This window comes from Burkholderia sp. FW306-1C-G01B, assembly GCF_058781685.1.
The window spans coordinates 1-54619 of sequence record NZ_JBYSWZ010000022.1; the positions used below are offsets into that span (position 1 = coordinate 1).

58 protein-coding genes and 3 tRNA genes (1 of these 61 cut by a window edge) are annotated in these 54619 nt (G+C 66.2%); 40 read left to right on the forward strand and 21 right to left on the reverse strand.

Annotated elements, in window-relative coordinates:
- Positions 1-163: 163 nt before the first annotated feature.
- Entirely contained in the window at positions 164-1153 is a 990-nt protein-coding gene (locus AC3WLY_RS32350) for an aliphatic sulfonate ABC transporter substrate-binding protein (protein ID WP_175961526.1), read from the reverse strand.
- A gap of 469 nt (positions 1154-1622) precedes the next feature.
- A tRNA-Leu gene (locus AC3WLY_RS32355) sits at positions 1623-1709 on the reverse strand.
- A gap of 249 nt (positions 1710-1958) precedes the next feature.
- Between AC3WLY_RS32355 and rnr the strand changes: the two genes are divergently transcribed.
- From rnr to AC3WLY_RS32385, 6 genes are all read left to right on the forward strand, one after another.
- Complete coding sequence (rnr, locus tag AC3WLY_RS32360; protein WP_175961525.1) at positions 1959-4436, forward strand: ribonuclease R; 2478 nt, start codon at positions 1959-1961, stop codon at positions 4434-4436.
- A gap of 148 nt (positions 4437-4584) precedes the next feature.
- A complete protein-coding gene (rlmB, locus tag AC3WLY_RS32365) occupies positions 4585-5328 on the forward strand; it encodes a 23S rRNA (guanosine(2251)-2'-O)-methyltransferase RlmB (protein WP_034184068.1) in 744 nt (247 codons plus the stop codon).
- Positions 5329-5425: 97 nt separating this feature from the next.
- Positions 5426-6298: an N-acetylmuramoyl-L-alanine amidase gene (locus AC3WLY_RS32370; RefSeq protein WP_425130576.1), complete on the forward strand. Its 873-nt coding sequence runs from the start codon at positions 5426-5428 to the stop codon at positions 6296-6298.
- 91 nt (positions 6299-6389) lie between these two features.
- Positions 6390-7091, forward strand: coding sequence for a ribose-5-phosphate isomerase RpiA (rpiA, locus tag AC3WLY_RS32375; protein ID WP_492309092.1), 702 nt, complete (start codon positions 6390-6392; stop codon positions 7089-7091).
- A gap of 273 nt (positions 7092-7364) precedes the next feature.
- Positions 7365-8081 carry a FadR/GntR family transcriptional regulator gene (locus tag AC3WLY_RS32380; RefSeq protein ID WP_175961523.1) on the forward strand — a complete coding sequence of 239 codons (717 nt, stop codon included), beginning with the start codon at positions 7365-7367 and terminating at the stop codon, positions 8079-8081.
- A 101-nt stretch (positions 8082-8182) separates the two neighbouring features.
- A complete protein-coding gene (locus AC3WLY_RS32385; RefSeq protein ID WP_492309091.1) occupies positions 8183-9169 on the forward strand; it encodes a Gfo/Idh/MocA family protein in 987 nt (328 codons plus the stop codon).
- Positions 9170-9221: 52 nt separating this feature from the next.
- Here the strand turns inward: AC3WLY_RS32385 and AC3WLY_RS32390 are convergent, their stop codons facing one another.
- The 7 genes from AC3WLY_RS32390 to AC3WLY_RS32420 form a co-directional block, all read right to left on the reverse strand.
- Complete coding sequence (locus AC3WLY_RS32390; RefSeq protein WP_034184073.1) at positions 9222-9914, reverse strand: amino acid ABC transporter permease; 693 nt, start codon at positions 9912-9914, stop codon at positions 9222-9224.
- Positions 9915-10036: 122 nt separating this feature from the next.
- Positions 10037-10831, reverse strand: coding sequence for a cystine ABC transporter substrate-binding protein (locus AC3WLY_RS32395; RefSeq protein ID WP_204426282.1), 795 nt, complete (start codon positions 10829-10831; stop codon positions 10037-10039).
- 100 nt (positions 10832-10931) lie between these two features.
- Positions 10932-11972: a quinone-dependent dihydroorotate dehydrogenase gene (locus AC3WLY_RS32400; RefSeq protein WP_310134295.1), complete on the reverse strand. Its 1041-nt coding sequence runs from the start codon at positions 11970-11972 to the stop codon at positions 10932-10934.
- Positions 11973-12069: 97 nt separating this feature from the next.
- Positions 12070-12900 (reverse strand): arginyltransferase, encoded by an 831-nt coding sequence (locus AC3WLY_RS32405; protein ID WP_072441596.1) that lies wholly within the window; start codon positions 12898-12900, stop codon positions 12070-12072.
- 33 nt (positions 12901-12933) lie between these two features.
- Positions 12934-13698: a leucyl/phenylalanyl-tRNA--protein transferase gene (gene aat / locus AC3WLY_RS32410; protein WP_492309090.1), complete on the reverse strand. Its 765-nt coding sequence runs from the start codon at positions 13696-13698 to the stop codon at positions 12934-12936.
- A 10-nt stretch (positions 13699-13708) separates the two neighbouring features.
- Positions 13709-14254: an NUDIX hydrolase gene (locus AC3WLY_RS32415; protein WP_021161562.1), complete on the reverse strand. Its 546-nt coding sequence runs from the start codon at positions 14252-14254 to the stop codon at positions 13709-13711.
- Between the two features lie 181 nt (positions 14255-14435).
- Positions 14436-14512: transfer RNA gene (locus AC3WLY_RS32420), tRNA-Met, on the reverse strand.
- A 197-nt stretch (positions 14513-14709) separates the two neighbouring features.
- On the opposite strand from AC3WLY_RS32420, the gene AC3WLY_RS32425 reads away from it, so the two are divergent.
- Genes AC3WLY_RS32425 through AC3WLY_RS32435 form a run of 3 tightly spaced genes read left to right on the forward strand, consistent with a single transcriptional unit; the run spans position 14710 to position 16735 of the window.
- Entirely contained in the window at positions 14710-15207 is a 498-nt protein-coding gene (locus AC3WLY_RS32425) for a heme-degrading domain-containing protein (RefSeq protein ID WP_034184078.1), read from the forward strand.
- A 3-nt stretch (positions 15208-15210) separates the two neighbouring features.
- Positions 15211-15549 carry a DMT family transporter gene (locus AC3WLY_RS32430; RefSeq protein ID WP_175961519.1) on the forward strand — a complete coding sequence of 113 codons (339 nt, stop codon included), beginning with the start codon at positions 15211-15213 and terminating at the stop codon, positions 15547-15549.
- 31 nt (positions 15550-15580) lie between these two features.
- A complete protein-coding gene (locus AC3WLY_RS32435; protein WP_492309089.1) occupies positions 15581-16735 on the forward strand; it encodes an enoyl-CoA hydratase/isomerase family protein in 1155 nt (384 codons plus the stop codon).
- 108 nt (positions 16736-16843) lie between these two features.
- Here the strand turns inward: AC3WLY_RS32435 and AC3WLY_RS32440 are convergent, their stop codons facing one another.
- Positions 16844-17272 (reverse strand): hypothetical protein, encoded by a 429-nt coding sequence (locus tag AC3WLY_RS32440; protein WP_111017165.1) that lies wholly within the window; start codon positions 17270-17272, stop codon positions 16844-16846.
- A gap of 340 nt (positions 17273-17612) precedes the next feature.
- On the opposite strand from AC3WLY_RS32440, the gene ssuD reads away from it, so the two are divergent.
- The 9 genes from ssuD to AC3WLY_RS32485 all read left to right on the forward strand — a co-directional run bounded on the left by ssuD (position 17613) and on the right by AC3WLY_RS32485 (position 24557).
- Positions 17613-18770, forward strand: a complete 1158-nt coding sequence (gene ssuD / locus AC3WLY_RS32445) for an FMNH2-dependent alkanesulfonate monooxygenase (protein ID WP_072441762.1) — start codon at positions 17613-17615, stop codon at positions 18768-18770.
- A 17-nt stretch (positions 18771-18787) separates the two neighbouring features.
- Positions 18788-19600, forward strand: coding sequence for an aliphatic sulfonate ABC transporter permease SsuC (gene ssuC / locus AC3WLY_RS32450; RefSeq protein WP_152861527.1), 813 nt, complete (start codon positions 18788-18790; stop codon positions 19598-19600).
- The gene (locus AC3WLY_RS32455; RefSeq protein ID WP_492309088.1) at positions 19597-20556 is read left to right on the forward strand and encodes an ATP-binding cassette domain-containing protein; all 960 of its coding nucleotides are present in this window, start codon (positions 19597-19599) and stop codon (positions 20554-20556) included. Before ssuC ends, AC3WLY_RS32455 begins: the two co-directional genes overlap by 4 nt.
- A gap of 56 nt (positions 20557-20612) precedes the next feature.
- Positions 20613-20828 (forward strand): TOBE domain-containing protein, encoded by a 216-nt coding sequence (locus tag AC3WLY_RS32460; protein WP_006400187.1) that lies wholly within the window; start codon positions 20613-20615, stop codon positions 20826-20828.
- Between the two features lie 143 nt (positions 20829-20971).
- Positions 20972-21169 carry a hypothetical protein gene (locus tag AC3WLY_RS32465; protein ID WP_011351863.1) on the forward strand — a complete coding sequence of 66 codons (198 nt, stop codon included), beginning with the start codon at positions 20972-20974 and terminating at the stop codon, positions 21167-21169.
- A 55-nt stretch (positions 21170-21224) separates the two neighbouring features.
- Positions 21225-21473 carry a hypothetical protein gene (locus AC3WLY_RS32470; RefSeq protein ID WP_072441576.1) on the forward strand — a complete coding sequence of 83 codons (249 nt, stop codon included), beginning with the start codon at positions 21225-21227 and terminating at the stop codon, positions 21471-21473.
- Positions 21474-21603: 130 nt separating this feature from the next.
- The gene (dusA, locus tag AC3WLY_RS32475) at positions 21604-22590 is read left to right on the forward strand and encodes a tRNA dihydrouridine(20/20a) synthase DusA (RefSeq protein WP_492309097.1); all 987 of its coding nucleotides are present in this window, start codon (positions 21604-21606) and stop codon (positions 22588-22590) included.
- 56 nt (positions 22591-22646) lie between these two features.
- Positions 22647-22722 (forward strand) — tRNA-His (locus AC3WLY_RS32480).
- Between the two features lie 1319 nt (positions 22723-24041).
- Entirely contained in the window at positions 24042-24557 is a 516-nt protein-coding gene (locus tag AC3WLY_RS32485) for a GNAT family N-acetyltransferase (protein WP_175961514.1), read from the forward strand.
- A gap of 75 nt (positions 24558-24632) precedes the next feature.
- Here the strand turns inward: AC3WLY_RS32485 and AC3WLY_RS32490 are convergent, their stop codons facing one another.
- Positions 24633-25097, reverse strand: a complete 465-nt coding sequence (locus tag AC3WLY_RS32490; protein WP_175961513.1) for a plasmid fertility inhibition factor family protein — start codon at positions 25095-25097, stop codon at positions 24633-24635.
- A 313-nt stretch (positions 25098-25410) separates the two neighbouring features.
- Here AC3WLY_RS32490 and AC3WLY_RS32495 point away from each other — a divergent pair, with 313 nt between their 5' ends.
- Together AC3WLY_RS32495 and AC3WLY_RS32500 are read left to right on the forward strand one after the other, a co-directional pair.
- On the forward strand, positions 25411-25806 hold the full coding sequence (locus AC3WLY_RS32495) for a hypothetical protein (protein ID WP_310143722.1): 396 nt from the start codon (positions 25411-25413) through the stop codon (positions 25804-25806).
- Between the two features lie 206 nt (positions 25807-26012).
- The gene (locus AC3WLY_RS32500) at positions 26013-26375 is read left to right on the forward strand and encodes a hypothetical protein (protein WP_175961511.1); all 363 of its coding nucleotides are present in this window, start codon (positions 26013-26015) and stop codon (positions 26373-26375) included.
- Positions 26376-26506: 131 nt separating this feature from the next.
- Here the strand turns inward: AC3WLY_RS32500 and AC3WLY_RS32505 are convergent, their stop codons facing one another.
- Entirely contained in the window at positions 26507-27253 is a 747-nt protein-coding gene (locus AC3WLY_RS32505) for a DUF695 domain-containing protein (protein ID WP_492309087.1), read from the reverse strand.
- A gap of 198 nt (positions 27254-27451) precedes the next feature.
- Between AC3WLY_RS32505 and AC3WLY_RS32510 the strand changes: the two genes are divergently transcribed.
- The 5 genes from AC3WLY_RS32510 (at position 27452) to AC3WLY_RS32530 (ending at position 30320) form a co-directional block, all read left to right on the forward strand.
- Complete coding sequence (locus AC3WLY_RS32510; protein ID WP_072441557.1) at positions 27452-27760, forward strand: phosphatidylserine/phosphatidylglycerophosphate/cardiolipin synthase; 309 nt, start codon at positions 27452-27454, stop codon at positions 27758-27760.
- A gap of 204 nt (positions 27761-27964) precedes the next feature.
- Positions 27965-28198 carry a hypothetical protein gene (locus tag AC3WLY_RS32515; protein WP_347880604.1) on the forward strand — a complete coding sequence of 78 codons (234 nt, stop codon included), beginning with the start codon at positions 27965-27967 and terminating at the stop codon, positions 28196-28198.
- A 183-nt stretch (positions 28199-28381) separates the two neighbouring features.
- Entirely contained in the window at positions 28382-28921 is a 540-nt protein-coding gene (locus tag AC3WLY_RS32520; RefSeq protein ID WP_492309086.1) for an aspartyl-tRNA synthetase, read from the forward strand.
- Between the two features lie 165 nt (positions 28922-29086).
- Entirely contained in the window at positions 29087-29560 is a 474-nt protein-coding gene (locus AC3WLY_RS32525; protein ID WP_175961508.1) for a VOC family protein, read from the forward strand.
- 532 nt (positions 29561-30092) lie between these two features.
- The gene (locus AC3WLY_RS32530; RefSeq protein ID WP_244137324.1) at positions 30093-30320 is read left to right on the forward strand and encodes a hypothetical protein; all 228 of its coding nucleotides are present in this window, start codon (positions 30093-30095) and stop codon (positions 30318-30320) included.
- Positions 30321-30469: 149 nt separating this feature from the next.
- Here AC3WLY_RS32530 and AC3WLY_RS32535 read toward each other — a convergent pair whose 3' ends face one another.
- Both AC3WLY_RS32535 and AC3WLY_RS32540 read right to left on the reverse strand, forming a co-directional pair.
- Complete coding sequence (locus tag AC3WLY_RS32535; protein WP_175961506.1) at positions 30470-31093, reverse strand: phospholipase D family nuclease; 624 nt, start codon at positions 31091-31093, stop codon at positions 30470-30472.
- 330 nt (positions 31094-31423) lie between these two features.
- Entirely contained in the window at positions 31424-31912 is a 489-nt protein-coding gene (locus tag AC3WLY_RS32540; RefSeq protein ID WP_175961505.1) for a winged helix-turn-helix transcriptional regulator, read from the reverse strand.
- Positions 31913-32088: 176 nt separating this feature from the next.
- Here AC3WLY_RS32540 and AC3WLY_RS32545 point away from each other — a divergent pair, with 176 nt between their 5' ends.
- Together AC3WLY_RS32545 and AC3WLY_RS32550 are read left to right on the forward strand one after the other, a co-directional pair.
- Positions 32089-32526 (forward strand): PaaI family thioesterase, encoded by a 438-nt coding sequence (locus AC3WLY_RS32545; protein WP_034184101.1) that lies wholly within the window; start codon positions 32089-32091, stop codon positions 32524-32526.
- Positions 32527-32710: 184 nt separating this feature from the next.
- Positions 32711-33763, forward strand: a complete 1053-nt coding sequence (locus AC3WLY_RS32550; protein ID WP_492309085.1) for an NADP(H)-dependent aldo-keto reductase — start codon at positions 32711-32713, stop codon at positions 33761-33763.
- Positions 33764-33840: 77 nt separating this feature from the next.
- Here AC3WLY_RS32550 and AC3WLY_RS32555 read toward each other — a convergent pair whose 3' ends face one another.
- Both AC3WLY_RS32555 and AC3WLY_RS32560 read right to left on the reverse strand, forming a co-directional pair.
- Positions 33841-35127: an MFS transporter gene (locus AC3WLY_RS32555; protein WP_492309084.1), complete on the reverse strand. Its 1287-nt coding sequence runs from the start codon at positions 35125-35127 to the stop codon at positions 33841-33843.
- A 35-nt stretch (positions 35128-35162) separates the two neighbouring features.
- Positions 35163-36584, reverse strand: coding sequence for a M20 family metallopeptidase (locus AC3WLY_RS32560; RefSeq protein ID WP_492309083.1), 1422 nt, complete (start codon positions 36582-36584; stop codon positions 35163-35165).
- A gap of 165 nt (positions 36585-36749) precedes the next feature.
- Between AC3WLY_RS32560 and AC3WLY_RS32565 the strand changes: the two genes are divergently transcribed.
- The 4 genes from AC3WLY_RS32565 (at position 36750) to AC3WLY_RS32580 (ending at position 40474) form a co-directional block, all read left to right on the forward strand.
- On the forward strand, positions 36750-37703 hold the full coding sequence (locus tag AC3WLY_RS32565; protein ID WP_492309082.1) for a LysR family transcriptional regulator: 954 nt from the start codon (positions 36750-36752) through the stop codon (positions 37701-37703).
- Positions 37704-37767: 64 nt separating this feature from the next.
- Positions 37768-38895 carry a tRNA 2-selenouridine(34) synthase MnmH gene (mnmH, locus tag AC3WLY_RS32570; protein ID WP_175961500.1) on the forward strand — a complete coding sequence of 376 codons (1128 nt, stop codon included), beginning with the start codon at positions 37768-37770 and terminating at the stop codon, positions 38893-38895.
- A complete protein-coding gene (locus AC3WLY_RS32575; RefSeq protein ID WP_175961499.1) occupies positions 38892-39950 on the forward strand; it encodes a permease in 1059 nt (352 codons plus the stop codon). The genes mnmH and AC3WLY_RS32575 overlap by 4 nt, the downstream gene beginning before the upstream one ends.
- 101 nt (positions 39951-40051) lie before the next feature.
- The gene (locus AC3WLY_RS32580) at positions 40052-40474 is read left to right on the forward strand and encodes a hypothetical protein (RefSeq protein ID WP_175961498.1); all 423 of its coding nucleotides are present in this window, start codon (positions 40052-40054) and stop codon (positions 40472-40474) included.
- 37 nt (positions 40475-40511) lie between these two features.
- On the opposite strand, the gene AC3WLY_RS32585 is transcribed toward AC3WLY_RS32580, so the two are convergent.
- Positions 40512-41345 (reverse strand): ABC transporter permease, encoded by an 834-nt coding sequence (locus AC3WLY_RS32585; RefSeq protein ID WP_034184108.1) that lies wholly within the window; start codon positions 41343-41345, stop codon positions 40512-40514.
- Positions 41346-41351: 6 nt separating this feature from the next.
- Positions 41352-42266: a nodulation factor ABC transporter ATP-binding protein NodI gene (gene nodI, locus AC3WLY_RS32590; RefSeq protein WP_425130561.1), complete on the reverse strand. Its 915-nt coding sequence runs from the start codon at positions 42264-42266 to the stop codon at positions 41352-41354.
- A 331-nt stretch (positions 42267-42597) separates the two neighbouring features.
- Here nodI and AC3WLY_RS32595 point away from each other — a divergent pair, with 331 nt between their 5' ends.
- The gene (locus AC3WLY_RS32595; RefSeq protein ID WP_034184109.1) at positions 42598-43095 is read left to right on the forward strand and encodes a universal stress protein; all 498 of its coding nucleotides are present in this window, start codon (positions 42598-42600) and stop codon (positions 43093-43095) included.
- Positions 43096-43182: 87 nt separating this feature from the next.
- Here the strand turns inward: AC3WLY_RS32595 and AC3WLY_RS32600 are convergent, their stop codons facing one another.
- The 3 genes from AC3WLY_RS32600 to lexA are packed head-to-tail and all read right to left on the reverse strand — an operon-like array spanning position 43183 to position 44938.
- Positions 43183-43899 (reverse strand): DUF2939 domain-containing protein, encoded by a 717-nt coding sequence (locus AC3WLY_RS32600; protein ID WP_425130560.1) that lies wholly within the window; start codon positions 43897-43899, stop codon positions 43183-43185.
- A 29-nt stretch (positions 43900-43928) separates the two neighbouring features.
- Entirely contained in the window at positions 43929-44264 is a 336-nt protein-coding gene (locus tag AC3WLY_RS32605) for a hypothetical protein (RefSeq protein ID WP_175961495.1), read from the reverse strand.
- Positions 44265-44290: 26 nt separating this feature from the next.
- Positions 44291-44938, reverse strand: coding sequence for a transcriptional repressor LexA (gene lexA, locus AC3WLY_RS32610; protein ID WP_009689103.1), 648 nt, complete (start codon positions 44936-44938; stop codon positions 44291-44293).
- A gap of 264 nt (positions 44939-45202) precedes the next feature.
- Between lexA and AC3WLY_RS32615 the strand changes: the two genes are divergently transcribed.
- The 8 genes from AC3WLY_RS32615 to AC3WLY_RS32650 all read left to right on the forward strand — a co-directional run.
- On the forward strand, positions 45203-46240 hold the full coding sequence (locus tag AC3WLY_RS32615; protein ID WP_175961494.1) for a sulfate ABC transporter substrate-binding protein: 1038 nt from the start codon (positions 45203-45205) through the stop codon (positions 46238-46240).
- Between the two features lie 122 nt (positions 46241-46362).
- A complete protein-coding gene (gene cysT / locus AC3WLY_RS32620) occupies positions 46363-47271 on the forward strand; it encodes a sulfate ABC transporter permease subunit CysT (protein ID WP_175961493.1) in 909 nt (302 codons plus the stop codon).
- Positions 47268-48218: a sulfate ABC transporter permease subunit CysW gene (gene cysW, locus AC3WLY_RS32625; protein ID WP_175961492.1), complete on the forward strand. Its 951-nt coding sequence runs from the start codon at positions 47268-47270 to the stop codon at positions 48216-48218. Before cysT ends, cysW begins: the two co-directional genes overlap by 4 nt.
- Before the next feature lie 13 nt (positions 48219-48231).
- Positions 48232-49290, forward strand: coding sequence for a sulfate/molybdate ABC transporter ATP-binding protein (locus AC3WLY_RS32630; RefSeq protein WP_175961491.1), 1059 nt, complete (start codon positions 48232-48234; stop codon positions 49288-49290).
- Positions 49291-49365: 75 nt separating this feature from the next.
- Complete coding sequence (locus AC3WLY_RS32635) at positions 49366-50292, forward strand: CysB family HTH-type transcriptional regulator (protein WP_425130559.1); 927 nt, start codon at positions 49366-49368, stop codon at positions 50290-50292.
- A 618-nt stretch (positions 50293-50910) separates the two neighbouring features.
- Positions 50911-51861, forward strand: coding sequence for a sugar ABC transporter substrate-binding protein (locus AC3WLY_RS32640; protein WP_175961489.1), 951 nt, complete (start codon positions 50911-50913; stop codon positions 51859-51861).
- A 145-nt stretch (positions 51862-52006) separates the two neighbouring features.
- Positions 52007-53620 carry a sugar ABC transporter ATP-binding protein gene (locus AC3WLY_RS32645; protein WP_492309081.1) on the forward strand — a complete coding sequence of 538 codons (1614 nt, stop codon included), beginning with the start codon at positions 52007-52009 and terminating at the stop codon, positions 53618-53620.
- Positions 53617-54619: the 5' portion of an ABC transporter permease gene (locus AC3WLY_RS32650; RefSeq protein ID WP_175961487.1), read on the forward strand. 17 nt of this gene lie beyond the right edge of the window; only the first 1003 of its 1020 coding nucleotides appear in the window; it begins with the start codon at positions 53617-53619; its stop codon lies off the right edge, out of view. Before AC3WLY_RS32645 ends, AC3WLY_RS32650 begins: the two co-directional genes overlap by 4 nt.

Sequence of the window (54619 nt, forward strand, 5' to 3'; positions counted from 1 at the left end):
TTGCCACCGCTAGGACCTGAACCTAGTGCGTCTACCAATTCCGCCACCTGGGCACGTTTCGCTTGCTGCGATGCGAAGACCGCTATTCTAGCGTGTCTTCGAAGTCTGTCAACACAATTTCATCCGAAGCGATAAAAATATTGCATCCTTGTGCGACGGAGTCTCACGCGCCGACCGGATCCGCGCGTTTTGCCGCGAAATTCCAGCGCTGCGCCTGGCCTGTATCGACGCGTGCCGGCAGCAGTCCGGCCGCGAGGAACGTGTCGGCGATCTTCTGCTGTTCGCCGAAGTTTTGCGCGACCACTGCTCGGACGAGGTAACTGCGTCGCGCGTTCGCGCGTGCGATAGCCGCCGCGTCGAGCCCCCAGATCGGCGCAAGCGTATTCGCGGCCTCCTGCGGATGGTCGCGCAACCACGCGCCGGCTTGCGACAACTGGTCGAACAGGATCTGGACAACGTCGGGCCGCGCGGCGGCGAAACTGCTCGATGCGAGGTAGTAGCGCTGGTACGACGCGAGTCCGTTGCCGTCGGCCAGAATCCGCACGTCGGGATTCCGGTCGACCGACGCGACATACGGATCCCACGTGATCCATGCGTCCACGCTGCCGCGCTCGAACGCTGCGCGGCCATCTGCGGGCGTCAGGTAGTGGATCGCCGCGTCGGCGGGCGTGAGCTTTGCGCGTGCGAGTGCGGCGAGCAGCAGGTAGTGGCTGCCGGCCGCCTTCGTGACCGCGATGCGCTTGCCCTTGAGATCGGCGAGCGTTCGAAGTGTGCTGTCCTGCTTGACGACGATCGCCTGTGCCTTCGGCGACGGCGCTTCCTGCGCGACGTACACGAAACGCGCATGCGCGGCCTGCGCGAAGACCGGGACCGTGTCGGCGACGTCGGCGCTGAAATCGACGGCGCCGACGTTGAGCGCTTCGGTCAGCGGCAGCCCGCTCGCGAATTCATGCCACGACACGCGCAGGCCGAGCGGCGCAAGCGCCTGCTCGAGTGTGCCGCGCGTCTTGAGCAGTGTGATGAGCGTCGACGACTTCTGGTAGCCGATGCGCAATGCGGCAGGCGTGGTCTCGGCGTGCGTTCGGACGCCCGCCGCAGTGAGGCCTGCGGCCAGCATCGCGCGCGCGAACGCGCGGCGGTTCATCGACGTCATGAATCGTGCTCCTCGTTGGGTTCGTTGCAATGAAGCGGGCCGGCTAACGTACCAACGGGGAGGGCGGGCGATAACCGATAAATTCTGCTATCGATCCGACTGGCGGGCATAAGGGTGGGCGGGGAGGCGGTCGCCGCGCAGAGTCCGGAGATCGCACCGCAGGCGCTCAATCCGCGCGCCTGCGGAAATTCATGAAGGCCGGGTTCGACGAGCCGTGCCGGTTGCTGCGCAGGTTCATCGGCGAGTAAGTCGCTCTTTTTCCCGAGTCGGAAATGAAAAAAGGCCGGCTAGAAGCCGACCTTTTTAGAAAACAAGTGGTGCCCAGGAGAGGACTCGGTCACACGAGCGCGACCCCGGCTGCGCTTGCAAGCGCAGCCTTTCGAGTCCTCCCGCAAAGCGCGCAGGCGCTTTGCTTCCTGGGCCTGAAAAAGAAAAAGGCCGGCTAGAAGCCGACCTTTTTAAATATAAGTGGTGCCCAGGAGAGGACTCGAACCTCCACGGTGTTGCCACCGCTAGGACCTGAACCTAGTGCGTCTACCAATTCCGCCACCTGGGCACGTTTTGCAGTAGCTGCTTGCTGCAAAGAAGCGAAATTATAGCGCCCCAATTATTCGTGTCAACACTTTTTTGCGATGCATCGCAAACCGGCCGCCGTCGCGCCCGCCCGCGGCATTCCGGTCATTTGGCGACACAGGCGGGTGATAGAATGACCCGCCGCCGTCAATATAGAACTGTCTGACGGACACCTCTATGTTGATGCCGTGCACCATCAGTCAACGCAACGAGAACAATCATCGACAAACCCTTGAGCAAATATCCGTACCCCATTCCGAGCCGTGAAGAAATTCTCGGCGTGCTGCGTACGAGCGATGCGCCACTGGCTGCCAACGACATCGCCGAAGCACTGTCGATCAAGCGTCAGGAGCGCGAAGGGTTCTTCCGGCGTGTCGCCGCGATGGAGCGCGACGGCCAGATCCGCCTCGACAAGCGCGGCCACTACCAGTTGACTCATCCGTCGAATTTCGTCGCAGGGCGCGTGCAAGGGCATCGCGACGGCTACGGGTTCGTGATCCGCGACGACGGCCAGGACGACCTGTTTTTGCCGAACGGCGAAATGCAGAAGGTGATGCACAACGACCGCGTGCTCGCGCGGATCGTCGGCTACGATCGCCGCGGCCGGCCGGAAGGGCATGTCGTCGAAGTCACCGAGCGCGCGAACAAGCGCGTGATCGGCCGCCTGCTCAACGAGAACGGCGCGCTGATCGTCGCGCCGGAAGACAAGCGCATCGGCCACGACATCCTGATCACGCAGAACGTGAAGAAGGCGAAGGTCGGGCAGGTCGTCGTCGTCGAGCTGACCGATTTCCCGAGCCGTCATTCACAGCCGCTCGGCCGCGTCGTCGAAGTGCTCGGCGACATCGACGATCCGGGCATGGAAATCGAAATCGCGGTGCGCAAGTACGGCGTGCCGCATGAATTCAGCCAGCCGGCGCTCGACGAAGCCGCCGCGCTGCCCGACAAGGTGCGGCCGGCCGACCTGCGTTTCCGCGTCGACCTGCGCGACGTGCCGCTCGTGACGATCGACGGCGAGGACGCACGCGACTTCGACGACGCCGTTTACTGCGAGCCGGTCAAGGTCGGTCGCGGCGACGGCTTCCGGCTGATCGTCGCGATCGCCGACGTGTCGTACTACGTACAGCCGGGCAACGGGCTCGATGCCGACGCGCTCGAGCGCAGCACGTCGGTCTATTTCCCGCGCCGCGTGATCCCGATGCTGCCGGAGAAACTGTCGAACGGCCTGTGCTCGCTGAACCCGCAAGTTGACCGCTGCGTGCTCGCGTGCGACATGGTGATCACCGCGCGCGGCGAGATCAAGGCGTACCAGTTCTATCCGGCCGTGATCCATTCGGCTGCGCGCCTTACGTACACCGAAGTGGCGGCCGTGCTGTCGAACACGAAGGGGCCGGAGGCCGCGCGCCGCGCGGACCTGCTGCCGCACCTGCAGAACCTGTACGGCGTCTACAAGTCGCTGTTCGCCGCACGGCAGAAGCGCGGCGCGATCGATTTCGACACGACCGAGACCTACATCGTCTGCAACTCGCAGGGCAAGATCGAGCAGATCGTGCCGCGGCAGCGCAACGATGCGCACAAGCTGATCGAGGAATGCATGCTGGCCGCGAACGTCTGCGCGGCCGACTTCCTGAAGCGCAACAAGCATGCGGGCCTGTACCGCGTGCACGCGGGGCCGACGCCGGAGAAGCTCGAGAACCTGCGTGCGTTCCTGCGCGGCATGGGCCTGTCGCTCGGCGGCGGCGACAAGCCGCATGCGAGCGACTACGCGGCGCTGATGGCGCAGATCCGCGACCGGCCCGACGCGCAGATGCTGCAGCCGATGCTGCTGCGTTCGATGCAGCAGGCCGTCTACAGCCCGGACAACATCGGCCACTTCGGTCTCGCTTACGAGGCGTATGCGCACTTCACGAGCCCGATCCGTCGTTATCCCGACCTGCTCACGCACCGCGCGATCTATTCGATCCTGTCCGGCAAGAAGTACGTGCCGAAGGCGCCGGAGGGCTTCGAGCTGAACACCGCGCTGTCGCCGCGCGCCCGCGCGATGCAGCAGGCCGACGACGAAGCGCGCAACCGCTCGCGCTCGAACACGGCGATCTGGGAAGAGCTCGGCCTGCATTGCTCGGCGAACGAGCGGCGTGCGGACGAAGCGTCGCGCGACGTCGAGGCATGGCTCAAGTGCTACTTCATGCGCGACAAGCTCGGCGAGGAATACGGCGGGATGGTGAACGGCGTCACGTCGTTCGGCATCTTCGTGCAGCTCGACACGCTGTTCATCGAAGGGCTCGTGCACGTCACGGAACTCGGCTCGGACTACTTCCAGTACGACGAGATCAAGAATGAGCTGCGCGGCGAACGGACGGGCATCCGCTATCGCCTGTCGGACCGCGTGCGCGTGCAGGTGAGCCGCGTCGATCTCGACGCGCGCAAGATCGATTTCCGCCTCGTGCGCGATACGCCGGTGAAGGCGCCGCGCCCGTCGCCCGCGCCGGCTGCTGCAGGCGCAGGTGCCGGCGCCGATCGCAACGGCCCGCGCGTGCGTGCGCTGCCGCAGGCGGAAGAGCTCGCGCCGCGCCGCAAGAAGGCCGCAAGCGCACCGAGCGTCGCGGTGAAGGAAGCGCGTGCCGCACGCAAGAAGGGCGGCAGCGGCGGCAGCGGCGGTGCGACGGCGAAGCCGACCGCGAAGAAGGCACGCGCCCGCAAGAAGTATTGAGCGTTCGGGGCGGCGCAAGCGCACGCCCTGCAGTATCGAGAGACGCCGCGTCACCGGTCATCGGCCGGCAACGCGGCGCTTTCCTTTTCCATGGATCGCGGCTGCGCGCGTCGCACGGCCGCACGTTTGATCGAAGGTTGTTCCAGTCATGTCACGTCTGAAGGTTCTTTACGGTTTTCATGCGGTGACCGCACGTTTGCGGCACGATGCATCGACGGTTGCGGAGGTGCTGTACGACCAGACGCGCCGCGACCGCCGCATGCAGGACTTCCTGCACACCGCGAAGGAAGCGGGCGTGCGGCTGATCGCGGCCGACGAAACGCGCCTGTGGGGCCTCGCCCATACCGAGCGCCACCAGGGCGTCGTCGCGCGTGTCGAGGACGTGCCGCTCGCGCAGAACCTGTCCGAGCTGCTCGACGGCATCCAGGGCCCCGCGCTGCTGCTCGTGCTCGACGGCGTCACCGATCCGCACAACCTCGGCGCGTGCCTGCGCGTTGCCGATTCCGCCGGCGCGCACGCGGTGATCGCGCCGCGCGACCGTGCGGTCGGCCTGAACGCGACCGCGGCCAAGGTGGCGAGCGGCGCGGCCGATACGGTGCCGTACATCACGGTGACGAACCTCGCGCGTGCGCTGCGCGAGCTGAAGGAAGCCGGCGTGTGGATCATCGGCACGTCGGACGAGGCGTCGGCGACGCTCTACGATACGAAGCTCGACGGCCCCGTCGCGCTCGTGATGGGCGCGGAAGGCGAAGGCATGCGCCGGCTCACGCGCGACACCTGCGACGAGGTGATGAGCATCCCGATGGCCGGCAGCGTGGAAAGCCTGAACGTGTCGGTCGCAAGCGGCGTGTGCCTGTACGAAGCCGTGCGCCAGCGGCGCGTGAAGGGCTGACGCATCCTGTCTCGCGCGATGTGCGCGTGCCTGGCATGACCCGAACGACGCGTGCCGCGATGCGATGCGGCACGCGGCTCTCCGGAACTTGCGACCGATGACCCTGTTTCGCCTCGGCGCATCATGCGCCGTGCTATGCCTGCTGGCTGCCTGCACGTCGCCGTCGCTCGTCGAACGCGGCACCTACTACGCCGACACGAGCCTGTACGCGCGCGGTGCCGATTCGCGGATCCGCTTTCTCGTGATGCATTACACCGAAAGCGACGAAGCGAAGTCGCTGCGCACGCTGACGGGCGATTCGGTCAGCGTGCATTACGTCGTGCCGCCGCAGCCGCGCATCGAACACGGGATGCCCGTCGTCTACCAGCTCGTTCCGGAATCGATGCGCGCATGGCACGCGGGCGTCAGCGAGTGGCAGGGCGCGACCGAACTGAACGCGGCGTCGATCGGCATCGAAAACGTGAACCGCGGGCCGCTCGATCCGCAGAATCGCACCTGGCAGCCGTATTCGCCCGAACAGATCGATGCGCTGACCCGCCTGTCGAAGGACATCGTCGTACGCTACGCGATCCCGCCGACGCGCGTGGTCGGGCACAGCGACATCGCGCCGCAACGCAAGATCGATCCGGGTCCGCTGTTCCCGTGGCATGCGCTCGCGTTGGCCGGCGTCGGCGCGTGGCCGGACGATGCAACCGTGGCCGCCCGGCTCGGCGGCCGCGATCCGCACGCGTTGGTCGATGTGCGCGAACTGCAGCTCAAGCTCGCGCGCTACGGCTACGACGTGCCGACCGACGGCGTGCTCGACGCGCGCACGCGGCGCGTATTCGCGGCGTTCCAGATGCATTTCCGTCCGTCCGACTATGCGGGCAATCCGGACGCCGAAAGCGACGCGATCGCCCAGGCGCTGCTCGACAAATACTTCCCCGGCACGCAGCCGATGGACAACGCGCCAGCGGCGGTCGCACCCTGAACGCACGGCGCACCGCGCGCCGAAAAACGCGGGCCGTCATCCGAGTCCGGTAAACTGGCGGTTTTCCGCAATCCCACAGCATTTCCACGCCATGACTCAAGACGAACTCAAACGCCTCGTCGGCCAGGCCGCCGCCGATTACGTGATCCAGAACGTGCCGGAAGGCGCCGTGATCGGCGTCGGCACCGGCTCGACCGCCAACTGCTTCATCGACGCATTCGCCGTCGTCAAGTCGCGCTATCGCGGCGCCGTGTCGAGTTCCGTCGCCACGACCGAACGCCTGAAATCGCACGGCATCAAGGTGTTCGACCTGAACGAGGTCGACTCGCTGCAGGTGTACGTCGACGGCGCCGACGAGATCGACGCGAGCGGCGCGATGATCAAGGGCGGCGGCGGCGCGCTCACGCGCGAGAAGATCGTCGCGTCGGTGGCCGACACGTTCGTCTGCATCGCCGACGCCAGCAAGCGCGTGCCGGTGCTCGGCGCGTTCCCGCTGCCGATCGAGGTCGTGCCGATGGCGCGCACGGCGATCGGCCGGCGCGTGACCGCGCTCGGCGGCGTGCCCGTGCTGCGCGTGACGAAGGACGGCGCACCGTACATCACCGACAACGGCAACGAGATCATCGACGTGAAGGGGCTGCAGATCGCCGATCCGCGCGGCTTCGAAGCGCAGGTGAACGGATGGCCGGGCGTCGTGACCGTCGGGTTGTTTGCCGAGCGCGGCGCGAATCTGTGCTTGCTCGGCACGGAAAACGGCGTTGAAACGATCGTTTATTCGGCCGAATCGAGCTGAATGAGAAGCAGTCCGTAACGGTATCAGGAACCCGTAATGGACTGCATGTTTAAATCTTGTGGAAATCACGGCCCGGCAGGCGCAGCGCGCTTCCCGGGCCTTTTTTGTAGCCTTATAAATCACCCCGTCAAAAAGAGGGATAACCCTGTCAGGTGTTTACCAGATAGCGAAATATCCTCGAACTCATCAACTTATAGATCATAAGAACAGTAGTAACCAGGGCCGGCGGAACTGCGGAGCAGATGTTCGCAAATCGACGCACGGGGAGGTGTCATGGAGCAGGGCAAAGACCGGTCACTGGTCGCCAAAGTGATGGATGGGCTTGTCTCGGGTATCGTCGAAGACAAGTACGGCGGCATCTTGCCGCCACAGGACGTGCTGTCGAAAGAGTTCGACGTGAGTCGCACGGTGATGCGGGAAGCGTTGTCGATGTTGCTTGCGCGCGACATGCTGGACGTGCGGCCGAAAGTCGGCACGCGCGTGCGGCCGATGCGCGACTGGCGAATGATCGACGAAGACGTCGTGAGCTGGCGATTTCGGGCAAAACCCGATCCGCAGTTCATGCGCGACGTCATCGAATTTCGAATGCTGATCGAACCGCGCGCGACCGCGCAGGCGGCGGTGCGTGCGACCGCGGCCGACATCGCCGGGATCCGCGAAGCGTTCGATGCGTTCAAGGTGCTGCAGCCCGGCGATCCCGGCTACGACACGGCGGACGAGTTGCTGCACACGCGGATCGTGCAGGCGAGCGGCAACCAGTTCTTCCAGCAGATGGCGGCGATCGTGCGCGGTGCGGTGCGTCTCGTGAATCCGCGCGTCGTGCAGAAGGAAGGCGCGCACGAGATCGCGGTGAAGGCGCATGCGCGTGTCGTCGATGCGATCGAACGGCGCGATCCGCGCGAAGCCGAAGCGGCTTCGCTCGCGCTGATCGATTTCAGCGCCGACGAGATCTCGCGCGATTTCTCCGTCGACGTGCCCGTGCGTGCCTGACGCTGCTCGCGTCGCTCATCCGTGTGCCGGTGAGCCGTTTATCATGACGGCCGGCCGGCAGCGTGCCGGCTACCGTCATACGACCGACACGGAAGATCAGGATGAACGACAACGACCACCGCCCGGTGCGCTTCGGCATCGTCGGCGCAGGCAGCATCGCGCGCCGCTTCGCGCAAAGCCTCGCGCACGTGCCGGGCGCCACGCTCGACGGTGCCTGGGCCCGCCGCGCCGACGCAGCGGCAGCCTTTTGCGAGACATGCGGCGGCACGCCTGCCGCGAGCCTCGAAGCACTCCTCGCGAGCGACATCGACGCGGTCTACATCGCGACGCTCCATGACAGTCACGCGCAGTACACGCTGGCCGCACTTGTCGCCGGCAAGGCCGTGCTGTGCGAAAAGCCCGCGACGCTGAACGCGGCGCAACTCGATACCGTGCTGCGTGCGGCACGCGACGCCGGACGGCTTTTCATGGAAGCGATGAAGCCGCCGTTCTTTCCGCTGTACCGCCAGCTGCGTGCGCACCTGCATGACGATCCGATCGGCGAGATCCGGCTCGTGCGCGCGGGGTGCGCATCGTCGTCGGTACCCGGCGACCATTCCGTCTATCGCCTCGATCGCGCGGGCGGCGCGCTGCTCGATATCGGGATCTACGAGGCGTTTCTCGCGGTCGACTGGCTCGGCGCGGCGCTCGACGTGCAGACGCTCGGCCGCGTCGGCGCGACGGGCGTCGACATGTTCGCGAGCCTGAACAGCCTGCATGCGAACGGCGGGATCGCGCAGCTCTTTTGCGGGCTCGACGTGATGGGGCGCGGCGATGCGCTGATCGCCGCGGCCGGCGGGCACGTGACGATTCACGAGAAATGGTGGAACCCCGCGCGCGCGACGATCCGTTATGCGGACGGGCGCACCGTCGAACTCGACGCGCCGGCCGAAGGCGGCGGGCTGAACTACGAGACCGCGCATTTCTGCGACCTGCTGCGCGCAGGCGAAACCGAAAGCCCGATCATGACGCACGACCATTCGCGGCAGATGATCGCGATGACCGATGCCGCGCGTGCCGCGCTCGGCGTGCGCTATTCGGGCGAGTAGGCGGGAACGAAGGTGCCGGGCCCGCGTGCGCGGCCCGGCGGATGGCGTGCGCTCAGTGCCGCGACGGCAGCGACAGGCGCTTTTCGTACCAGCGCTGCGCCCATTCGAGGATCTGGCACAGGATCCAGTACACGGCCGCGGCGGCGAGATAGAGCGGCAGCGGCTGGTAGGTCGCCGCGATCACTTCCTGCGCGCTACGCAGCAATTCGGTCACGGTGATCACGGACACGAGCGACGTGTCCTTGATCAGGCTGATCAGGCTGTTCGACAGGCTCGGCACCGCGATGCGCAGCGCCTGCGGGCCGATCACGTAGCGCAGCGTTTGCCCCCACGACAGCCCGAGGCTGTACGACGCGAGCCACTGGCCGCGGTGGATGCCGTTGATTGCGCCGCGCATGCTTTCGGACATGTAAGCCGCGACGTTCGCGGACAGCGCGATGACGCCGGCCGGCGTCGGTTCGAGCGAGATGCCGAGGCTCGGCAGCCCGTAGTAGATGACGAAGATCTGCACGAGCAGCGGCGTGCCGCGCATCAGGCTCACGTACGCGCGCGCGAGCCACGCGAGCGCATTGACCCAGATGCGTTCGAAGCCGTCGAGCGGCTCACTCTGCCGGATGCCCATCATCGCGAGCACGACAGCGCCGAGCAGGCCGAACACCATCGACAGCACGGCGAACTTGACGGTCAGTACGGCGCCCTGGGCGAGCACCGGCAGCGATTGGACGAGCAGGGACGTTGTCGACATGGAATACGAATCGGATGCGTGCGCGAAAGCGCAATCATAAACCGGACGAATAAAGCAAAGGGCGGCATCGTTGCGGATGCCGCCCTGTCCGGCCCGCCGTCAGGCGGGAAATGCAGGCGTGCTTACTTGATCGGCTTCGTCACGTCGATGCCGAACCACTTGTCCGAGATCTTCGTGAACGTGCCGTCGGCCGCGAGCTGGGCCATCGCGTCGTCGATTGCCTTCTGGAACTTCGGGTTGCCCTTCTTGAACGGGATGCCCGACGGGTTCGCCGAGCCGACGTTCGCGCCCGGGCGCAGCGGCAGCTGCGAATTCTTCGTCAGGTACGCGAGCATCAGGCGGTCGTTGAGCGCTGCGTCGAGGCGGCCGGCCGCGAGATCGCGCAGGTACTCGGGCGCGCCCGGGTACGTCTTCACGTCGATGCCGGGCACCGACTTCGCCATGTCCATGTAGTTCGTGCCGAGCGCGACGCCGAGCTTCTTGCCCTTCAGGTCTTCCAGCGACTTGAAGTCACGCGAGTCGTCCTTGCGCTGGATCAGTTGCGCGGACGAATACGTGTACGCCGGCGAGAAGTCGAGCGTCTCCTTGCGCTTGTCGGTGATGCCGACCTGGTTGGCGATCACGTCGAACTTGCCGGCCTGCAGGCCCGCGATGATGCCGCTCCATTCGGTCGTCACGAACTCGGCCTTCACGCCGAGCTTCGCGGCGACGGCCTTCGCGACGTCGACGTCGAAGCCGACGAGCTCGCCTTGCGGGTTCTTCGAGTTGAACGGCGGGAACGTGCCCTCGAGGCCGATCCGCAGCGTGCCGCGTTGTTTCACCTGGTCGAGGAGATCGGCCGCATGCGCGGTGGCGGCGGCGAACGACGAGCCGATCAGGCCCGCAACCAGCAGCTTCTTCAGCAGCGAAAATTTCATCGTGTGAGCTTCCTTGCCCCAGCGGGGCTCTGTTCCGATAGTGCGACCGATGATAGCAAAAATGCAATCGGTCGATAAATATCGTTTGTTTATGCCTATATTACTTACGCGGTGCGCTGCGGGCGATCGCCTTCACGCATTCCGAGACGAGCGCGGGGCCGCGGTAGATGAAGCCCGTATAAAGCTGGACCAGCGACGCGCCGGCCGCGAGCTTCGCTCGGGCGTCCTCGCCCGAGAAAATGCCGCCGACGCCGATGATCGGCACTTCGCTGCCGACTTCGGCATGCAGCTTGCGGATCACTTCGTTCGACGCGTCGAACACCGGGCGGCCCGACAGGCCGCCGGCTTCGTCCGCGTGCGGCAGGCCCTGGACGGCCGCGCGTGACAGCGTCGTGTTGGTGGCGATCACCGCTTCGATCTTGTGGCGCAGCAGCGTGTCGGCGATTTCCTTGACCTGTTCGTCGTCGAGATCGGGTGCGATTTTCAGCGCGAGCGGCACGAGCTTGCCGTGCAGGTCGGCGAGGCGCTGCTGCTTGTCCTTGAGCGCCGCGAGCAGCGCGTCGAGCTCGCCCGCGCCCTGCAGCTGGCGCAGGTTTTTCGTGTTCGGCGACGAGATGTTGATCGTCACGTAGCTCGCGAACGGGTATACGCGTTCGAGGCAGTACAGGTAGTCCTCGGCCGCGCGTTCGATCGGCGTATCGGCGTTCTTGCCGATGTTCAGGCCGAGGATGCCGCGATAGCGGGCGGCCTGGACGTTCTTCACGAACTGGTCGACGCCGTGGTTGTTGAAGCCCATCCGGTTGATCAGCGCTTCGGCTTGCGGCAGGCGGAACATCCGCGGGCGCGGGTTGCCGGGCTGCGGGCGCGGCGTGACCGTGCCGACCTCGATGAAGCCGAAGCCGAGCGCCGCGAGGCCGTCGATGGCCGCGCCGTCCTTGTCGAGGCCGGCCGCGAGGCCGACCGGGTTGCGGAACGTGAGCCCCATCACGGTGCGCGGCGCGTCGGGCACGCGGGCCGACAGCGCGCAGGCGAGGCCCGTGCGGCCGGCCGCGCCGAGCGCGCGCAGCGTGAGGTGGTGAGCGTCTTCCGCATCCATCTTGAACAGGGATGCGCGGGCCAGCGGATAGAGGGAACTGAACACGGGAATTGGGCGGGCAGCCGGAATGAATGACAACCCGCTATTTTACCGGGAGTTGCGCGGCAGGGGCGTGCTTCGCTTCGCAGCCCCGCGGTGCGCGTCAGCCCGAGCCGGAATGCCCGCCCGGCAACGGCGCGCGGGCCAGTGCCGCATCGACGGGCGGCAGGTCGACCCGTTCCGGATCGAGTATCTTCCAGCGGCCGTCGATCAGCCCTTCGAGCGGGTGGAAGTTCGCCTTGTACGCCATCTTCGGGCTCTCGCGGATCCAGTAGCCGAGGTACACGTACGGCAGGCCCAGGCTCTTCGCCTGCTCGATCTGCCACAGGATGTTGTAGGTGCCGTAGCTCGTGTGCCGGTCGTCGGGCTCGAAGAACGTGTAGACGGAAGACAGTCCGTCGCCGAGGATGTCGATCATGCTGACCATGCGCAGCTTGCCGCGCTCGCCGCCCGGGGCGTCGAGGTCGCGGAATTCGACGAGGCGCGAGTTGATCCGGCTCTGCAGCAGGAACTGCTCGTACTGGTCGCGGCTGTCGCGATCCATTCCGCCGCCCGCGTGACGCGCGGACTGGTAGCGCATGTAGAGCGCGTAGTGTTCTTCGTCGTAGTGCAGCGGCGAGACCGTCGCGACGAGCGCGCGGTGCCGTTTCCACATCCTGCGCTGTGTGCGCGACGGCACGAACGCGTCGATGGGCACGCGCACAGGTACGCAGGCGCGGCAGCCGTCGCAGTACGGGCGATACGTGAAGACGCCCGAGCGCCGGAAGCCGGCCTTCACGAGTTCGGTGTAGATGTCCGAGTTGATCAGGTGGCTCGGCGTCGCGACTTGCGAGCGCGCGATACGGCCGTCCAGATAGCTGCACGGATAGGGCGCCGTTGCATAGAATTGCAGCGCCGAAAGCGGTGAAAGCGGCAGCTCAGTCGGGTGAGTCATGGGCAGCTCTCGATGCAGGGAAGGAGTGCCGCGCTAGCGCTCGATCCCGGAGGGCGCCGCCGTTTCGGCGGGGCCCGTCAGCGCGGCGAGCACGCGCTTGTCGAACTGCCACGGAATCGGCGGTTCGGCTACCGCGCGGCGCACGTGAGCGACAAAGGCCTTGCGTGCGATCTCGCGGCCGCCGAGCGACGCTAGATGCGACGTATTCTGCTGGCAGTCTATCATCTCCAGCCCCTGGTCGCGAAGATGGGCGACGAGCGCGGCCAGCGCGATTTTCGATGCGTCGGTGGCATCCGCATACATCGATTCGCCGAAAAACATCCGCCCGAACGACACGCCGTACAGGCCGCCGACGCGGCGCCCGTCGTGCCATGTCTCGATGCTGTGCGCGTTGCCGGAGCGGTAGAGCGACGTATAGGCGTCGATGATCTCCGCCGTGATCCACGTGCCGCGCTGCCCGCGGCGCGGCGCCTGCGCGCAGGCGCGCATCACGCCCGGAAAGTCGTGATCGACGCGCACTTCCCATGCGGGCTCGCGCAGCACGCGCTTCAGCGTCTTGCGCAGCGACGGCGACACCTTGAATTCGGCCGGCAGGAGGATCATGCGCGGGTCGGGGCTCCACCACAGCACCGGCTGGCCGTCCGAGTACCACGGGAAGATGCCGCGCAGGTACGCATCGATGAGGCGCGACGGCAGCAGGTCGGCGCTCGCGGCGAGCAGCCCGGGCGCGCCGGTCGCGGGACCGAGCGCGCGTTCGATGGGCGGAAACGGATCGTCCGGGCCGAGCCAGGGGACCATGGGGGCGAGCTCAGCCGTTGCGCAGCGAGCGGAAGATATCGCCGGTGTGCACGCCGTAGTCGCCGGCGGCGCGATCGGCGAAGAAGAATCGCAGGGTCTGGCTGACGGTCGGGAACGCGATTTCGTCCCACGGGATGTCGGCTTCGTCGAACAGCTTCACTTCGAGGCTTTCCTCGCCGGCTTCGAAACCCGGATCGGTGAGCCGCGCGAGGTAGAACAGGTGGACCTGGTGCACGTGCGGCACGTTGAGCAGCGTGAACAGGTTCTGTACCTCGACGCGCGCGCCGGCTTCCTCGAGCGTTTCGCGCGCGGCGGCTTCGGCCGTCGTCTCGCCCATTTCCATGAAGCCCGCGGGCAGCGTCCAGAATCCGTAGCGCGGTTCGATCGCGCGGCGGCACAGCAGGATCTGGTCGCCCCAGACCGGGACCGTGCCGACGACGTTGCGCGGATTCTGGTAATGGATCGTGCCGCAGTGATCGCAGACGAAGCGCTCGCGGTTGTCGCCCGGAGGAATGCGCGCGATGACTTCGTGACCGCAGACGGAGCAGAATTTCATGTCGAGTGGAAGGGACGAGGTGATGCGAGTGTATCACCGGGGCGCGGCATTCTCGAACGCCTGCACATGCGGGCGGCGTGCCGTGCGAAGCGGCATGCGTGCGCGAAGAGGGTGTGGGGATCGGCTACGGAAAAACAAAAAGCCCGGCGCTGGGCCGGGCTTTTTGCATGAATCTGGACGTTGGTTGCGGGGGTAGGATTTGAACCTACGACCTTCGGGTTATGAGCCCGACGAGCTGCCAGACTGCTCCACCCCGCGTCCGTCGAAGAAATGAATTATAAGGAGTTACCCGAGCGCGTGCAAGCACTTTCTGACAATCGCGTGTCGCGTCTCGTGGGGACGGTACGGTGGGCGCGTGCGCTAGAATCGAGCGGTTTGTTTCGTCTCTTCGGTAGCGGCGCCGTGCGCGATCGCATTGGCACCGCTGCGGCTCACCTTATTGCATCGACGGATTCATGGACATCGCTCACGATCTTCAATCGATCGGCGCGCAGGAACAGGCGCTCGTGTTTCCCCATTTCGACCCGGCCCGCGCGTGGGCGCTCGGCAACCGGATGCATGCGCTCGCGACGTCGCGCGGCCATGCCATCGCGATCGACATCGTCACGTTCGGCCAGCCGCTGTTCTATGCGGCACTCGCCGGTGCTACCCCCGACAACGCCGACTGGGTGCGCCGCAAGCGCAACGTCGTTGCGCATTTCCGGCGCAGCTCGTATGCGATCGGCCTGCGCATGCAGCAGGCCGGCGCGACGCTGGCGGACAAGCACGGGTTGCCGATCGCCGAATATTCGCCGCACGGCGGTTCGTTTCCGCTGACCGTCGCGGGTGCCGGCGTGATCGGCTCGATCACCGCGTCGGGGCTGCCGCAGCGCGCGGACCACGAATTCGTCGTCGAGGCGCTGTGTGCCGAGCTCGGCCAGGACTACGCCGTGCTGGCCCTCGCAAGGAGCTGAGCGATGCAGCTTCCCGGATACGCATGGCTCGCGATCGCGATCGTCGCGGAAGTGGTCGGCACGTCCGCGCTGCGCGCGGCGGACGGCTTCACGCGCTTCTGGCCGTCGGCGCTCGTCGTCGCCGGTTACGGCATCGCGTTCTACTGTCTGTCGCTGACGCTGCGTACGATGCCCGTCGGCATCATCTATGCAGTCTGGTCGGGCGCCGGCATCGTGCTGATCACGCTCGTCGCGATGCTGCTCTATCGTCAGGTGCCGGACGTGCCGGCGGTGATCGGCCTAGGGCTGATCATCTCGGGCGTCGTGGTGCTGAACCTGTTCTCGAAGATGCAGTCGCACTGAACGTGCGACTGCCATTTGCCGGATGGCCCTCATGACCGATTCCACTTCCGCCGCCGTTTCCGCCGAATCCGCCCAGCCCGACGTGCGCGCCTATGTCGCGAACCGCATCGGTTTTCTCGAACTGAACCGGCCGAAGGCATTGAACGCATTGTCGGGCGGCATGATCCGGCTGATGCAGCAGGCGCTCGACGCGTGGCGCGACGATCCGGAGGTGGTTGCGGTCGTCGTGCACAGTCCGCATCCGCGCGCGTTCTGCGCGGGCGGCGACGTGCGCTTTTTCCACGACGCATGGCAGCGCGGCGACCGCGATGCGATCGACGCGTTCTTCATCGACGAATACACGCTGAACCATACGATTTTCACCTATCCGAAGCCTTATATCGCGCTGATGCACGGCGTCGTGATGGGCGGCGGCATGGGTATTTCGCAGGCGGCGCGGCATACGGGCGGCCTGCGCGTCGTGACCGATTCGACGAAGATGGCGATGCCCGAAACGCGCATCGGCCTGTTCCCGGACGTCGGGATGAGCTGGTTTCTCGCGCGCGCGCCCGGTGCGATCGGTCGTTATCTCGCCGTGACGGGCGCGACGCTCGACGCGGCCGGTGCGCTGTACGCGCGGCTCGCCGACGTCTATCTGCCCGATGCCGCGTTGCCGACGCTGCTCGATACGCTGCGCAGCGCGCGCATCGACAGCGGTGCGCAGGCCGTCGCCTGTGTGGCCGACGCGGCTGCCGCGCACAAGGTCGTGCCGACGCCGGACACGTCGGCGCTGGCCGATGCGCGCGCCGGGATCGACCGCCATTTCGCGCGGCCCGACATCAACGCAATCCTCGCGTCGCTCGATGCCGAGCCGGATTGCGCGGCCGTCGACGGGTGGGTCGAGAAGGCGACCCACGCGATGCGAGGCCAGCTGTCGCCGCTGTCGATGGCTGTGTCGCTCGAAGTCGTCGAACGCGCACGCGGTGCGACGATGGCCGATTGCCTGCGGCGCGATCTCGATCTCACGCGCTCGACGTTCGCGCGCGGCGACGTGATCGAAGGCGTGCGCGCACTGATCGTCGACAAGGATCACCAGCCGGCCTGGCGCTTCAAGTCGGCCGCGGACATCGATCGGGCCGAGGTGCTCGCGATGTTCGACAGCCCGTGGACGCCCGACACGCATCCGCTGCGGAACCTGAACGACTGACTCGCGCGCGAGACAGAAACGAAAAGGCCGCCTGCACATGCAGGCGGCCTTTTCGTTTATTGACCGTCGATCGCTCTGCGGTCGACGGGCGCGGAGACCGGGCCCGCGTTACTCGTTGCCCGCGTCGTCCGACATGAACGCGCGCATGAACACGAGCGCGCCGAAGCCCCACACCGCGTTCGCCGCGAAGCCGGCCGCGAGCACGGGCATCATGTTGCCCGACGGCCAGATGCCGCGCAGCGGATCGATCGCGAACACGCGTGCTGCAGTCAGCACGATGCCGCCGAACATGAGTGCGCCGATCCACGACGCCTCGCGTTCCGGCGACACGCGCAACAGCCATGCCATCGGGATCGCGCAGCACGCGCTGATCAGCGCGTTCGCGACAAATTCAGGAATGCCGAGCGGCGCGAACGGCTGCGTGGAGAAGCCGGCCGCGGCGATCAGGTCCGCTGTGTGAAGGAGGGCGAGCGTGGCCTCGCGGAAGAACAGGGCGGCAAGGAAGCCGGACAGGAACGGCAGGATGACTTTCTGCATCGATGAGTGCACCGCAGGCACGCACGGCCGGGGCCGTGCGCGCGGAGTTATTCGGATAGGTACGCCATTATAGGGCCCGGTCGCCGCGATATTCGCTCCAGCGTCGTGCTAATCACGAAAGCGGAAAACCTAAGCTCAAAAAAATCGTTCCAAAGCCCTGCCCCGATCCCTAGACTGATTTCCCAGAAACAGCCGTGCAATCGCGTATTTGCCCGCTGCACGGCCTGACCGGCGAACCATCCCGATTCGAACGCACACCATGCATGCGTCGCTCGTCCGCGACGCGAGCAGGGCGACGTTTTTTCAAATTTCGGCAAGAACAGTCAAGCAGGAGCAGCAGATGAATGTGTTCTGGTTTATCCCCACGCATGGCGACAGCCGCTACCTCGGCACGGCCGAAGGCGCACGCGCCGCGGATTACGATTATTTCAAGCAGGTCGCCGTCGCGGCGGACACGCTTGGGTACGAAGGCGTGCTGCTGCCGACCGGTCGTTCCTGCGAGGATGCATGGGTCGTTGCGTCGAGCCTCATTCCGGCGACGCAGCGCCTGAAGTTCCTGGTTGCAATCCGTCCCGGTATCGCGTCGCCGGGGCTGTCGGCGCGCATGGCCGCGACGTTCGACCGCCTGTCGGGCGGCCGCCTGCTGATCAACGTCGTGACGGGCGGCGATGCGGCCGAACTCGAAGGCGATGGCCTGTTCGCCGATCACGATACGCGTTACGAGATCACCGACGACTTCCTGAACATCTGGCGCGGGTTGCTTGCCGCGTCGCACGACAACGGCGGCTTCGACTACATCGGCAAGCACTTGCAGTCGAAGGGCGGCAAGGCGCTTTATCCGCCCGTGCAGCGTCCGCATCCGCCGCTGTGGTTCGGCGGCTCGTCGCCGGCCGCGCACGCGATTGCCGCCGATCATATCGATACCTATCTGACCTGGGGCGAGCCGCCCGAGGCGGTCGCGAAGAAGATCGCCGACATCCGTGCCCGCGCGGAGGCGCGCGGCCGCAAGATCAAGTTCGGCATTCGCCTGCACGTGATCGTGCGCGAGACCGAGGACGAAGCATGGCGTGATGCCGAGCGCCTGATCAGCCGCCTCGACGACGACACGATCGCGCGTGCGCAGAAGGCGTTCGCGAACATGGACTCGGAAGGTCAGCGCCGGATGGCCGCGCTGCACGGCGGCAAGCGTGGCGGTCGCGAGGCGCTCGAGGTGTATCCGAACCTGTGGGCCGGCGTCGGCCTCGTGCGCGGCGGCGCGGGCACCGCGCTCGTCGGCAATCCCGAGCAGGTCGCCGAGCGCATGCGCGAATACGCGGACCTCGGCATCGAGACGTTCATCCTGTCCGGCTACCCGCACCTCGAGGAGTCGTATCGCTTTGCCGAACTCGTGTTCCCGCTGATCAAGGGCAAGGGCGCGCAGCGGCCGGCCGGCCCGCTGTCGGGGCCGTTCGGCGAGATCGTCGGCAACAACTATCTGCCGAAGGCAAGCCAGAGCTGAGCGAGGAGAGGCCTGCGATGACAACGAAAACGTCGACGACGGGTGCCGCCGTGGCCGCCCGCGCATGGCGCGGCGTTGCGCCGTGGCTCGTGCCCCTCGCGCTGCTGGTTGTGTGGGAAGCCGGCGCGCGCACCGGCTGGCTGTCGACCCGCGTGCTGCCCGAGCCGGTTGCGGTCGTGCGGGCGGCGTGGTCGCTCGTGACGTCGGGCGAAATGTGGGCGAACGTGAAGGTGAGCACGTGGCGCGCGCTGTTCGGTTTTGCGATCGGCGGCGGCGTCGGTCTCGCGCTGGGGCTCGCAACCGGCCTGTCGAAGGCTGCCGAGGTCGCGCTCGATTCGACGATCCAGATGATCCGCAACATCCCGGCGCTCGCGATGATTCCGCTCGTGATCCTGTGGTTCGGCATCGACGAGAAGGCGAAGCTGTTCCTCGTCGCGCTCGGCGTGTTCTTCCCGGTCTACATCAACACGTATCACGGGATCCGCTCGGTCGACGCGAACCTGATCGAAATGGCGAAGAGTTACGGCGTGCGTGGCTTCGCGCTGTACCGCGACGTGATCCTGCCCGGTGCGTTGCCGTCGATCCTCGTCGGCGTGCGTTTCGCGCTCGGGCTGATGTGGGTGATGCTGATCGTCGCGGAGACCATCTCCGCGCAGTCGGGCATCGGCTACATGACGATGAATGCGCGTGAATTCCTGCAAACCGATGTGGTGGTGGTCGGCATCCTGCTGTACGCGGTGCTCGGCAAGCTGGCCGATGTGCTGGCGAAATGGCTCGAGCGCGTGACGCTGCGCTGGCACCCCGCTTACCAATCAGGAGCAAAGGCATGAATGCGACGACTTCGGCGGCCGCCTACGGCCCGCTCGCCGGCGCAGACCTCGAGGCCGAGCTCGCGCAGGCACGCGTCGCGGACGGCGATGCGCGCGACGCGGCGATTCTCGATCGTGACGGCAGCGCATCGGTCGTTTCGCTTGCGCGGCGGCGCGCGGGAAGCCCGGCACCCGACGACGCGGTGACGCTGTCGGGCGTCAGCAAGCGCTTCGGCGCGCGCACCGTGCTCGACAACGTCGAACTCGGCATCGCGCGCGGCAGCTTCGTCGCGATCGTCGGCCGCAGCGGCTGCGGCAAGTCGACGCTGCTGCGTCTCGTCGCGGGACTCGAGCAGCCGAGCAGCGGCGCGCTCGTGACGCGCGGCGACGGCGGCGGTGCGCTCGATACGCGGATCATGTACCAGGATGCGCGCCTGCTGCCGTGGAAGACCGTGCTGCAGAACGTGATGCTCGGCCTCGGGCGCGGCGCGCGCGACGACGCGCGCGCGGTGCTCGATGAAGTCGGCCTGCTGGAGCGGGCGAACGACTGGCCCGCGCAACTGTCGGGCGGCCAGCGGCAGCGTGTGGCACTGGCGCGCGCACTCGTGCACCGGCCGCAACTGCTGCTGCTCGACGAACCGCTCGGCGCACTCGACGCGCTGACCCGCATCGAGATGCATGCGCTGATCGAGCGCTTGTGGCGCGAGCATCGGTTCACCGCGCTGCTCGTCACGCACGACGTGCAGGAGGCTGTCGCGCTCGGCGACCGCATCCTGCTCATCGAGCAGGGGCGTGTGGCGCTCGACCAGCCCGTACCGCTCGACCGGCCGCGTGCTCGCGCATCGGCGGCGTTTGCGGCGCTGGAAGACCGCGTGCTGAAGCGCGTGCTCGCCGGCGGGCCAGGCGCGGCCGAACCGGGCGCGGTGCATGAAGCAGACAACGTTCGACCGGTCGGGCAGATCCGCTGGGCCGTTTAAATCCGGGCGGCTCCGGCCGCCCGTTCTGAGACTTTTTCTTCGGAGCGATCAACCCGATGAGCATCACTGCAATCAACGTGCGTAACCAGTTCAAAGGCAAGGTGAAGGAGATCATTCGCGGTCCGGTGGTGTCCGAGGTCGACGTCGAGACGCCGTTCGGCATCGTCACGTCGGTGATCACGACCCGCTCGGTCGACGAGCTCGAACTGAAGGTCGGCGCGGAAGTCGTCGCACTGGTGAAGTCGACCGAAGTATCGATCGCGCGTCTCTGAGCGCGCGCTTCCTGCGCCGGTGCGGCGCCGACGGGCCGCCTGCCCGTTGGCGTCGTCCGGCATTCCCGCAGCGCGTTTGCCTCGGTATTCGGCGTCCGGACGAAGTGTTAGGATGGAACGACACCGATGCCGGAGGGCAACGCATGACCCCCATCCTTTCCCCCGAAGCCATCGAGGCGCTGAAGTGGATCGACCAGTTCGGCGAAAGCCGGCCGGTTCCTGCCGCGTTTGGCGACGTCGTCTATGCGTTGCTGAACGAGGGGCTGATCTATCAGGCGGCGGCCGACCGCGTCGACCTGACGGCCGACGGCAAATCCTTTTTGTCCGACGAATACGACTGAGCGCGCGGCGCCGGCTGCATGGGCGGCCAGGCGCCGCGTCGCCACGGAGCGTGCGATGGAACCGAGAGGCAGCGACCTCGGCGATTTCAGCGAGCCGTACCGCGGCTTCGAGATCGAGGTGAAGACCGAGCAGGTCTGGGACGGCGAGCATGCGCACTACCGCGTGCTGCAGGGCGACGCCGTGCGGATCGACTGGCGGCTCGTCAAGGTCGACGGGTTGCTGCTGACCGAACGGCGCGTGATCGAGCGCGTGCTCGACGAGGCGCGAAGGGCGGTCGATGCGGAACTTGGCGAGGGCGACTAGCGCGGGCGCCGGGCAGGTGCGGCCCATGTTGCGGTAAAATGTTCGGTTGTTTCCGCGCCGCCTGGCTTGTTGCCCGAATTCCATGTCCGTACCGTCCTCGCTTCCTCCCCGCCGCGTATCCGTCGCGCCGATGCTCGACTGGACCGATCGCCATTGCCGGTCGTTCCACCGTACGCTGACGCGCGATACGTGGCTGTATACGGAGATGATCACGACGGGTGCGCTGCTGTTCGGCGATGCCCAGCGGCATCTCGCGTTCACGCCGAACGAATCGCCGGTCGCGCTGCAGCTTGGCGGCAGCGAACGCGACGATCTCGCGCGCGCCGCGAAGCTCGGCGAGCAGTGGGGCTACGACGAAATCAACCTGAATTGCGGATGTCCGTCCGAGCGCGTGCAGCGCGGCGCGTTCGGCGCGTGCCTGATGAACGAGCCGCAGCTCGTCGCCGACTGCGTGAAGGCAATGAGCGATGCGGTGTCGGTGCCGGTTACGGTCAAGCACCGGATCGGTGTGGACGCGGTCGAGGATTACGCGTTCGTGCGCGACTTCGTCGGCACGGTCGCCGAGGCCGGCTGCGAAACGTTCGTCGTGCATGCGCGCAACGCGATCCTGAAGGGGCTGTCGCCGAAGGAGAATCGCGAGATCCCGCCGCTCAAGTACGACTATGCGTATCAGTTGAAGCGCGATTTTCCGTCGCTGGAGATCGTCATCAACGGTGGCATCAAGACGCTGGACGAAGTCGCGCAGCATCTCGAGCATGTCGATGGCGTGATGCTCGGCCGCGAGGCGTACCACAACCCGTACGTGCTCGCGGAGGTCGATGCGCGCTTCTACGGATCGACGGGTGCGATACCGACGCGCGAAGAAGCGGAAGCGCAATTGGTCGAATACTGCGCGGCCGAGCTGAAGCGCGGGACCTACCTCGGCGCGATCGTGCGGCATGCGCTCGGGCTGTATCGCGGCGTGCCCGGCGCACGCGGCTGGCGTCGCGTGCTGTCCGACAACAAGAAGCTCGCGCGCGGCGATCTGGCCGTGTTCGACGAGGCGCGCGCGCATCTGAACGAAGCCGAAGAATTTTTTGAAAAAAAGGCTTTGCAAGATTCAAAAGACTTCGTATAATCTTGCTTCTTCGCTGCTGAAACAAAAACAGCGAAGAGCAGAAAGCAGTATCAGTGGTGGCTGTAGCTCAGTTGGTAGAGTCCAGGATTGTGATTCCTGTCGTCGTGGGTTCGAGTCCCATCAGCCACCCCAAAATTCTCAAACAAAACAGGCGCTTAGGCGCCTGTTTTGCTTTGCGCGGGACAACTCGGGGAACAGCATCGATTCGAGTCTCGCCATCGCCAGAGCGTTCTGCTCGCCATTCATCCGTTTCGCGTAAGTCGTCCGGAACATCTCGATGTCGTGTCCGAGCTGTTTCGCGCAAAAGGCATGGGGTCATGCCGGCCATCAGCATTGCTGTCGCGTAGCGATGTCGCAGGTTGTACGGGCTGCGATAGCGAATTCCGAGTCGTTTCAGGATTGTCGTCCAGAAGCATTCGCCGGAATGCTTGTTCGTCTTCCCATCAAGTTCCGTACCGCGGGCCGTGGAAAATTGCGGCGGCAGATATCTGCGTGAATGAGCGTTGCACGTGCCTTCGTCGATAGGAGCGAATCGAAATTCAATAGTGTTTTTTGAGTGAATCCTTCACGAGCAGGCAATTTTTGTAGCTTCCAACCATTCTGCAATATCTTCGTCTTCTTCTGGCTGCGTGAGGGGGATGAGACCTTCGGCTGTGGCGAGGTCACTGATCGAAGTTAAAGGGAGTCCCTTATCCTTGAGCCATATCTCCGGCAGACCACGACGTGGTCCGGGGCGACGGTAATACGAGACCATGCATGCGGCCGCATACCAGCACGCCATATCTCCATGTGGTTGCAGGCCTTCGTTTCCCTTCTCAGCATCAGCCACGTGCCATCGGAATTTTTTCGTTGACCGACGAGAGGCACATCCAATATCCGGTAGTTCGGCCGGTTCATTTGCAGTCTCCGGAGTGATGCTATCCGCTGAAGAATAGGAGATTTGCAACGGGAAGCAATGGCGGCGCCTTGGTGAGCGATGCAGAGTATTCAGCGATCTGGGCACCTCTCAGGTAGCGACGTTACGTGCAGCAGCCCGTTTCGACCGCGATCCGTTCGTGGGGCTAAGGTTTGCACGCGCCGTGCCGTTATCTTTTCGGGACAGCCCTCGTGCCTCGGATGCTGATCCGTTTTCTTGCCTGCTCGCGCTTCGCGTGAGCAGGCTTTTTTCGTTTACGGCGACGGAAACCGGAAATTTGGCGGAATAGCGCAGGGATTTGGCACGAACCGACAAAGCGCAACAGTCTTGCATGCGTGTAATGTGTCGTCTTCCTCGTGCCCTCATGCCTTGCAGGGCCGTTCGATCCCGGCGACCAGTGAAGGCGTCGGGATTTTTTTTGCCTGCACGCAGATGTCCCGGCGGCGAACCGTCACGGCATGCATGTTTCAAAGAACGGTATATTTTGCGACGAGACATTCCGATCAAGAGAACAAGCAGAAGGAGTTGCCAACCGATGCCGGAAACCCGGACCACGCTTCGCGCCGCGACAGCGCACGACGCGCCCCTCATCGCTCGCCTGCACACCCTGAGTTGGCAAACCGCATACAGCCATATCCTTCCGGCGGCCTATCTGTCCGACGAGGTGCCGACGGAACATGCGGTCCGGTGGCGGAAATATCTCGATCGCAATGAAAAAGAGTGGGGCCTCGTGCTGATTGCGGAGTCGGATGGCGAGCCTGTCGGCTTCGTCAGTGCCGAACGCCCGGTCGATCCGGCGCGCGGAGTGCTGCTCGACTGCCTGCACGTCCATCCTTCGCATCACGGCAACGGTACGGGCAAACGCATGATCGAAGCCGTTCGCGCGTGGGCCCGGACGATCGGCGTGGACAAGGTCCATCTGTCGGTGCTGGAAGGCAACGTGCGCGCGATCGGCTTCTATGAGCACAACGGCTGGCAATTGGCGGGTATCGAAACGAGCCGGATCGGCCAGACGGAGGTCACCGATCGGATCTACGCGATACAGGCCTAGCGGCTTGCCGCGATCCGAACGAACGGCTGCACGATATGCAGCCATTCCCGGGCGAAAGCCGAACTTGCTCGTCTGTTACTCGCCGCAATATCGCACGAGCAAATCGGCCTCCGTCTCGTGCACCTCGACGGGCAGGGTCGTCGCGCCGGCATAGGCAAGATAGCGTGCGCGATGCTGGCCGTTGCGGAACGACGCGACGCCGACTTTCGACAGGCCGGGGATGCCGAGCAGCGTTCGCGTTCTTGTCTCGCGAAACGTGATGAACGGCATCTCCGGAATCTTGTCCTGGTCCGGATCGAGGAATTCGCGAATACCCGCGGCTTTTCCGGGAGCCCAGTACTGAACCGACGGCAGCACATAGTCGGTGGTGTCGCGGTCGGCGCATGTCAGCAGTTTCGTCAGGTCGATCGTCACGACCCGGTGTCGCGAGTCGTCGGACGGGAATACCCGCTTGAGGTGCGTATACGCATAGGGGGCATGCCCGGGAAGCTGGATAATCCAGACATCTACGCCATTCAGTTGTGCGCGGGCGAGCGTCATTATTTCCTCTGGTGGCGCAAGCGGTCTTCGTGGCCGGAGTTTAGCAGCGCGATTACGACAGCGGTGCAGGTCGATACCCGGAATAGGAAAACGGAACGATTCGCAGCGGAACCGGATGTGCAGAAGGCACGATTCGCAAAGCGGATGCGGTCATGCGTCGGCGGTCGAAATCGACAGGTCGTGGGAATATCGCGATACTTCCAGCGGAAAGGACGCGCCGCGCGAAATTCACGCATGCTTCATACGGCGTCGCGAAGCCGGGCAGGCGCGGATCGTCAAAAGAACAGAGAGGGCAGATTGACCGGAGAAAACCATGTCGTCGAAACTTGAAATCGAATATCTCGATTACTGTTTCACGGCGACGCTCGAAATCAGGGAGTCCGGTCGGACGGGCGTTGTCGACCGGAAACTGGAATCCGATTCGCGAAGCAAGACGCTCGCGTGGATCGTGTTCGACCGCTTTCTCGAGCGGAATGACTTCGCCGATGAAGAGGATGCGCGTGCAAATATCGTCGACTGGCTGGAGCGGCTTGCCGACCCGAGGTCCGGCGCGTCGGTCGAAATTGCGAAGGCAAACGCGGTTGCCGCCGGGGCGGCGTCAACAGGTTCATCGACTGCCGAAATCGTCGGCGAAACGGTCATTGAAATCGTCAGCGATGTCGACTGGATCGATATGGTAGCCGACTGGTTTTCCAGCAACTCGCCGTAATGACGAAACCGGGTTTTCCTGCCGCTGGTTATTGCGTTCGGGAAACATGGTTTCACGAAAATCGGTGCGAGAAAATGAAGCCGAAATCACGGCTCTCGAGAAAATAGAATAATCCTGCTTTGACATCACCCGCGACTTACCGGAAACTGGGCTGCTTCTGAAAAACGTCCGCTTGAACTAAAACAAAATAGAACTCCAAACATGGAATGAAGAATGCTGCCGACGGCTGGCGCGATCGTTGCCGCCGCCGGTCGCAGGTCTTGCGCTCGGACCGCGACGCCACGCGGCATGCGGACCTGCCTGACGCCGCCACCTTGTCGACAAAGGGTGAGTTGCCGCACAGACCGTCGCGCGGCCCGCGATCACAATTTGGCCGGTTGACCGTTCTTCCCCGGCCCGGTCAACTGTTTCCCCGCTCGCTCGCGCAGGAGCGGGGGCTTTTTGCCCGCCCGACGCCGGAGAGCTGCGTCGGCGGAATCGGACAGGCGTTCGGCAGGCTGCGCAATCGAACCAGGCGCACCTCGATATCCGTTCGCCTGATCCGCACGAATCGCTTTCCTCGTGCCTGAGCGAACCCTCAGGCCCATCGCCGGTTTCGGCCGGCGATGCCTTGATCCCGGCAGCGCGCAGCAACGCTGCCGGGAATTTTTTGCACCTGACGCGTAGCGTCACGTCGTACGCAGCGGGTATGTCGACCCGCTCAATCAGCCTGTTCGACGCTGGTTTCCCATCCGTCGTATTCCCCTCCGAGCGAACGCACCTCGCGATTGATCGCGATCGTATTGCGCGTGATGTCGGCCAGCGCCATCGTGCCTTCGTGCGAAAACCGCACGGCCGACTTGCCGTCTTCCGTCGGCGCGACCGATTCGACCGGATAGCCTTTCGCTTCGGCCCAGTCCGCGAACTGGTGTGCGTCGCTCGGGTCCGGGAAGTACGCCCAGTGCATCACGCGCCGGCTCACGTCGCTGGCGTCGCCTTTCTGCCGCAGCGCATCCAGCACGCGCATGTCGCGCATGATCTGCCAGTCGTCGTCGTCGGTCGGGTAAAGGGTCTGCCAGTACGCTTCCTTGTCCGGATCGTCCTGGTGTGCGTACTGCAGCGCGTAGGTTGTCTGTTCGGCCAGCGAGTCGACGAGTTCCGCCGCCGCCTCTTCGTCGAACGGCACGTAGAAAAGGAAATCCCGGTTGCCGTCGACGGTGATGCGGCCGACCTGCACGCCGCCTTTCGCGGTGATCGTGGCGTCCAGCAGATCCTCGATCTTCGCGAGATCGGCGAACTCGTCGCCGGTCGGCAGGCCTTCGGGCGTCGGGTGCGCGAAGGGGACGCGCACGCTGAGCAGCGACGTGCGCGGATCGCCCTCCGCGATTTCCGCAAAGCTGTGGTTGAAGCTGATGAAAGCCTGATGGTCGCCCATTCTGGCAGGGAAGGTTCCCCAGGCGTCGGTCATGTGTTTCTCCCGTACACGATTGTCTGTTGACGGTTTCAAAGCGTCCCAATGTATCATCGAAAATCGCGTTTGCCGGAGAGGTGCGCGTGATGGCAGCCCCGCGGGTAACGTATGCGAGATCCGGGGCTGCCCGTGATCCTGCGCATTTGCGTGACGGGCCGCAAAAGCGGACCGCAAAAAAATTCGAAGGAGATTCCGATGTCGATGTTTGCGGTGAATGGTGTCCGAATCGATCCGCTCAGCGCGCGCGTGACGCACGTGCGCTGGGCGGCCGTGAATCCGGCCGACCGGTCGTGGGCGGCGACGCCGAGCGAGGCGCCGGTGGCGGAAGTGGCGCGCGCACTCGCGTCCGGCAACGATGTCCGCGCGATCTTCTCGGCATCGGATGCCACCGCGATCGGGCCCAGGCTGAAACGCGTGCTGTATCGCGATGCGTCTGAAGGCATCGAACTCGACATCGATGCGACGAGCGAGTCGCGCACGTTGCGGGATCTTCCGCAGATCTGACCGGAACGACGCGTGCCGGCGGTAGCGGGCGCCGCCGCATTGATTGCGGCACCCGGCCGAAAGGCCGCCCACACAACGTCGAACGCGAGGAGTAGTATCGAACAACCGTCGTACTGCATTGCCGATCGCGCCGCGCGGTTTGACGGGCCGCGCGATGTGCGGCGGGCCGGCACCAAAGCGAATGGCGCAAACGCGCACGAGACCATGTCCAGACCTGTCATCGCCCCGTTGGCATCCGCGCTTTGTCTGGCGCTCGCTGCCTGCCAGACCGCGTCCAGGCCGACGCCTGTGCAGCCGTCGCCCGAGACCGCAGCCGTTCCGGCGGCGTCGCCGGCAGCGCCGATTCGCGGTATCGGCCTGGCGCCTCAGCTGGCAGGGCAAAGTCACTGGGCTGTCGGTCAATGCACGACCAACGGCACCGTCAAGGTGTGCAATTGACCGGTGCCGACTGAACGGTGCCTGTTCCCTGCGAACGAAAGATTGTTGGTGCGCGGAAACGCACGACGTTCTCGACCGCAACGATTTCCCATCGCCAATCCCTGTTTTCCGGTTCGTTCGCGGAGCCTTGATATGGCGCCCGATCTCGATGTGCCGATTGCCGCCGATGCGAGTAATTGAACGATGAACGACGAACGCGAAACGAACGATTCCGACCTGCACGTCGATCCCGTCGCGGGAACGGTCATCGGCCAGTTGCCGGTAACGCTGGCGGTCGACGGCCGGAGCCTGAAAAGAAGGGCAATCGCGTGCGCGGTGCTGGCCGCGGCGAGCCTATGCGGTTATGCGGCCGCCCCGACGCTCTGGCCCGTCGCGGCGCTGGCCGTGCTGCTGGCGCTGGCGGGTGTCGCCTTCTTCGTCTCGTCGCGACGCAAGATGGCGCTGCATGTCGACGAAACGGGTTTCAGGCTGATCGGCTCCGCACGCGAAAAGCCCGTCACGCAATGGCGCGACGTCACCGAGTTCCGGATCATCCGCGTCTCCGGGAATCGTTACATCGGCTACCAGTTCTCGGCGCATTCGTCGCGCACCAAGGTGCCGGGCGGCGTGATGCTGCCGATCGCCCGGTTTGCCGATTTTCCGCTCGACGCGGTGGCCGGGTTGCTGGAAGCGTGTCGCCGGCAGTTTGGCGGGCAGGACGACCGGGCCGACCGAGCGGGCTGATTGCGCCCGATGAGCGTGACCTGAACGACCCGGCACTCAAGAAAACAAAAAATGTCGGGTGCCGTGTCGATTTCCGTCGGGTTCGTCCGTCGTGGTATCGGAGGCGTGCGCATTGCGCGTTCGTCCCGTTTCCCGATACGACAACCGACTGAAGGAGCGACACCCATGTCCACGTCCGTCAAACCGATCCCGGAAGGGATGCGCACGCTGACGCCGCACCTGATCTGCGCCGGCGCAGCCGCAGCCATCGACTTCTACAAGCGCGCATTCGATGCGAGCGAGCAGTTTCGCCTGCCGATGCCTGACGGCAGGCTCGCGCACGCGTGCCTCGCGATTGGCGATTCGACACTGATGCTGGTGGATGAAATGCCCGAGCACGGCGCGCTTGGGCCGAAGGCGCTGAAAGGCACTGCCGTCTGCCTGCATCTGTACGTGCCGGATACCGATGCGGCGATCGCGAAGGCTGTCGCGGCCGGCGCGACGGTGACGATTCCGGCCGCCGACATGTTCTGGGGCGATCGCTATGGACAGGTCGAGGATCCGTTCGGGCATCGCTGGTCGCTCGCGACGCATCAGCGCGACCTGACGCCCGAGCAGATCGCGGAGGCGATGGCCAGCGCACCGCCGTGCGGAAGCTGACGCGGCTAAATAACCTCGGTTGAACGACGGGGCGGCGGCATGCGCCTGTCCGGTTCGCCCGCGCTCAGGCGCCGGCCGTCTTGCCGTGCTGCTTGTGCTCGTACATCCGGTGGTCGGCCGATGCGAGCAGGTCGGCCACCGCGCGATGGGCGCGCGGAATCGCAGGCGGCGTGGCCGACGCTGAGCCGGATCGCGTAGCCGCGCGCGTCGGCGCATGTTGCGCAACGCAAGCGCTTGCGCCACGCGTTCGACCGGCTCGGCGACGTCGGCCGGTTTCGGTGCGATTTGCGTGGGCTTGTCCTTTGTCTCGCCGGTCATCGGATCGTATGCGCATGATTCGGCGCGTCGCCAGGCCGCAGGCCGCGCGACGGGCGTTTTCGGCTCCGCACGGATCGATGAAGATGCGGCGAGAAGCGGGTGGCATGGGCCAGCGTTGTGTCCCGATGCGGAATCGGCTGCGCGATGCCTCAAGGTGCTCGTCGCGGTGCCGTAAACAGGACGAGTCCAATCGTTCATCGCATCCTATCGCACCATGGTTCGAATCCTGTACGCGGGGTATCTCGCGTTTGCGCTGTATCTCCTTTACCCGATGGTTCAGAACACGCTGACATTCAGCACGGATTGCGTGCGCAACGCGCTGCCCGGCGGCGCCCGCGGTTTGTCGACGTCGGCGGCAAGCGGCGTGGACGGGCACGCGAACCGCTGTGTGCCGACCACGCAGGTTGGTGCCGCGACCGCGCGGTTGCCTGAAATCCATTGAGCGCGGCGGACCGTCGCGCGTATCGTTCGATGCGCGATGCGGCGTGCTGGCCATTCGGCCGAATTGATACCCGCGCCGCGCTCGACGATCATCGGTAACGCGGCGGATCGAATGCGACGTGTCGAGCGCCGTGCGAAAGCGCGGCGTGGTCAGTAGCTGGAGCGGTACGGCGTGCCCTGGTCGAAGCGGCTTTGCCAGTGCGTGAGGTAGCGTGACGCGAGTTGCGGATTGTTCCACACCACGACGACGTTCTCGGAATTGCGGCTGGACGCCGACGCACTGTAGTTGAACGAACCGGTCTCGACGTGCTCGGCGTCGATCACGAGGTATTTGTCGTGATGGATCGCATAGGCGTCGATCGTGCGCGTCGGGATGCCTGCGTTGACGAGCAGGTTCAGTGCCTGCTTGCTGCTCTTCGCGCGATTGCCCTTGTCGTCGACGACCACGGCGACATTGACGCCGCGTCGCTTTGCAGCGAGCAGCGCGCGCGTGACGGGCGGCGACGTGAACGAATACGCGGCGACGCGAATCGAGCTGCGCGCGGCGCCGATCGCTTTCAGCACGAGTGCCTCGGCGCCGCCGTCGGGCGAGAACGCCGATTCGACAACCTGTGTCGCGGGTGCTTCGTGGGTAGGCGCCGGCAGCCATCGCGACACAAGGTCGATCGCCTGCTGAAGCAGCGATTCACTTTGCGTCTTGCCGAAGGCGGCGAACGGTGTGGCGAGCAGGGAAGCGGCGAGGCAGGCAGCGGCGAGGCGATTGCGCGACAACATCTTGGACAGCGAACAATTTCGAGACAGCGGGCCGTGAGTGTAACGCAGACGCGGCGGCGCGGTCACGCGCGGATGCGAATGAATTGCCCGCGCGGTGATCGCTGGCGGCGGAGGCGATGACGCAAAGTTGCGTTGCGTGGCAACTGCACGCGCGATCAGGTCGATCGATGGATGTCGCTGACGACGGCGTGCGATTGCGCGTGCCGTTGCGGGACATCGGCGTGCAGGCAAGGCTCGCGTGCAGGCGAGCGGGCTCGGTGCGGCCCGTGACGGAAGCACGCGTGCAAAACGCGGCTCGTGTGCATCAGGCAGGCATGCGCATGCCGCGCGTCAATCCTCGACCGTCGGCGCCCCGGTTTCGTCGGGCGCGATCCATCCGGGCCCGGGCTCCGGCTGCACGTCGCGTGCGTCGAGCGGTTCGCCGCAGGCCGAGCACACGGTAACCGCATGCATCAACTGGCCGCAGGTACGGTGACGCAACTGCACCGGCGGCCCCTGGCCGTCGTCCTTCCAGCGGTCGCCCCACGCCATCAGCGCGAGCAGGGCCGGGTACAGGTCGAGGCCTTTTCCCGTCAGCCGGTATTCGAAGCGCGGCGGGCGCTCCTGATACGCGCGCTTGACCAGCACACCTTCGTCGACGAGCCGTGCGAGGCGTTCGGCCAGTACATGGCGCGTGAGGCCAAGCTGTGCCTGGAACGCGTCGAAGCGGCGGCAGCCGAGGAACGCGTTGCGGAGGATCAGCATGGTCCAGCGGTCGCCGAGTACGGCGAGCGTGCGCGCGACCGAGCAGTTCAGCGTGCCGATGTCATCCCATTTCATCGTCGAGTCTCTTGCGTCTTGCGGCGGTTCAGCGAAATAGCGGGTTCGATTATAGAACCCGCCTTCGGTTGCAACGGGCGCGGCTGCGTTGACAACGGCCGGCATCGTTGACAATAATGAGTTCCTATTTAGAACTTACTCGCGCGGAGACGCGCTTTCAACCCGGAGACAACCCGATGAATCCGCTTTCCCTGTCTGGTCTCGATCTGCTGCGTGCCGCGGTGGTGGGCGATGTTCCGCTTGCGTCGATTTCGGAGACGATCCCGATGCGTCCGCTGGACGTCGAACTCGGCTATGTGAAATTTTCGGCGCGGGCGGATGGTCGGCACCTGAATCCGCTGGGCGGCGTGCACGGCGGGTTCGCCGCGACGGTGCTCGATTCGGTCACGGGTTGCGCGGTGCATTCGATGCTCGACGCGGGTGTCGGCTACGGCACGGTCGATCTGCATGTGAAGATGCTGCGGCCCGTGCCGCGCGACGTCGACCTGATCGCGGAAGGGCGCGTGATTCACCTGTCGCGTTCGCTGGGCGTCGCGGAGGGCACGCTGAAGACGCCGGACGACAAGATCGTCGCGCATGCGTCGGCGACCTGCTTCATTCAGCGGCCTCAGTAACGAACGGCGGCAGGCGGAGCCGGCTGCGGGAGGATGCTGCGGACGTGCGACGCAGGTTGCAAGGCCGTTGCCCGCGCATTCATGGCAGAGCCGAAGGCCGCCTGTAAGCGCACGCGGCGCACGTCTGAAGCGATCGCTTCAATGTGATAGCGTTTCTGCTTTCCACCGACGCGACAGGAACAGCATGGAATACCGAACACTCGGCGATTCGGGCATCGAGGTCAGCCTGGTCGGTCTCGGCACGATGACGTGGGGCGAACAGAATTCGGAGCGCGACGCGCACGAGCAGATCGACTACGCGATCGGGCAGGGCGTGACGCTGATCGATGCCGCGGAGATGTATCCGGTGCCGCCGAAGCCCGACACGCAAGGGCGCACCGAGCAGTACATCGGCACCTGGCTCGCGCAGCATCGCGCGCAGCGCGACCGGATCGTGCTCGCGACGAAGATCGCGGGCCCGGCACGGCAGCCGCACAACCCGCGCCATATTCGTGGCGAAGGCAACCAGTTCGACCGCAAGAACCTGACCGAGGCGCTCGACGGCAGCCTCAAGCGACTGCAGACCGACTATGTCGATCTCTACCAGCTGCACTGGCCCGATCGCAGCACGACGACGTTTGGCCGGCCCGCGTATCCGTGGGTCGACGACGCGTATACGGTGCCGATCGACGAAACCCTCGGCGTACTCGCGGAATTCGTGAAAGCCGGCAAGGTGCGCGCGATCGGCGTGTCGAACGAAACGCCGTGGGGCGTCGCGCAGTTCCTGCGTGCGGCCGAGAAGCTCGGGCTGCCGCGCATCGCGAGCATCCAGAATCCGTACAGCCTGCTGAACCGCACGTTCGAGAACGGGCTGTCGGAATTCACGCATCGCGACGGCGTCGGCCTGCTCGCGTATTCGCCGCTCGCATTCGGCTGGCTGTCCGGCAAGTACGAGAACGGCGCGCGCCCGGCCGGCGCGCGCATCACGCTGTTCGAGCGCTTCCAGCGCTACAGCAAGCCGCAGGCCGTCGCGGCGACGTCCCGGTACGTCGCGCTCGCGAAGCGCCACGGGCTGTCGCCCGCGCAGTTCGCGCTTGCATTCGTCAACAGCCGGCCGTTCGTGCGCAGCAACCTGGTCGGCGCGACGTCGCTCGAGCAGTTGAAGGAGAACATCGGCAGCATCGACGTGAAGCTGTCCGACGAGATCCTCGCCGAGATCGACGCGCTGCACGAACTGCAGCCGAACCCGGCGCCGTAAACGGCGTGCGGCCCGCGCGGCAGCGATGCCGCGACGGGCCGCAGCGGCGGCGCATCGGCGCGCCGTCGCCGGTTGCGTTACCGCATCTTGAGCCGCGTGCGCGCGGCGAACAGCGCGGCAAGGCTCAGCAGTGCGCAGCCCATCAGGTAGAACGCCGGCGACAGCCGGTTGCCGGTCGTGCTGATCAGCCAGGTGATGACGAACGGCGCGAAGCCGCCGAACAGCGTGACGCCCGTGTTGTAGCTGACCGCGAGGCCCGTCGCGCGCGTCTGCGACGGAAACAGCTCGGCCATCAGCGCCGGCAGCGCCCCGCAGTACATCGCTTTCATCGCACCGATCCAGACCAGTGCGGCGAGCATCGTCGCGAACGACGCGTGGCGCGTGAGCCACGCGAACGTCGGCCACACGGTGACGAGCATCAGGACAGCCGCGACCGCCATCATGCGGATCCGCCCGGTGCGATCGGACAGATGGCCGACGACCGGCGTGACGAGCGTCAGCACGAAGCCGGTCGCGAGCGTCGCCGCGAAGCCCGTCGATGCGGGCAGCCCGAGCTGCTTGATCGCGTAGGTCGGCATGTACAACACCATGTAGTTGATCGCGGTCGAGATCACCAGCGCGCCGATCGACAACATCAGCCGCAACTTCTGGTCCGCAAACAGCTCGCGCACCGGCGCTTCGGAGCGTGCCTGCGTCTTGAACTCGACACCTTCGTCGACGTAGCGGCGAATGTACAGCCCGACCGGGCCGATCGCGAGACCGAACAGGAACGGCACGCGCCAGCCCCAGCTTTCGAGTTGCGCGGTTGTCAGCGTGGACGTCAGCAGCGCGCCGAAGCCCGATGCGAGCAGCGTCGCGAGGCCCTGGCTCGCGAACTGCCAGCTCGACATGAAACCGCGCCGCTGCGGTGCGTGCTCGACGAGGAACGCAGTCGAACTCGCGAATTCGCCGCCCGCGGAAAAGCCCTGCATCAGCCGCGACAGCATGATCCCGAGCGGCGCGAGAATGCCGATCGATGCGTAGGTCGGCATCAGCGCGATCAGCAGCGTGCCGGCCATCATCATCGCGATCGACAGCAGCAGCGACGCCTTGCGGCCCGCACGGTCAGCGTACGCGCCGAGCACGAAGCCGCCGATCGGCCGGATCAGGTAGGACAGCCCGAACGTGCCGAGCGTCAGCATCAGCGAGGTCGCTTCGCTCGTCGCGGGGAAGAACAGCTTGGCGATCGTCACCGCGAAGAAGCCGTAGACGATCAGGTCGAACCATTCGAGCGCGTTGCCGATCGACGCCGCGAAGATGATGCGCCGGATCTTCGCGGCGCTGGGGCGGGCGGCTTCCTGCGAGGTCAGGGTAGTCGTATTCATCGTGTGTGCAGGTCCCGAGAAAGGGGCGAAGCGCGTTACAGGGTGGCGCCGGCCGCGGCGGGCGCCGCGCGGCGAACGGGCGGTGCATCGTCGCCGAGATCCCAGAAGAGGCCGGCCATCATCTGCAGCCCCTCGCTGACGACGCTCGCGAGCAGGTGCTCGTCGGGCGCATGCTGCGAGCACGCCGGGTACGAGTGCGGCACCCACAGCGTCGGCAGCCCGAGCGTGTCGGCGAACACTTCATTCGGCAGCGTGCCGCCGAGATTCGGCAGGATCGCGGGCTTCTTGCCGGTGGTCCGCGCCAGCGATGCGACGGCCCAGCGGACCCACGGATCGTCCGGTGGCACGCGCGTCGCCGGTGCGCCGCGTTCGATGTCGATCTCGATGTCGCCGAAACCGTGCGCATCGAGGTGCGCGCGCAGGTGCGCATGCAGCGCTTGCCAGTCGGTGCCGACGACGAAGCGCAACTGGCAGTGCGCATACGCGGCGGGCGGGATGGCATTGACGGGGTGCTCGGGGTTGCCGGCCTTGAACGCGAGGATCTCGAACGTGTTCCAGCCGAACACGCGCTCGGCCGCGGACAGGCCGGGCTCGCCCCAATCGGCGTCGAGCGCCGGATCGCCGGGGCCGCCGCCGACGGAAAGGTCGGCGAGCGCAGCGCGCACGGCGGCCGGGATCGGCGGCGGGCGCAGCCCCGCGACGCGAATCGCGCCGCGCGCGTCGACGAGGCTCGCGAGCGCATGCGCGAGCACGATCGCCGGATTGCGCAGCAGCCCGCCCCAGTTGCCGGAGTGGTGCGCGCCGTCGCGGGCGCGCAGGCTCAGCCTGAAGTTGACCGAGCCGCGCGAGCCGAGGAACACGGTCGGGCGCGCGGCGGCGATGCGCGGGCCGTCGGACGCGATCAGCACGTCGGCCGCGAGCGCGTCGCGCTCCTGGCGGCACAGCGCGTCGAGGCCCGGCGAACCCGTTTCCTCGCCCATCTCGATCAGCAGCTTCGCATTGAAACCGAGCCGACCGCCGCGCGCGTCTAGCACGCTCGCCAGCGCGGCCAGGTTGATCGTGTGCTGGCCCTTGTTGTCGGCGCTGCCGCGGCCGTACCAGCGGTCGCCGTCGGCCGTCAGCGTCCACGGCGACAGCGGCGCGCGCCACTGCGCGTCGTAGCCGCGCACGACGTCGCCGTGACCGTAGATCAGCACGGTCGGCAGCGCGTCGTCTTCGTGGCGCGATGCGAGCAGGAACGGGCCGCCGCTGTCGACGGGATTGTCGACGATCCGCGACGTGAAGCCGAGATCGGCGGCTTCCGGCGCGATCTCGTCGGTGAGGTAGGCGCGCAGCGCGGCTTCGGTGCCGCTTTCCTGGCTTTCGGTGCGCAGGCCGACGCGGCGGCTCAGGGTCGCGAAGAACGCACCGGATTCGAACTGGTTCAGCGCGTGCTGGATGGCGGCGGTACGGCTCAAATCGGGTCTCCTCGGTCGGGCTGGCGGCGTGCGCGGATCGCGCGTGCAGCGTGAAGTGCGATCGATTCTAGAAAGCCGTTTTTTTTGTCACAATGATCGAATTTCGAACCTTCCTTTGCCGAAAAGGCAAAGCAGCGCGGCCGAGAACGGCGTGGAGACAGAACGATGGCGGCTTTCCTGCATGGCCTGGCGCTGCGGTATTTCGTCGAGGTGGCGCGCACCGGCTCGATCAGCGACGCGTCCGCGCGGCTGCACGTGGCCGTATCGGCGATCAGCCGCCAGATCGCGAAGCTCGAAAGCGAGCTCGGCGCGCCGCTGTTCGAGCGCCGGCCGCGCGGGATGGCGTTGTCGGAGGCCGGCGAGCGGCTGCTGGCCTTCGCGCAGCGCAGCCTGCTGGAGGCCGAGCATGTGATGAAGGACATCGGCGGGCTCGACGCGCTGCACGGCAGCCTGCTGAAGATCGCGTGCTCGGAGGGGTTCGCGATCGATTTCCTGCCTGGCGCGCTCGCGAGCTTCAAGGCGCGCCACCCGGGCGTCGATTTCTCCGTGTGGGTCGTGTCGCCGGCGGACGCGACGCGGCGTGTGCGCGACGGCGACGTGGACGTCGCGCTGACCTTCAGCCTCGCACCGGAGAAAGGCGTGCGCGTCGAGCACACCGAGCGAGCACCGATCTTCGCGCTGGTGCGGCGCGACCATCCGCTCGCGGCGCGCGCCGCGGTGTCGCTCGCCGATGTCGCGCGGCATCCGCACGTACTGCCCGAGGCGGGCACGACGGTGCGCCAGTTGATCGACATCGCGTGCGCGCTCGACGGGCTGCTGCTCGAGCCCGAACTGACGAGCAACAACACCGCGGCGATGTACGGCTATGCGCGGCGCACGGGCGCGGTGATGTTCACGGGGCTGCTGTCGGTACGCGACCGCTTCGATGCGGACGGCTTCGTCGTCGTGCCCGTGACGAACCCGCAGCTTCGCGAGCGCAGCATCCAGGTGCAGACGATGGCGGGGCGCGATCTGCCCGCGTCGGTACGGGCGTTCCGCGACCATCTGATCGACGCGATGCAGGTCGCATCGTCGCCGTCGGCCGCCGCGCGCGGCCCGAGACGCCGGCCCGTGAGATAATCGTCAATCCGCCTTCCGCGCCCATGCGGCTCACCGAGCCGCATCGCCCCTGTTCGACGCCAAATTGAAGAACCTGATTGTCACCCTCGATCGCGCCGGCGAGTTCGACGAGATCATCGACGTGCGCACGCCGCTCGAGTTCGCCGAGGACCATATTCCCGGCGCGCTGAACGCGCCCGTGCTCAGCAACGAAGAGCGCGTGCTCGTCGGCACGATGTACCGCCAGGTGTCGCCGTACGAGGCGACCCGCGTCGGCGCGGCGATGGTCGCGCGCAACATTGCGCGCCATCTCGACACGACGTTCGCCGACCGTCCGCGCAACTGGCGGCCGCTGATCTATTGCTGGCGCGGCGGCAAGCGCTCCGGCTCGATGACGGCCTGGTTCAACCTGATCGGCTGGCAGGCGCGCCAGCTCGACGGCGGGTACAAGGCGTACCGCCGCTCGGTATGCGCGACGCTCGACACGCTGCCGACGCGCTTTCGCTATATCGCGCTCGTCGGCCACACGGGCTGCGGCAAGACGCGCCTGCTGAACGCGCTGCGCGACGCGGGCGCGCAGACGCTCGATCTCGAGGCGCTCGCGTGCCATCGCGGCTCGCTGCTCGGCGCGCTGCCGGGCACGCCGCAGCCGTCGCAGAAGGGGTTCGATTCGGGGCTCGTCGAAACGCTCGGGCGTTTCGACCCCGAATGGCCGGTGTTCGTCGAGTCGGAAAGCCGCAGGATCGGGCTCGTGCAGTTGCCGATCGCGCTGATCGACGCGTTTCACGCGGGGCCGTGGGTGCAGGTCGAAGCGGCGCACGACGAGCGCATCGCGTTCCTGCTCGACGATTACGGCCACCTGTTCGACGAGCCGGCCGCGTTCAAGGCGCAGCTCCATCGGCTGATCGGCCTGCACAGCCGCGAAGAGGTCGCGCACTGGAACGCGCTGATCGATGCGAACGCGCGGGCCGAACTGTTCACCTTGCTGATCGACAAGCATTACGATCCCGCCTATGCGCGCACCTACCGCGCGGCGTACGGCAAGCCGAACCGGGCGCTGACGTTCGCTTTCCGGCCCAACGCGGCCGACGTGCGCGATCAGGCAAGCGCGCTGCTGGCCCAACTCGCGCAGGCCGGGCTGCCGGCGTCGGCCGCGCTTGCGGCAGGCGCGAAACCCGAAACCGATAAAGACCAATCGACGACTACACGATGACGACCACACGCACCCAACCCAATCCGGCCGTCGGCTGGATGACCTTCCTGCTGATCGCGGTCGCGGGACTGTTCTATGTGAAATGGTTCCCGTACTACAACAAGGCGTTCGTTGCCGCCGAGCACCATTCGATCGGCCAGTCGATCCTGATGGGCACGTCGGCGGCCGCACCCGAGCCGTCGCTGAAGGCTGCGCTCGACTACGCGTGGGCGTACGGCAAGGCGATCTGGCAGGCGATGGTACTGGGCCTGCTGCTCGGTTCGGCCGTGCAGGCGCTGCTGCCCGCGCACTGGGTCGCGCGCGTGCTTGGCCGCACGGGCTTCGGCAGCGTCGCCGCGGGCGGCCTGCTGTCGCTGCCCGGGATGATGTGCACGTGCTGCGCGGCGCCGGTCGTCGCGGGGCTGCGTGCACGGCATGCGTCGCCGGGCGGCGCGGTCGCGTTCTGGCTCGGCAACACGGTGCTGAACCCGGCGGCGCTGGTCTTCATGGGCTTCGTGCTCGGCTGGCACTGGAGCGCGCTGCGCCTCGTGCTCGGCATTGCAATGGTGTTCGGGATCGGTTATCTGCTGAACCGCATCGCTCGCCCTGAAGACCGCAGCATCGACGATGCGCAGCTCGCCGCGCTGGCGGCCGAACAGGCCGCGGCCGGCAATCCGTTCGTCCGCTGGATGAAGCTGCTTGCCCGCATGGCCGTGCGACTCGTGCCCGAATACATCGTGCTCGTGCTGCTGCTCGGCGCCGCGCGCGCATGGCTGTTCCCGCATATCGGCCCGGACATCGGCAATCATCTCGGCTGGATCGTCGCGTTCGCGGTCGCGGGCATGCTGTTCGTGATCCCGACGGCGGGCGAGGTGCCGATCATCCAGGCGATGCTGTCGCTCGGCATGGGCGTCGGCCCGGCCGCTGCGCTGCTGCTGACGCTGCCGCCGATCAGCGTGCCGTCGCTCGCGATGCTCGCGCGTTCGTTCAAGCCCTACATGCTGGCGATCGTCGCGACCCTCGTCGTCGTGTTCGGGATCGTGAGCGGCTTGCTCGCGATCGCGTTCGGGTTCTGACGCGCGCGAGCGGCGCGCCGGGCGGGCGCGATCGTCGTATTCATCCGGCGCCGCGGCTTCACGCGTGCGGCGCCCTTTACAAGAAGCAAACAGGAAAACGCATGACCCAACCGAAGATTCATCCTCGACTCGAAAAGGCGCTGACGCGCGGCGATCTCGCGATCCGCCAGGCCAATTCCGCGCGGGCGACTGCCGTGCTGAACGCACTCGGCACGATGATCATCGAGGCCTCCGCAACGATCGGCGTCGACGCCAGCATCGACATTCCGCAGGGCGACCGCATTTACGATCCCGTCAACGGGGTGTGGCCGCAGAAGATGCTGGTGTCGTTCGACGGCCCGGTGGATGAAGCCGACAAGGAAGAGCTGCGCTCGGTCTATCTGATCGCCGACGATCCGGGCACGCAGTTCCGCGTCGAATGGCATCGCGCGGACGGCAAGCTCGGCCGCCAGGAAGGCGGCCCGCTCGCGACCGTCGCGTTCCTGACCGACGTCGAGATTCCGTGGAGCGACGACGACGAGTAACGTCGCCGCATGAAGCCGGCGCTGCGCGCGCCGGCCGTCAGCGCATCATCCGCCGCCGGAACAGCCACGCGGACAGCAGGAATCCGCCGACCGCATAGCCGGCGAGCACCGCAACGTGCAACGCGACGTCCGTCGCGGGCCGGCCGAGCATCGCGGGCCGGATCAGCTCGACCGCGTTCGCGAGCGGCAGCGCATGCGCGGCGTGCTGCGCGACCGGCGGCAACTGCGTGATCGGGAAAAACACGCCCGACAGCAGCAGCATCGGCGTCAGCACGAGCGTCTGATAGAACATGAAGAAATCGTAGGACGGCGCGAGCGCCGTGACGATCATCGCGACGCTGGCAAACGCGAGGCCCGCGAGCGCGATCACGGGCAGTGCCGCGAGCATCGACGGAAACTGCGCATAGCCGAGCGCACCCGCGACGAGCATGATCGCAGCCCCCGACAGCATGGCCTTGCTGGCTCCCCAGACGATCTCGCCGAGCACGATGTCGCCGAGCGCGAGCGGCGTATGCATGATCGCTTCCCAGGTGCGCTGCACGTGCATCCGCGAGAAGCCCGAATACATCGATTCGAAGCTCGCGGACATCATCACGCTCGACCCGGCCGTGCCGGCTGCGAGGAACGCGATATACGACACACCGTCGACATGGCCGAGCATCAGGCCGAGCCCGAAACCGAGCCCGAACAGATAGATCATCGGATCGGCAAGATTGCCGAACATCGACGCGAGCGCGAGCTTGCGCCAGACGAGATAGTTGCGCCGCCATACGGCGACCCAGTTGGTTGCGTTCGCCGGCATCGCGATCGCGAAGCGTGATTCGCGCGGCGGTGCCGAAGGTGCGGTGGCGGAATAGTTGCGGACGTCCATGGTCGATCAGTCCTGCATTTCGCGGCCCGTGAGTCGCAGGAATACATCCTCCAGATTGGCCGGGCGATGCAGATAGCGCAACCCAGAGCGACCCTTGAGTCGTGCGCTGAGCGGCTCCGGGTCGCTCACGTAGCAGAACAGCGTCTCGCCGCTGATCTCGGTGCGCTTCGCGAACGCCGATAACTCGTCGCGCAGCGCGGCCGGGTCGGGCCCGTAGATTTCGATCACGTCGCAGCCGATCTCCGATTCGATCAGCGCATGCGGCGCGCCTTCGGCAATCTTGCGGCCTTCCTCGATCACGCACAGGCGGTCGCACAGGCGTTCGGCTTCTTCCATGAAATGCGTGGTGATCAGGATCGTCTTGCCGCGCGCGAGCAGCGAGCGCAGCCGCTCCCACATCAGGTGCCGCGCCTGCGGATCGAGGCCCGTCGTCGGCTCGTCGAGCACCAGCACGTCGGGATCGTTGACGAGCGCGCGGGCGAGCGTGAGGCGGCGCTTCATGCCGCCCGACAGCTCGCCGACCTTCGCGTCGGCCTTGTTCTCGAGCTTCGCGAATTCGAGCAGCGGCTGCACGAGCGCGCGCGCAGCGTGAGCCGACATCCCGAAATAGCGGCTGAACACGAGCAGGTTCTCGCGCACGGTGAAGTCGGGGTCGAGATTGTCGAACTGCGGGACGACGCCGACACGCTGGCGCGCATGCCGCGCTCGCGATGGAACAGGTTCGCCGCACAGCGAAATGGTGCCCGCATCGGGATACGCGAGGCCGAGCAACATCTTCAGCGTAGTGGTCTTGCCGGCGCCGTTCGGCCCGAGCAGGCCGTAGCATTCGCCGGCCTGTACGTTGAAGGACAGGCCGTTGACGACGAGTTTGTCGCCATAGCGCTTTTCGACGTTGCGGAGATCGATCGGTGCGACGGACATGGGCATGTTGTCGTTGTAAGCGGGTGCGTTCCGCCGCCCGATGCGTGGCCGGTTGGCGAACGGATCGGACGAATGCGGGTCACAGGGGCATGACCGAAGCGCGCAACGCCGGCACGTTATGGCCTGCTGGAATACGAACGAGCCATTCTAGTGCATCGGCTGCGTCTCTTCAGGGCAGGCCTGCACGGTGCGATGCAAGTGTGCACCGATCGTGCACCGCATCATCGCGCACGCGCCGAGCGGGGCGAATCAGCGTTTTCCATCCCTTGCGTCCTGAATTGCGGCGCACCATGATGAATGCGTAGGCTCGTTGTCGCGATAGGGAGGTTTCATGGCTAGCTACAACAAGATTTTGCTGTGTTACGACGGCTCGCTCGAAGGGCGCAAGGCACTGCGTTGCGGCGCCAATCTCGCAATGGACCTGAAGGCCGAAACGCACTTGCTGTCGGTCGTCGACATGCGTTCGAGCATTGCACAAAGCGCGGGTTTGCTGACCGACGTCGCGTGCGGCCGCTTCGAGGAAACCGCGCGCGAAATCCTGCAGGAAGGCGTGAACTGGCTGCGCGAGCGCGGCGTGCAGGCCGAAGGCCATTTCGCGTTCGGCTATCCGATCGACGAAATCGCGAATCTCGCGTCGGAGCTGAAGGTCGACCTCGTCGTCGTCGGCCACCGGTGCCGCAGCGGGCTATCGAGATGGTGGATGGGGTCGGGCAATACGCAACTGCTCGATCGCGTGAACTGCAGCATTCTGGTTGCGTGTTCGTCGGCGGAGGAGCAGAAGGCCGAAATCGCGCGCGAGCGTGAAGCGGCCACGGCGAGCGGCAAATGATCCAATGACGCAATGGTCGCCTGACCGGCGATTCGCACCGGTCAGGCGCCGCACTGCATCCGCGGCGCGGGCGTCGCGCGCGACCGGCTACGCGTGCAGGTCGATCGCGGACAACTTCCACGAAAACAGCCCGAAGCGGTGGAATACTGCCGCATAGCGTGTGCCATCGGCGCTGCGCTGGTAGGTCACGACGAATTCATCGACATTCCGGTAGCCGGCACTGGTTTGCTGCTGATGCGGCGTGTGCGTTGCATCGTTCGCGCTGGCCGGCGCGGCAGATGCCGGTGCCGGCGATGACGCAGCCGTAGCGGCCGCGTTACTGGCTGGAACAGCTGCACTTGCCGGAGCCGGATTGACCGGCGGTGCGGCCGGCGTGTCGGCCGGTGCATTGCCTTGCGGCAGATTCGACCATTCGGGCGGACGCTCGCCCGGATTGCCGCGCGGCGGCAATCCGCTCATCAGCGCGGCCACGCCCTCCGGGGTCGCGTACGCATCGACCATCGGGCCGATCAGTGCGGACCCGATCAGCGCCCCGATCACCGCGAGCGGATTCTCCTTCTTCACCGCGTCGATCCGGCGCATCAACTCTTCCGTGACCTGCTGCTTCAGGCTGATGCGCAGCGACGGAAAATCGACATATTCACTGATGGCCTGCGCATCGCGCGAATCGATCGCCGATTTCAGGCGACCGAGCGCGACGTATGGCGATGCGTATGCATAACCGATCGCCGCAATGACGGCGACGGCCAGTACGGCGATCAGCAGGGACTTGAGCCGCCATGTGCGGCCCGAAGATCCAGTCACGTTTCCTCCGGTGCGGGAATGTTCCGCAATCAGAGACCGCTTTGCGCGGCCGATCGTTCCTCCGCGATGCAGCGATCGATCATCCGGCACACGGCATCGATCGTGCCGACCATGATCAGGCGCGACCGGCCGTGATAGACGCGCACCGGCGCGCGGCGCGCGGGTTCCGCATGATTCAGGCCGGCATTCAGCGATACCCGCGCGAAAGCGGGGAGCGCCGACGGCAGCAGGGACGCCTGCCGTTCGACTGCGACTTCTTCTTTCACAGGCGCTGCCGCGGACAGCGGTGCGCAAGGCGTGCGGCCGCGCAGATGACGCAGGCGACCGAATTGACGGAAAGGCAGCAGACGGGCAAGGCGTTCCATGATGTTCTCCTCAGCGAGACGGAATGTCAGAGTTCGCCCGAGCGGATCAGCCCGACGGCGATGCCTTCCAGCGCGAATTCCGCGCTGCCGGCCTTGACGAAGATGTTTTCGTAATCCGGGTTCTCCGCGATCAGCTCGAGACCGCCCGGCCGGCGCATCAGGCGCTTGACCGTGACGTCGTCGCCGAGACGCGCGACGATGATCTGGCCGTCCTTCGCTTCCGTGCGCTTCTGCACGGCGAGGAGGTCGCCGTCGAGAATGCCGGCGTCGCGCATCGACAGGCCGCGCACCTTCAGCAGGTAGTCGGGCTTGCTGGAGAACAGCGCGGGATCGCACGCGTAATGCTGCGAGATGTGCTCCTGCGCGAGGATCGGGCTACCGGCCGCGACGCGGCCGACGAGCGGCAGCGACAGTTGCATCAGGCCGGCGTGCGGCAGCGTGAACTGGTGCGGGGCGTCGTCGATGCCGAGCAGGCGGATGCCGCGCGATGCGCCGGCGGCCAGCTCGATCACGCCCTTGCGCGCCAATGCGCGCAGGTGCTCCTCGGCTGCATTCGGCGAGCTGAAGCCCAGTTCGGCCGCGATCTCGGCACGGGTGGGCGGGAATCCGGAGCGCTCGATCGCGCGACGGATCAAGTCGAACACTTGCTGCTGACGGGCGGTGAGTTTGGTCATGGCTCAACTGTATGGATAGACAGTGAGCTGTATTTTTATACAGTACTTCGCGAATTTCAAGCGTTACTTGAGGTTCGACGCGATCGCGCCGGTTCCGGCGCGATTTCGCGACGTCCGGACGCCGGTTCATCTGCCGCAACCGTCCATCCCGTATGCGTTAGCACTTTTGAGTATTAAAAAATGAGGAACGATTATTTTTAATCATGTAAGCCGTTCGCTAGACTGGCCCGACATCGCAATACCGACAACACTGGAGAACCAAGGATGGCGAAGCGCAATACGGGGCTGGCGGGCGGAATGGGCCGCCTGATCGCAACACTCGCGCTGGGCGCGGCGGCGGCGCTGGGCGTCGCGACACACGCCCAGGCCGATACGACCTTCCTGAACGTGTCGTACGACCCGACGCGCGAGCTGTATCAGGACTTCAACCAGGCGTTCGGCAAGGAGTGGAAGGCGAAGACGGGCGAGACGGTCAACTTCAAGCAGTCGCACGGCGGCTCGGGCGCACAGGCGCGCTCGGTGCTCGACGGCCTGCAGGCCGACGTCGTCACGCTGGCGCTCGCGTACGACATCGACGCGCTCGCGAACAAGGGGCTCGTCAACAAGGACTGGCAGAAACGCCTGCCCGACAACGCGTCGCCGTACACGTCGACGATCGTGTTCCTCGTGCGCAAGGGCAATCCGAAGGGGATCAAGGACTGGGACGACCTGACCAAGCCGGGCATCTCGATCGTCACGCCGAACCCGAAGACGTCGGGCGGCGCGCGCTGGAACTACCTGGCCGCGTGGGCGTATGCGGTGCACAAGCCGGGCGGCAACGAGCAGACGGCGAAGGAGTTCGTCACGAAGCTCTACAAGAACGCGGGCGTGCTCGATTCGGGCGCGCGCGGCGCGACCACGAGCTTCGTGCAGCGCGGGATCGGCGACGTGCTGATCGCATGGGAAAACGAGGCATTCCTGTCGGTCAAGGAATTCGGTACCGACAAGTTCGAGATCGTCGTGCCGTCGGTGAGCATCCTGGCCGAGCCGCCCGTCGCGGTGGTCGACAAGGTGGTCGACAAGAAGGGCACGCGCAAGCTGGCCGACGCGTACCTGAACTTCCTGTACAGCCCGCAGGGCCAGGAGATCGCGGCGCGCAACTATTACCGGCCGCGTTCGAAGAGCGTGCCGGCGGAACTGACGAAGCAGTTCCCGAAGCTGAAGCTGTACACGGTCGACGACACGTTCGGCGGCTGGACGAATGCGCAGAAGACGCATTTCGCGGACGGCGGCGTGTTCGACTCGATCTACAAGCCGCAGTAACGCCATAACGACAGCGGCGCGCCACGACAGCGCGCCGCATCCCCGACGGGCCGCCGGCGCAATTCATCGCGCCGGCGTTTGCGTCGGGCCCATGAGCAGCATCGATCCAGCAAGAGCATCCGATGACGACGTACACCTTTCGCAAGCCGAGCGCGCTGCCCGGTTTCGGCGTGACGCTAGGCATCACGGTGGCCTATTTGAGCCTCGTGGTGCTGATTCCGCTCGCCGCCACGTTCCTGAAAACCGCGACGCTGTCGTGGGGCCAGTTCGTCACCGCCGTCACGTCGCCGCGCGTGCTCGCGTCGTACCGGCTGACGTTCTCGGCCGCGCTCGGCGGCGCGCTGATCAACGCCGTGTTCGGCTTCCTCGTCGCGTGGGTGCTCGTGCGCTACACGTTCCCGTTCAAGCGCCTCGTCGATGCGATCGTCGACCTGCCGTTCGCGCTGCCGACGTCGGTCGCCGGCATCTCGCTTGCGGCCGTTTACGCGACCAACGGCTGGGTCGGCCAGTATCTCGCGCCGCTCGGCATCAAGATCGCGTTCACGCCGGCCGGCGTGCTGGTCGCGCTGACCTTCATCGGGCTGCCGTTCGTCGTGCGCACCGTGCAGCCGGTGCTCGAGGATTTCGAGCGCGAGCAGGAAGAGGCCGCCGCATGCCTCGGCGCATCGCGCTGGCTGACGTTCCGCCGCGTCGTGCTGCCGGCCGTGCTGCCGGCGCTCTTGACCGGTTTCGCGCTGGCGTTCGCGCGCGCGCTCGGCGAATACGGGTCGGTGATCTTCATCGCCGGCAACGTGCCGATGAAATCCGAGATCACGTCGCTGCTCATCATCACGAAGCTCGAGCAATACGACTACGCGGGCGCGACCGCGCTCGCGGTCGTGATGCTGGTCGTGTCGTTCCTGATGCTGCTGCTGATCAACACGCTGCAATGGTATTTGCAGCGCCGGACGAGCCGCGGCTCGTCCGGCAAGGGCGCAAGCGGCCCCGCGCCCGCGACCGTCGCCGCAACCGCGGCAGGAGGCCAGCAATGAGCCAGAAGGCCACCGTCGTGCTGAAAACCCCGTCGTCGGCCGCGCAAGGACGCGCCGCGAACCGGCTCGACCCCGTCAGCGAGTCGCGCGTCGTGCGCTGGCTGCTCACGGGTATCGCGCTGGTGTTCCTCGCGTTCTTCCTCGTCGTGCCGCTCGCCGCGGTGTTCGTCGAGGCGCTGAGAAAGGGCGTCGGCTTCTATCTCGAATCGCTGGCCGATCCCGACGCATGGGCGGCGATCAAGCTCACGCTGATCGTCGCCGCGATCGCCGTGCCGCTGAATCTCGTATTCGGCGTGTGCGCATCGTGGGCGATCGCGAAGTTCGAATTCCGCGGCAAGGCGCTGCTGACGACGCTGATCGACCTGCCGTTCTCCGTGTCGCCGGTGATCTCGGGCCTCGTGTACGTGCTGCTGTTCGGCGCGCAGGGCTGGCTCGGGCCGTGGCTGCAGGATCACGACGTGCAGATCATCTTCGCGGTGCCGGGCATCGTGCTCGCGACGATCTTCGTCACGTTCCCGTTCGTCGCGCGCGAGCTGATTCCGCTGATGCAGGCGCAGGGCACCGACGAGGAAGAAGCCGCGCGCGTGCTCGGCGCGTCGGGCTGGCAGATCTTCCGCCGCGTGACGCTGCCGAACGTGAGGTGGGGCCTGCTGTACGGCGTGATCCTGTGCAACGCGCGCGCGATGGGCGAATTCGGCGCGGTGTCGGTCGTGTCGGGCCACATCCGCGGCGTGACCGACACGATGCCGCTGCACGTCGAGATCCTGTACAACGAATACAACTTCGCGGCGGCGTTCGCGGTAGCGTCGGTGCTGGCGCTGCTCGCGCTCGTCACGCTCGCGCTGAAGCTGCTCGCCGAGCGTCATCTCGCCGCCGAACTGGCCGGCGCGCGCGACGCCGTTCCCGTACATGCCGGCCCTGTCGCCGCCGTTTCGTCGAAATCGTAAAGAGGCAACCAGAATGGGTATCACCGTCCGTAACCTTCAGAAGCGCTTCGGCGATTTCACGGCGCTCGACAACGTGTCGCTCGACTTCCCGCCCGGCGAGCTGGTCGCGCTGCTCGGGCCGTCCGGCTGCGGCAAGACCACGCTGCTGCGCGTGATCGCGGGCCTCGAGCACGCGGACGCCGGCCAGGTCGTGCTGCAGGGGCTCGACGTCGCGTCGGTCGGCGCGCGCGACCGTCAGGTCGGTTTCGTGTTCCAGCATTACGCGCTGTTCCGCCACATGACGGTGTTCGAGAACGTCGCGTTCGGGCTGCGCGTGAAGCCGCGCCGCGAGCGGCCGTCGGAAGCCGCGATTCGCGACAAGGTGCACGAGCTGCTGAAGCTCGTGCAGCTCGACTGGCTCGCGCAGCGCTATCCGTCCGAGCTGTCGGGCGGCCAGCGCCAGCGCATCGCGCTGGCCCGTGCGCTCGCGGTCGAGCCGAAGGTGCTGCTGCTCGACGAACCGTTCGGCGCGCTCGACGCGAAGGTCCGCAAGGAGCTGCGCGGCTGGTTGCGCCGCCTGCACGACGACCTGCACATCTCGACGATCTTCGTCACGCACGACCAGGAGGAGGCGCTGGAGGTGGCCGATCGAATCGTCGTGCTGAACCGCGGCCACGTCGAGCAGGTCGGCAGCCCGCAGGACGTCTACGATCATCCGCGGAGCGCGTTCGTGTACGAGTTCCTCGGCGCGGCGAACCGGCTGCCGGGCACGGTCGCCGGGCGCGGCTTCGTCGCCGAGGGCGCTGCTGCGCCGATCGAGGTGGACGCCGACTTCGCGGGCCCCGCGAACGCATACGTGCGGCCGCACGACCTGCAGCTTTGGCCGGCAGGAGAAGGGCACCGGGACGGCATCGCCGTGGACGTGCGCCGCGTGATCCCGCTGGGCGGCTCGGTGCGCGTCGAGCTCGAGGCGCGCGCGGGCGGCGCACTCGAGGCGGAACTCGATCGCGATGCATGGCGTGCGCTCTCGCTGCAGGTCGGCGACGGCGCGACGGCCGTGCCGCGCGCAGTGCGCGTGTTTCCCGCGCGTTGAAGCGAGCATGCAGGGCAGGGGGCGGAATTCGCTCCGATTCGACCATCAAACAACGACAGCCTAAGAGGCATACCCATGAATTTTCAGCAATTGCGGTTCGTGCGCGAAGCGGTGCGCCAGAACATGAACCTGACGGAAGTCGCGAACGTGCTGTACACGTCGCAGTCGGGCGTGTCGAAACAGATCAAGGATCTCGAGGATGAGCTGGGCGTCGACATCTTCATTCGGCGCGGCAAGCGGCTGACGGGCCTCACGGAGCCGGGCAAGGCCGTGCACCAGTTGATCGAGCGGATGCTGCTCGACGCCGAGAACCTGCGCCGCGTCGCACGCCAGTTCGCGGACCAGGACAGCGGCCACCTCGTCGTCGCGACCACGCACACGCAGGCGCGCTACGCGCTGCCGAAGGTGATCCGGCAGTTCACCGACGTGTTCCCGAAGGTGCATCTCGCGCTGCGTCAGGGCAGCCCGCAGCAGATCGCGCAGATGATCCTGAACGGCGAGGCCGATCTCGGCATCTCGACCGAGGCGCTCGACCGCTATCCGGACATCGTCACGTTCCCGTGCTATTCGTGGCACCACACGGTCGTCGTGCCGAAGGGCCATCCGCTCGTCGGCCGCGAGAACCTGACGCTCGACGAAATCGCCGAGTACCCGATCATCACGTACGACCAGGACTTCACGGGCCGCTCGCACATCGACCAGGCGTTCACGGCGGCGGGTGCCGTGCCCGACGTCGTGCTGACCGCGATCGACGCGGACGTGATCAAGACCTATGTCGAGCTCGGGATGGGGATCGGCGTCGTCGCGGCGATGGCTTACGATCCGCAGCGCGACACGGGCCTCGTCGCGCTCGATACGCAGCACCTGTTCGAGGCGAGCACGACGCGGGTCGGGCTGCGCAAGGGCGCGTTCCTGCGCGCGTATGCGTACCGGCTGATCGAGATGTTCGCGCCGCACCTGAACGAAGCAGAAATCGCGGGGATGTTGCGCGAAGCCATCTGACGGCAGCGCTTCGCGCGCCGTTCGGGCGGTTGCCCCAGGCGGCGCGGCATGCGCTCGCCGGAGGCGATGCACGGGGCAGCGGCGGATATGCCGTCGCCGTGTGGTCGTCGCTTGCCGTCGGCGTGAAGCGGTTGCACGGCATCGACAAGTCGGGTGGTGGATGCTGCTGCACTTCGTGCCGATCGTCGGCGCGATCGCTTAGTTTGTGATGAACGGCTTCGTTGCCGGACGCCGCATGCGAACCGCTTCGGCGAGCCGCCGTCGGCCGATGAAGACGAGCCGGTGCCGCAGGTCCCTGCGTGACGCGCGGCGGCCTGCGCAAGTGTGGCTTTTGCGCGTCGCGACGCACGATCGCGCACTCCGAAAAAACCCTTAAATATTGATCAGACAGGTTGCGCGCCGAAGCGAATCGGTACAGCATAGCCTTCACTCCGCCGGCTTCCAGCCGGCGGCGGCGCGTAAACAACAGCACGCGCCAGGCAGTCGGCCGTCTGCCTCGCTTCCATTCCGTGGTACCGACAGCAGCATCGATGGCCATTGCCCGGGTAGTGTGGCGCAAACGTTTGCTTGCATTAAAACAACAGTCCGGCCCTTCGGGCCAGTCGCCAGGAGATGTGTATGAATGTCCGCTTTCGCCGTCGCTTCCTGACCGCCGCGCTGGCCGCCGTCGCGGTCGCCGCCGCACCGGCCGTCCACGCGCAATCTGCGGCCAAGCCGAAGGTCGCGCTCGTGATGAAGTCGCTCGCCAACGAGTTCTTCCTGACCATGGAAACCGGCGCGAAGGAATACCAGAAACACAACGCGAATCAGTTCGACCTGATCACCAATGGCATCAAGGACGAGACCGACACCGCGAACCAGATCCGCATCGTCGAGCAGATGATCGTGTCGAAGGTCGACGCGATCGTGCTCGCGCCGGCCGATTCGAAGGCGCTCGTGCCGGTCGTGAAGAAGGCCGTCGACGCGGGTGTCATCGTCGTGAACATCGATAACCGGCTCGATCCCGACGTGCTGAAGTCGAAGAACCTGAACGTGCCGTTCGTCGGCCCCGACAACCGCAAGGGCGCGCGCAAGATCGGCGACTACCTCGCGAAGAAGCTGAAGGCGGGCGACCAGGTCGGCATCCTCGAAGGCGTGTCGACGACGACCAATGCGCAGCAGCGCACGGCCGGCTTCGAGGACGCGATGAAGGCGGGCGGGATGAAGGTCGTATCGGTGCAGTCCGGCGAATGGGAGATCGACAAGGGCAATGCGGTGGCTGCCGCGATGCTCAACGAATACCCGAACCTGAAGGCGCTGCTGTGCGGCAACGACAACATGGCGATCGGCGCCGTGTCGGCCGTGCGCGCGGCCGGCAAGCAGGGCAAGGTGGCCGTGGTCGGCTACGACAACATCAACGCGATCAAGCCGATGCTGAAGGACGGCCGCGTGCTCGCGACCGCCGATCAGTACGCGGCGAAGCAGGCCGTGTTCGGCATCGACACGGCGCTCAAGGCGATCGCCGAGCATCGCAAGCAGGCCGACATGTCCGGCGTGGTCGAGACGCCGGTGGATCTCGTGACGAAGTGACGCCGCGCCGGTGCGGCCGCCGCCCTCAAGAATCGGGCGCGGCGGCCGTTATCCGGTGTGAGCGCGATCACGGCCACGGCATGCACATGCACTAGTGAGCGTCACACCCGCGCGCCGCGTGCGCGCGGCCGCAACCAGGATCGCGATGGAACCGACCTTCCAACCCTCCCGTTCAGCCGCCCCGGTGCTGTCCGTATCCGGCATCGGCAAGACCTATGCCGAACCCGTGCTCGCCGACGTCACGCTGACGCTCGCGGCGGGCCAGGCGCTCGCGTTGACGGGCGAGAACGGCGCCGGCAAGAGCACGCTGTCCAAGATCATCGGCGGGCTCGTCGAACCGACCGCCGGCACGATGCAGCTCGGCGGCCAAGCGTATGCGCCGGCGAGCCGCACGCAGGCCGAGGCGCTCGGCGTGCGCATGGTGATGCAGGAGCTGAACCTGCTGCCGACGCTGACGGTTGCCGAAAACCTGTTCCTGAACCGCCTGCCGCGGCGCTTCGGGATCATCGACCGCGCGCGGCTGCGCGACGACGCGCGCGCCGCGATGGCGCAGGTCGGGCTCGACACGGTCGAGCCCGATACGCCCGTCGGCGCGCTCGGCATCGGCCATCAACAGATGGTCGAAATCGCGCGCAACCTGATCGGCGACTGCCGCGTGCTGATCCTCGACGAACCGACCGCGATGCTGACCGCACGCGAAGTCGCGCTGCTGTTCGAGCAGATCGACCGGCTGAAGGCGCGCGGTGTCGCGATCGTCTACATCTCGCATCGGCTCGAGGAACTCGCGCGCGTCGCCGAGCGCGTCGCGGTGCTGCGCGACGGCCGGCTCGTGCATGCGGGCGACATGGCGGCGACGACGTCCGACCGGCTCGTCACGCTGATGGTCGGGCGCGAGGTCGGCGAGCACATCGATCTCGGCGAACGCCATATCGGCGCGCCGCGGCTTGTCGTGTCGGGCCTCACACGCGGGTCGGCCGTGCGGGACGTGTCGCTCGAGGTGCGCGCGGGCGAGATCTTCGGCATCTCGGGGCTGATCGGCGCGGGGCGCACCGAATTGCTGCGGCTGATCTACGGCGCCGATACGCCCGATGCCGGGATGATCGCGGTCGGCCAGCCGCCGAAACCGGCGCGGATCGGTTCGCCGGTCGATGCGGTGAAGCATGGCATCGCACTGATTACCGAGGATCGCAAGGGTGAAGGGCTGCTGCTGTCGCAGTCGGTCACCGCGAACGTGTCGCTCGGCCAGCTCGACCGGCTCGCGCGCGGCGGCATCGTCGACACAGCGCGCGAAACGGCGCTCGCCGAGCGGCAGATCGACGCGCTGCGGATCCGCACGCACGGCGCCGCGCAGACGGTCGGCGAGCTGTCGGGCGGCAACCAGCAGAAGGTCGTGATCGGCCGCTGGCTCGCGCGCGACATGGGCGTGCTGCTGTTCGACGAACCGACGCGCGGGATCGACGTCGGCGCCAAATTCGAGATCTACACTTTGATGGGCGCGCTCGCGCGCGAAGGCCGCGCGCTCGTCGTCGTGTCGAGCGACCTGCGCGAGCTGATGCTGATCTGCGACCGGATCGGCGTGATGTCGGCCGGGCGCATGACCGCCGTGTTCGAGCGCGGCAACTGGACCCAGGATGCGCTGCTGGCCGCGGCGTTCGCCGGCTTCGGCCGCGAGACGCCGCCGGGCGGCGCGCAGCATCCGGACGCGGGACCGGCGCAGGGCGCCGCTCCCGGCACTTCGACGACAGGACGACCGCAATGACCCAGCCTCCCGTATCCCCGACCGATGCAGGCGCGCAGCAGGACGTGACGGGGCGCCGCGCGCGCACGCTGTCCGGCACGCGGCTCGGCCTGTCGAACTATCTCGGGCTCGCCGGCGCGCTGGCCGCGATGATCGCGCTGTTTTCGGCGCTGAGTTCGCATTTCCTGACCTACGACACGTTCAGCACGATCGCGAACCAGATTCCCGATCTCGTCGTGATGTCGGTCGGGATGACCTTCGTGCTGATCATCGCCGGGATCGACCTGTCGGTCGGCTCGGTGCTTGCGCTCGCCGCGTCGATGGTCAGCGTCGCCGCGCTGAAATGGCAGTGGGGGCCGCTGCCGGCCGCGCTGATCGGGATCGCGGTCGCGACCGCCACCGGCGCGCTGACGGGCGCGGTCACGGTCGGCTGGCGGATCCCGTCGTTCATCGTGTCGCTCGGCGTGCTGGAGGCCGCGCGCGGCCTCGCCTATCAGCTGACGAATTCGCGCACGGCCTATATCGGCGACGCGTTCGATTTCCTGTCGAACCCGATCGCGCTCGGCATCTCGCCGGCATTCCTGATCGCGGTCGCGGTGATGATCGCAGCCCAGTTCGTGCTCACGCGCACCGTGTTCGGACGCTATCTCGTCGGGATCGGCACGAACGAGGAAGCCGTCCGACTTGCCGGGGTTAACCCGCGGCCGTATAAAATCCTCGTATTCGCATTGATGGGCGCGCTCGCGGGGCTCGCATCGCTGTTCCAGATTTCGCGGCTCGAGGCGGCCGATCCGAACGCGGGCGTGGGCCTCGAACTGCAGGTGATCGCGGCTGTCGTGATCGGCGGCACGAGCCTGATGGGCGGGCGCGGCTCGGTGATCAGCACGTTCTTCGGCGTGTTGATCATCTCCGTGCTGGCCGCGGGGCTGGCGCAGATCGGCGCGAACGAGCCGACGAAACGGATCATCACCGGCGCGGTGATCGTGGTGGCGGTCGTGCTCGATACGTATCGCAGCCGGC

Excerpts from the sequence above, each read along its gene's own strand:
- AC3WLY_RS32425 (WP_034184078.1), top strand. The coding sequence starts at position 14,710 with ATGGACATCGCTCACGATCTTCAATCGATCGGCGCGCAGGAACAGGCG.
- AC3WLY_RS32540 (WP_175961505.1), bottom strand. The coding sequence starts at position 31,912 with ATGAAATGGGATGACATCGGCACGCTGAACTGCTCGGTCGCGCGCACG.
- AC3WLY_RS32510 (WP_072441557.1), top strand. The coding sequence starts at position 27,452 with ATGTCGATGTTTGCGGTGAATGGTGTCCGAATCGATCCGCTCAGCGCG.
- AC3WLY_RS32530 (WP_244137324.1), top strand. The coding sequence starts at position 30,093 with ATGGTTCGAATCCTGTACGCGGGGTATCTCGCGTTTGCGCTGTATCTC.
- nodI (WP_425130561.1), bottom strand. The coding sequence starts at position 42,266 with ATGTCCGTCGCACCGATCGATCTCCGCAACGTCGAAAAGCGCTATGGC.
- AC3WLY_RS32645 (WP_492309081.1), top strand. The coding sequence starts at position 52,007 with ATGGAACCGACCTTCCAACCCTCCCGTTCAGCCGCCCCGGTGCTGTCC.
- AC3WLY_RS32495 (WP_310143722.1), top strand. The coding sequence starts at position 25,411 with ATGTCGTCGAAACTTGAAATCGAATATCTCGATTACTGTTTCACGGCG.
- AC3WLY_RS32440 (WP_111017165.1), bottom strand. The coding sequence starts at position 17,272 with ATGCAGAAAGTCATCCTGCCGTTCCTGTCCGGCTTCCTTGCCGCCCTG.
- AC3WLY_RS32370 (WP_425130576.1), top strand. The coding sequence starts at position 5,426 with ATGACCCTGTTTCGCCTCGGCGCATCATGCGCCGTGCTATGCCTGCTG.
- cysT (WP_175961493.1), top strand. The coding sequence starts at position 46,363 with ATGACGACGTACACCTTTCGCAAGCCGAGCGCGCTGCCCGGTTTCGGC.
- AC3WLY_RS32580 (WP_175961498.1), top strand. The coding sequence starts at position 40,052 with ATGACCCAACCGAAGATTCATCCTCGACTCGAAAAGGCGCTGACGCGC.
- rlmB (WP_034184068.1), top strand. The coding sequence starts at position 4,585 with ATGTCACGTCTGAAGGTTCTTTACGGTTTTCATGCGGTGACCGCACGT.
- AC3WLY_RS32565 (WP_492309082.1), top strand. The coding sequence starts at position 36,750 with ATGGCGGCTTTCCTGCATGGCCTGGCGCTGCGGTATTTCGTCGAGGTG.
- AC3WLY_RS32525 (WP_175961508.1), top strand. The coding sequence starts at position 29,087 with ATGTCCACGTCCGTCAAACCGATCCCGGAAGGGATGCGCACGCTGACG.
- AC3WLY_RS32555 (WP_492309084.1), bottom strand. The coding sequence starts at position 35,127 with ATGAATACGACTACCCTGACCTCGCAGGAAGCCGCCCGCCCCAGCGCC.
- AC3WLY_RS32490 (WP_175961513.1), bottom strand. The coding sequence starts at position 25,097 with ATGACGCTCGCCCGCGCACAACTGAATGGCGTAGATGTCTGGATTATC.
- AC3WLY_RS32415 (WP_021161562.1), bottom strand. The coding sequence starts at position 14,254 with ATGAAATTCTGCTCCGTCTGCGGTCACGAAGTCATCGCGCGCATTCCT.
- AC3WLY_RS32535 (WP_175961506.1), bottom strand. The coding sequence starts at position 31,093 with ATGTTGTCGCGCAATCGCCTCGCCGCTGCCTGCCTCGCCGCTTCCCTG.
- AC3WLY_RS32505 (WP_492309087.1), bottom strand. The coding sequence starts at position 27,253 with ATGACCGACGCCTGGGGAACCTTCCCTGCCAGAATGGGCGACCATCAG.
- AC3WLY_RS32485 (WP_175961514.1), top strand. The coding sequence starts at position 24,042 with ATGCCGGAAACCCGGACCACGCTTCGCGCCGCGACAGCGCACGACGCG.
- AC3WLY_RS32640 (WP_175961489.1), top strand. The coding sequence starts at position 50,911 with ATGAATGTCCGCTTTCGCCGTCGCTTCCTGACCGCCGCGCTGGCCGCC.
- AC3WLY_RS32435 (WP_492309089.1), top strand. The coding sequence starts at position 15,581 with ATGACCGATTCCACTTCCGCCGCCGTTTCCGCCGAATCCGCCCAGCCC.
- cysW (WP_175961492.1), top strand. The coding sequence starts at position 47,268 with ATGAGCCAGAAGGCCACCGTCGTGCTGAAAACCCCGTCGTCGGCCGCG.
- AC3WLY_RS32465 (WP_011351863.1), top strand. The coding sequence starts at position 20,972 with ATGACCCCCATCCTTTCCCCCGAAGCCATCGAGGCGCTGAAGTGGATC.
- AC3WLY_RS32515 (WP_347880604.1), top strand. The coding sequence starts at position 27,965 with ATGTCCAGACCTGTCATCGCCCCGTTGGCATCCGCGCTTTGTCTGGCG.
- AC3WLY_RS32630 (WP_175961491.1), top strand. The coding sequence starts at position 48,232 with ATGGGTATCACCGTCCGTAACCTTCAGAAGCGCTTCGGCGATTTCACG.
- AC3WLY_RS32605 (WP_175961495.1), bottom strand. The coding sequence starts at position 44,264 with ATGGAACGCCTTGCCCGTCTGCTGCCTTTCCGTCAATTCGGTCGCCTG.
- AC3WLY_RS32405 (WP_072441596.1), bottom strand. The coding sequence starts at position 12,900 with ATGACTCACCCGACTGAGCTGCCGCTTTCACCGCTTTCGGCGCTGCAA.
- AC3WLY_RS32520 (WP_492309086.1), top strand. The coding sequence starts at position 28,382 with ATGAACGACGAACGCGAAACGAACGATTCCGACCTGCACGTCGATCCC.
- AC3WLY_RS32385 (WP_492309091.1), top strand. The coding sequence starts at position 8,183 with ATGAACGACAACGACCACCGCCCGGTGCGCTTCGGCATCGTCGGCGCA.
- AC3WLY_RS32595 (WP_034184109.1), top strand. The coding sequence starts at position 42,598 with ATGGCTAGCTACAACAAGATTTTGCTGTGTTACGACGGCTCGCTCGAA.
- AC3WLY_RS32585 (WP_034184108.1), bottom strand. The coding sequence starts at position 41,345 with ATGGACGTCCGCAACTATTCCGCCACCGCACCTTCGGCACCGCCGCGC.
- AC3WLY_RS32395 (WP_204426282.1), bottom strand. The coding sequence starts at position 10,831 with ATGAAATTTTCGCTGCTGAAGAAGCTGCTGGTTGCGGGCCTGATCGGC.
- rpiA (WP_492309092.1), top strand. The coding sequence starts at position 6,390 with ATGACTCAAGACGAACTCAAACGCCTCGTCGGCCAGGCCGCCGCCGAT.
- AC3WLY_RS32390 (WP_034184073.1), bottom strand. The coding sequence starts at position 9,914 with ATGTCGACAACGTCCCTGCTCGTCCAATCGCTGCCGGTGCTCGCCCAG.
- AC3WLY_RS32455 (WP_492309088.1), top strand. The coding sequence starts at position 19,597 with ATGAATGCGACGACTTCGGCGGCCGCCTACGGCCCGCTCGCCGGCGCA.
- AC3WLY_RS32470 (WP_072441576.1), top strand. The coding sequence starts at position 21,225 with ATGGAACCGAGAGGCAGCGACCTCGGCGATTTCAGCGAGCCGTACCGC.
- AC3WLY_RS32500 (WP_175961511.1), top strand. The coding sequence starts at position 26,013 with ATGAAGAATGCTGCCGACGGCTGGCGCGATCGTTGCCGCCGCCGGTCG.
- AC3WLY_RS32615 (WP_175961494.1), top strand. The coding sequence starts at position 45,203 with ATGGCGAAGCGCAATACGGGGCTGGCGGGCGGAATGGGCCGCCTGATC.
- ssuD (WP_072441762.1), top strand. The coding sequence starts at position 17,613 with ATGAATGTGTTCTGGTTTATCCCCACGCATGGCGACAGCCGCTACCTC.
- aat (WP_492309090.1), bottom strand. The coding sequence starts at position 13,698 with ATGGTCCCCTGGCTCGGCCCGGACGATCCGTTTCCGCCCATCGAACGC.
- AC3WLY_RS32430 (WP_175961519.1), top strand. The coding sequence starts at position 15,211 with ATGCAGCTTCCCGGATACGCATGGCTCGCGATCGCGATCGTCGCGGAA.
- AC3WLY_RS32545 (WP_034184101.1), top strand. The coding sequence starts at position 32,089 with ATGAATCCGCTTTCCCTGTCTGGTCTCGATCTGCTGCGTGCCGCGGTG.
- AC3WLY_RS32635 (WP_425130559.1), top strand. The coding sequence starts at position 49,366 with ATGAATTTTCAGCAATTGCGGTTCGTGCGCGAAGCGGTGCGCCAGAAC.
- AC3WLY_RS32350 (WP_175961526.1), bottom strand. The coding sequence starts at position 1,153 with ATGACGTCGATGAACCGCCGCGCGTTCGCGCGCGCGATGCTGGCCGCA.
- ssuC (WP_152861527.1), top strand. The coding sequence starts at position 18,788 with ATGACAACGAAAACGTCGACGACGGGTGCCGCCGTGGCCGCCCGCGCA.
- dusA (WP_492309097.1), top strand. The coding sequence starts at position 21,604 with ATGCTCGACTGGACCGATCGCCATTGCCGGTCGTTCCACCGTACGCTG.
- AC3WLY_RS32460 (WP_006400187.1), top strand. The coding sequence starts at position 20,613 with ATGAGCATCACTGCAATCAACGTGCGTAACCAGTTCAAAGGCAAGGTG.
- AC3WLY_RS32575 (WP_175961499.1), top strand. The coding sequence starts at position 38,892 with ATGACGACCACACGCACCCAACCCAATCCGGCCGTCGGCTGGATGACC.
- AC3WLY_RS32380 (WP_175961523.1), top strand. The coding sequence starts at position 7,365 with ATGGAGCAGGGCAAAGACCGGTCACTGGTCGCCAAAGTGATGGATGGG.
- AC3WLY_RS32550 (WP_492309085.1), top strand. The coding sequence starts at position 32,711 with ATGGAATACCGAACACTCGGCGATTCGGGCATCGAGGTCAGCCTGGTC.
- lexA (WP_009689103.1), bottom strand. The coding sequence starts at position 44,938 with ATGACCAAACTCACCGCCCGTCAGCAGCAAGTGTTCGACTTGATCCGT.